At 40.0% G+C, this 57,671-nt stretch carries 52 protein-coding genes and 1 pseudogene (2 of these 53 cut by a window edge); 29 read left to right on the forward strand and 24 right to left on the reverse strand.

The annotated features are described in order from the left end of the window. Nucleotides 1–1,020, forward strand: the 3' portion of a protein-coding gene (locus tag Q7674_RS04585) for a bifunctional metallophosphatase/5'-nucleotidase (protein ID WP_045062290.1). It extends 1,104 nt beyond the left edge of the window; the window shows 1,020 of its 2,124 coding nt (coding positions 1,105–2,124); its start codon lies beyond the left edge, outside the window; its stop codon occupies nucleotides 1,018–1,020. A 76-nt stretch (nucleotides 1,021–1,096) separates the two neighbouring features. Then, on the forward strand, nucleotides 1,097–2,248 hold the full coding sequence (locus Q7674_RS04590; RefSeq protein ID WP_023935176.1) for a YibE/F family protein: 1,152 nt from the start codon (nucleotides 1,097–1,099) through the stop codon (nucleotides 2,246–2,248). On the opposite strand, the gene Q7674_RS04595 is transcribed toward Q7674_RS04590, so the two are convergent. The 3 genes from Q7674_RS04595 to Q7674_RS04605 all read right to left on the reverse strand — a co-directional run bounded on the left by Q7674_RS04595 (nucleotide 2,238) and on the right by Q7674_RS04605 (nucleotide 3,789). Then, on the reverse strand, nucleotides 2,238–2,690 hold the full coding sequence (locus Q7674_RS04595) for a GNAT family N-acetyltransferase (protein WP_045062276.1): 453 nt from the start codon (nucleotides 2,688–2,690) through the stop codon (nucleotides 2,238–2,240). The genes Q7674_RS04590 and Q7674_RS04595 overlap by 11 nt on opposite strands. 167 nt (nucleotides 2,691–2,857) lie before the next feature. Next, entirely contained in the window at nucleotides 2,858–3,160 is a 303-nt protein-coding gene (locus tag Q7674_RS04600; protein WP_045062275.1) for an NIPSNAP family protein, read from the reverse strand. Nucleotides 3,161–3,183: 23 nt separating this feature from the next. Beyond that, the gene (locus Q7674_RS04605; protein WP_045062273.1) at nucleotides 3,184–3,789 is read right to left on the reverse strand and encodes a glutathione S-transferase family protein; all 606 of its coding nucleotides are present in this window, start codon (nucleotides 3,787–3,789) and stop codon (nucleotides 3,184–3,186) included. Between the two features lie 455 nt (nucleotides 3,790–4,244). On the opposite strand from Q7674_RS04605, the gene Q7674_RS04610 reads away from it, so the two are divergent. The 3 genes from Q7674_RS04610 to Q7674_RS04620 all read left to right on the forward strand — a co-directional run bounded on the left by Q7674_RS04610 (nucleotide 4,245) and on the right by Q7674_RS04620 (nucleotide 6,799). After that, nucleotides 4,245–5,108, forward strand: coding sequence for a LysR family transcriptional regulator (locus tag Q7674_RS04610; RefSeq protein ID WP_023935180.1), 864 nt, complete (start codon nucleotides 4,245–4,247; stop codon nucleotides 5,106–5,108). Nucleotides 5,109–5,260: 152 nt separating this feature from the next. Then, a complete protein-coding gene (locus Q7674_RS04615) occupies nucleotides 5,261–5,950 on the forward strand; it encodes a hypothetical protein (RefSeq protein ID WP_045062271.1) in 690 nt (229 codons plus the stop codon). 216 nt (nucleotides 5,951–6,166) lie between these two features. Next, on the forward strand, nucleotides 6,167–6,799 hold the full coding sequence (locus tag Q7674_RS04620) for an SDR family NAD(P)-dependent oxidoreductase (protein WP_439788034.1): 633 nt from the start codon (nucleotides 6,167–6,169) through the stop codon (nucleotides 6,797–6,799). Nucleotides 6,800–7,200: 401 nt separating this feature from the next. Here the strand turns inward: Q7674_RS04620 and Q7674_RS04625 are convergent, their stop codons facing one another. The 3 genes from Q7674_RS04625 to Q7674_RS04635 form a co-directional block, all read right to left on the reverse strand. Further along, nucleotides 7,201–8,004: a RecX family transcriptional regulator gene (locus tag Q7674_RS04625; protein WP_045062267.1), complete on the reverse strand. Its 804-nt coding sequence runs from the start codon at nucleotides 8,002–8,004 to the stop codon at nucleotides 7,201–7,203. Between the two features lie 149 nt (nucleotides 8,005–8,153). Next, nucleotides 8,154–10,337 carry a catalase/peroxidase HPI gene (gene katG, locus Q7674_RS04630; RefSeq protein WP_305421866.1) on the reverse strand — a complete coding sequence of 728 codons (2,184 nt, stop codon included), beginning with the start codon at nucleotides 10,335–10,337 and terminating at the stop codon, nucleotides 8,154–8,156. Nucleotides 10,338–10,861: 524 nt separating this feature from the next. Next, entirely contained in the window at nucleotides 10,862–12,253 is a 1,392-nt protein-coding gene (locus Q7674_RS04635) for a sensor histidine kinase (RefSeq protein ID WP_052679846.1), read from the reverse strand. 384 nt (nucleotides 12,254–12,637) lie between these two features. On the opposite strand from Q7674_RS04635, the gene Q7674_RS04640 reads away from it, so the two are divergent. Further along, entirely contained in the window at nucleotides 12,638–13,276 is a 639-nt protein-coding gene (locus tag Q7674_RS04640) for a hypothetical protein (protein WP_230625480.1), read from the forward strand. Between the two features lie 88 nt (nucleotides 13,277–13,364). Here the strand turns inward: Q7674_RS04640 and Q7674_RS04645 are convergent, their stop codons facing one another. The 3 genes from Q7674_RS04645 to Q7674_RS04655 form a co-directional block, all read right to left on the reverse strand. Beyond that, complete coding sequence (locus Q7674_RS04645) at nucleotides 13,365–14,030, reverse strand: response regulator transcription factor (RefSeq protein WP_045062263.1); 666 nt, start codon at nucleotides 14,028–14,030, stop codon at nucleotides 13,365–13,367. Nucleotides 14,031–14,204: 174 nt separating this feature from the next. After that, nucleotides 14,205–15,551, reverse strand: coding sequence for an ABC transporter substrate-binding protein (locus Q7674_RS04650; protein ID WP_052679845.1), 1,347 nt, complete (start codon nucleotides 15,549–15,551; stop codon nucleotides 14,205–14,207). 2 nt (nucleotides 15,552–15,553) lie between these two features. Further along, on the reverse strand, nucleotides 15,554–17,533 hold the full coding sequence (locus Q7674_RS04655) for a HAMP domain-containing methyl-accepting chemotaxis protein (protein ID WP_045062261.1): 1,980 nt from the start codon (nucleotides 17,531–17,533) through the stop codon (nucleotides 15,554–15,556). Nucleotides 17,534–17,876: 343 nt separating this feature from the next. On the opposite strand from Q7674_RS04655, the gene Q7674_RS04660 reads away from it, so the two are divergent. After that, complete coding sequence (locus Q7674_RS04660) at nucleotides 17,877–18,869, forward strand: lipoyl protein ligase domain-containing protein (protein ID WP_305421871.1); 993 nt, start codon at nucleotides 17,877–17,879, stop codon at nucleotides 18,867–18,869. Nucleotides 18,870–19,387: 518 nt separating this feature from the next. Here the strand turns inward: Q7674_RS04660 and Q7674_RS04665 are convergent. Both Q7674_RS04665 and Q7674_RS04670 read right to left on the reverse strand, forming a co-directional pair. Beyond that, entirely contained in the window at nucleotides 19,388–20,608 is a 1,221-nt protein-coding gene (locus Q7674_RS04665) for a S1 family peptidase (protein ID WP_305421873.1), read from the reverse strand. 189 nt (nucleotides 20,609–20,797) lie between these two features. Then, nucleotides 20,798–21,865 carry a S1 family peptidase gene (locus tag Q7674_RS04670; RefSeq protein ID WP_045062256.1) on the reverse strand — a complete coding sequence of 356 codons (1,068 nt, stop codon included), beginning with the start codon at nucleotides 21,863–21,865 and terminating at the stop codon, nucleotides 20,798–20,800. A 380-nt stretch (nucleotides 21,866–22,245) separates the two neighbouring features. Here Q7674_RS04670 and Q7674_RS04675 point away from each other — a divergent pair, with 380 nt between their 5' ends. Continuing rightward, complete coding sequence (locus Q7674_RS04675; RefSeq protein WP_008989419.1) at nucleotides 22,246–22,818, forward strand: PhnA domain-containing protein; 573 nt, start codon at nucleotides 22,246–22,248, stop codon at nucleotides 22,816–22,818. A gap of 94 nt (nucleotides 22,819–22,912) precedes the next feature. On the opposite strand, the gene Q7674_RS04680 is transcribed toward Q7674_RS04675, so the two are convergent. Beyond that, nucleotides 22,913–24,331, reverse strand: coding sequence for a coniferyl aldehyde dehydrogenase (locus Q7674_RS04680; protein WP_305421876.1), 1,419 nt, complete (start codon nucleotides 24,329–24,331; stop codon nucleotides 22,913–22,915). Between the two features lie 204 nt (nucleotides 24,332–24,535). Between Q7674_RS04680 and Q7674_RS04685 the strand changes: the two genes are divergently transcribed. Next, nucleotides 24,536–25,207, forward strand: coding sequence for a glutathione S-transferase (locus Q7674_RS04685; protein WP_107229546.1), 672 nt, complete (start codon nucleotides 24,536–24,538; stop codon nucleotides 25,205–25,207). Nucleotides 25,208–25,350: 143 nt separating this feature from the next. Then, on the forward strand, nucleotides 25,351–27,666 hold the full coding sequence (locus tag Q7674_RS04690) for a phosphocholine-specific phospholipase C (protein WP_305421878.1): 2,316 nt from the start codon (nucleotides 25,351–25,353) through the stop codon (nucleotides 27,664–27,666). An 87-nt stretch (nucleotides 27,667–27,753) separates the two neighbouring features. Here the strand turns inward: Q7674_RS04690 and speG are convergent, their stop codons facing one another. Together speG and Q7674_RS04700 are read right to left on the reverse strand one after the other, a co-directional pair. Then, nucleotides 27,754–28,272 (reverse strand): spermidine N1-acetyltransferase, encoded by a 519-nt coding sequence (speG, locus tag Q7674_RS04695; RefSeq protein ID WP_008989423.1) that lies wholly within the window; start codon nucleotides 28,270–28,272, stop codon nucleotides 27,754–27,756. A gap of 148 nt (nucleotides 28,273–28,420) precedes the next feature. After that, complete coding sequence (locus tag Q7674_RS04700; protein WP_305421880.1) at nucleotides 28,421–29,323, reverse strand: LysR family transcriptional regulator; 903 nt, start codon at nucleotides 29,321–29,323, stop codon at nucleotides 28,421–28,423. Between the two features lie 118 nt (nucleotides 29,324–29,441). Between Q7674_RS04700 and Q7674_RS04705 the strand changes: the two genes are divergently transcribed. After that, entirely contained in the window at nucleotides 29,442–29,969 is a 528-nt protein-coding gene (locus tag Q7674_RS04705; RefSeq protein WP_305421882.1) for an NADPH-dependent FMN reductase, read from the forward strand. A 129-nt stretch (nucleotides 29,970–30,098) separates the two neighbouring features. Here the strand turns inward: Q7674_RS04705 and Q7674_RS04710 are convergent, their stop codons facing one another. Next, the gene (locus Q7674_RS04710) at nucleotides 30,099–30,308 is read right to left on the reverse strand and encodes a TOBE domain-containing protein (protein ID WP_008989426.1); all 210 of its coding nucleotides are present in this window, start codon (nucleotides 30,306–30,308) and stop codon (nucleotides 30,099–30,101) included. 338 nt (nucleotides 30,309–30,646) lie between these two features. Here Q7674_RS04710 and Q7674_RS04715 point away from each other — a divergent pair, with 338 nt between their 5' ends. The 6 genes from Q7674_RS04715 (at nucleotide 30,647) to Q7674_RS04740 (ending at nucleotide 35,636) form a co-directional block, all read left to right on the forward strand. Beyond that, nucleotides 30,647–31,405, forward strand: coding sequence for a protein kinase family protein (locus Q7674_RS04715; protein WP_045062248.1), 759 nt, complete (start codon nucleotides 30,647–30,649; stop codon nucleotides 31,403–31,405). A 112-nt stretch (nucleotides 31,406–31,517) separates the two neighbouring features. After that, entirely contained in the window at nucleotides 31,518–31,883 is a 366-nt protein-coding gene (locus tag Q7674_RS04720) for a VanZ family protein (RefSeq protein WP_045062246.1), read from the forward strand. A gap of 162 nt (nucleotides 31,884–32,045) precedes the next feature. Continuing rightward, on the forward strand, nucleotides 32,046–32,720 hold the full coding sequence (locus Q7674_RS04725) for a hypothetical protein (protein WP_045062244.1): 675 nt from the start codon (nucleotides 32,046–32,048) through the stop codon (nucleotides 32,718–32,720). Then, the gene (locus Q7674_RS04730) at nucleotides 32,717–33,187 is read left to right on the forward strand and encodes a hypothetical protein (RefSeq protein ID WP_045062242.1); all 471 of its coding nucleotides are present in this window, start codon (nucleotides 32,717–32,719) and stop codon (nucleotides 33,185–33,187) included. Before Q7674_RS04725 ends, Q7674_RS04730 begins: the two co-directional genes overlap by 4 nt. A 422-nt stretch (nucleotides 33,188–33,609) precedes the next feature. Next, nucleotides 33,610–34,272 (forward strand): potassium channel family protein, encoded by a 663-nt coding sequence (locus tag Q7674_RS04735; RefSeq protein WP_008989431.1) that lies wholly within the window; start codon nucleotides 33,610–33,612, stop codon nucleotides 34,270–34,272. A 20-nt stretch (nucleotides 34,273–34,292) separates the two neighbouring features. Beyond that, nucleotides 34,293–35,636 carry a TrkH family potassium uptake protein gene (locus tag Q7674_RS04740; RefSeq protein ID WP_425260128.1) on the forward strand — a complete coding sequence of 448 codons (1,344 nt, stop codon included), beginning with the start codon at nucleotides 34,293–34,295 and terminating at the stop codon, nucleotides 35,634–35,636. A gap of 87 nt (nucleotides 35,637–35,723) precedes the next feature. Here Q7674_RS04740 and Q7674_RS04745 read toward each other — a convergent pair whose 3' ends face one another. The 4 genes from Q7674_RS04745 to phnW all read right to left on the reverse strand — a co-directional run bounded on the left by Q7674_RS04745 (nucleotide 35,724) and on the right by phnW (nucleotide 40,670). Next, nucleotides 35,724–37,133 (reverse strand): FAD-dependent oxidoreductase, encoded by a 1,410-nt coding sequence (locus tag Q7674_RS04745; protein WP_305421886.1) that lies wholly within the window; start codon nucleotides 37,131–37,133, stop codon nucleotides 35,724–35,726. Between the two features lie 209 nt (nucleotides 37,134–37,342). Beyond that, the gene (gene phnX, locus Q7674_RS04750; RefSeq protein ID WP_045062237.1) at nucleotides 37,343–38,152 is read right to left on the reverse strand and encodes a phosphonoacetaldehyde hydrolase; all 810 of its coding nucleotides are present in this window, start codon (nucleotides 38,150–38,152) and stop codon (nucleotides 37,343–37,345) included. Nucleotides 38,153–38,181: 29 nt separating this feature from the next. Then, the gene (locus tag Q7674_RS04755; RefSeq protein WP_045062235.1) at nucleotides 38,182–39,552 is read right to left on the reverse strand and encodes an aspartate aminotransferase family protein; all 1,371 of its coding nucleotides are present in this window, start codon (nucleotides 39,550–39,552) and stop codon (nucleotides 38,182–38,184) included. Next, entirely contained in the window at nucleotides 39,552–40,670 is a 1,119-nt protein-coding gene (gene phnW, locus Q7674_RS04760; RefSeq protein WP_045062234.1) for a 2-aminoethylphosphonate--pyruvate transaminase, read from the reverse strand. The genes Q7674_RS04755 and phnW overlap by 1 nt, the downstream gene beginning before the upstream one ends. Before the next feature lie 284 nt (nucleotides 40,671–40,954). Here phnW and Q7674_RS04765 point away from each other — a divergent pair, with 284 nt between their 5' ends. The 4 genes from Q7674_RS04765 (at nucleotide 40,955) to phnR (ending at nucleotide 45,809) form a co-directional block, all read left to right on the forward strand. Further along, nucleotides 40,955–41,968, forward strand: a complete 1,014-nt coding sequence (locus tag Q7674_RS04765; protein ID WP_045062232.1) for a putative 2-aminoethylphosphonate ABC transporter substrate-binding protein — start codon at nucleotides 40,955–40,957, stop codon at nucleotides 41,966–41,968. 159 nt (nucleotides 41,969–42,127) lie between these two features. Then, a complete protein-coding gene (locus Q7674_RS04770) occupies nucleotides 42,128–43,201 on the forward strand; it encodes a putative 2-aminoethylphosphonate ABC transporter ATP-binding protein (protein WP_305421890.1) in 1,074 nt (357 codons plus the stop codon). Nucleotides 43,202–43,230: 29 nt separating this feature from the next. After that, complete coding sequence (locus tag Q7674_RS04775; protein WP_080892162.1) at nucleotides 43,231–44,982, forward strand: putative 2-aminoethylphosphonate ABC transporter permease subunit; 1,752 nt, start codon at nucleotides 43,231–43,233, stop codon at nucleotides 44,980–44,982. A 125-nt stretch (nucleotides 44,983–45,107) separates the two neighbouring features. Continuing rightward, nucleotides 45,108–45,809 (forward strand): phosphonate utilization transcriptional regulator PhnR, encoded by a 702-nt coding sequence (gene phnR / locus Q7674_RS04780; RefSeq protein WP_008989440.1) that lies wholly within the window; start codon nucleotides 45,108–45,110, stop codon nucleotides 45,807–45,809. On the opposite strand, the gene Q7674_RS04785 is transcribed toward phnR, so the two are convergent. Next, a complete protein-coding gene (locus Q7674_RS04785; protein WP_045062228.1) occupies nucleotides 45,806–46,687 on the reverse strand; it encodes a VirK/YbjX family protein in 882 nt (293 codons plus the stop codon). The two genes, phnR and Q7674_RS04785, sit on opposite strands and share 4 nt — an antisense overlap. Before the next feature lie 150 nt (nucleotides 46,688–46,837). On the opposite strand from Q7674_RS04785, the gene Q7674_RS04790 reads away from it, so the two are divergent. Further along, complete coding sequence (locus tag Q7674_RS04790; RefSeq protein ID WP_042117731.1) at nucleotides 46,838–46,942, forward strand: hypothetical protein; 105 nt, start codon at nucleotides 46,838–46,840, stop codon at nucleotides 46,940–46,942. A gap of 6 nt (nucleotides 46,943–46,948) precedes the next feature. Here Q7674_RS04790 and Q7674_RS04795 read toward each other — a convergent pair. From Q7674_RS04795 to Q7674_RS04805, 3 genes and pseudogenes are all read right to left on the reverse strand, one after another. Beyond that, nucleotides 46,949–47,709: pseudogene (locus tag Q7674_RS04795) on the reverse strand (SDR family oxidoreductase). A gap of 101 nt (nucleotides 47,710–47,810) precedes the next feature. Next, a complete protein-coding gene (locus tag Q7674_RS04800; RefSeq protein WP_045062224.1) occupies nucleotides 47,811–49,010 on the reverse strand; it encodes an enoyl-CoA hydratase/isomerase family protein in 1,200 nt (399 codons plus the stop codon). Between the two features lie 22 nt (nucleotides 49,011–49,032). Then, a complete protein-coding gene (locus tag Q7674_RS04805) occupies nucleotides 49,033–50,328 on the reverse strand; it encodes a thiolase family protein (protein WP_045062219.1) in 1,296 nt (431 codons plus the stop codon). A 251-nt stretch (nucleotides 50,329–50,579) separates the two neighbouring features. Here Q7674_RS04805 and Q7674_RS04810 point away from each other — a divergent pair, with 251 nt between their 5' ends. The 5 genes from Q7674_RS04810 to Q7674_RS04830 are packed head-to-tail and all read left to right on the forward strand — an operon-like array spanning nucleotide 50,580 to nucleotide 55,533. After that, nucleotides 50,580–50,960, forward strand: coding sequence for a MerR family transcriptional regulator (locus Q7674_RS04810; protein WP_045062217.1), 381 nt, complete (start codon nucleotides 50,580–50,582; stop codon nucleotides 50,958–50,960). A 38-nt stretch (nucleotides 50,961–50,998) separates the two neighbouring features. Next, entirely contained in the window at nucleotides 50,999–52,159 is a 1,161-nt protein-coding gene (locus Q7674_RS04815; RefSeq protein ID WP_045062215.1) for an isovaleryl-CoA dehydrogenase, read from the forward strand. A 10-nt stretch (nucleotides 52,160–52,169) separates the two neighbouring features. Then, on the forward strand, nucleotides 52,170–53,786 hold the full coding sequence (locus Q7674_RS04820; protein ID WP_045062214.1) for a carboxyl transferase domain-containing protein: 1,617 nt from the start codon (nucleotides 52,170–52,172) through the stop codon (nucleotides 53,784–53,786). Nucleotides 53,787–53,801: 15 nt separating this feature from the next. Continuing rightward, nucleotides 53,802–54,608 (forward strand): enoyl-CoA hydratase-related protein, encoded by an 807-nt coding sequence (locus Q7674_RS04825; RefSeq protein WP_045062212.1) that lies wholly within the window; start codon nucleotides 53,802–53,804, stop codon nucleotides 54,606–54,608. After that, nucleotides 54,589–55,533, forward strand: coding sequence for a hydroxymethylglutaryl-CoA lyase (locus Q7674_RS04830; RefSeq protein ID WP_305421897.1), 945 nt, complete (start codon nucleotides 54,589–54,591; stop codon nucleotides 55,531–55,533). Before Q7674_RS04825 ends, Q7674_RS04830 begins: the two co-directional genes overlap by 20 nt. Nucleotides 55,534–55,538: 5 nt before the next feature. Here the strand turns inward: Q7674_RS04830 and Q7674_RS04835 are convergent, their stop codons facing one another. Beyond that, entirely contained in the window at nucleotides 55,539–55,817 is a 279-nt protein-coding gene (locus Q7674_RS04835; RefSeq protein WP_045062208.1) for a hypothetical protein, read from the reverse strand. A gap of 388 nt (nucleotides 55,818–56,205) precedes the next feature. On the opposite strand from Q7674_RS04835, the gene Q7674_RS04840 reads away from it, so the two are divergent. After that, a complete protein-coding gene (locus tag Q7674_RS04840) occupies nucleotides 56,206–57,306 on the forward strand; it encodes a hypothetical protein (protein ID WP_045062206.1) in 1,101 nt (366 codons plus the stop codon). Nucleotides 57,307–57,455: 149 nt separating this feature from the next. Next, a protein-coding gene (locus Q7674_RS04845; protein WP_045062534.1) for a hypothetical protein crosses the window boundary here: on the forward strand, nucleotides 57,456–57,671 show its 5' portion. Its footprint extends 63 nt past the window's final position; 216 of the gene's 279 nt are visible here — the first part of the coding sequence; it begins with the start codon at nucleotides 57,456–57,458; its stop codon lies beyond the right edge, outside the window.

Genomic DNA, 57,671 nt, shown 5'->3' on the forward strand with positions numbered 1-57,671 from the left:
GATGAATACCAAGATATTCATGACCGTTCTGTAGATGATGCGCGCGAAACGTTAGGTAAAGTAGACGGTGACTTCGTAAATGGCGGTGGCGCTGATGAAGCAACAAATGATGACTACTTTGTTGATGACTTAGGTACACGTCTATACAGCACCATTCATAAAGCAAAAGTACAAGACAGCGCACTGATAGACCTAATTCAATTTATTGAGCGTGAAAAATCAGGTGCGACAATTTCTGCAGCAGCGTTATTTAGCGACACTTCTAACCTACGCGATGGTCAAGACTATCAACGCAAAGACTCAGCAAACCTATACAAATACGACAACGCATTAATTGGTGTAAACATCACGGGTGCAAACCTGAAAAAGTACATGGAGTGGTCATACAACTACTTCAATACTTACAAAGAAGGTGATTTAACTGTTTCATTTAATCCAGACGTTCAAGCGTATAACTACGACTTATTCGATGGTGCTATTGAATACACAGTCGATCTTACAAAACCTACTGGTGAACGCGTTGATATTACCCTTGTTGACGGTAAAGCGTTTGATCCAAATGCGAAGTACAAACTGGCACTGAACTCATACCGTTTTGGTACTCAAGGTGTTCCAAACGGTTGGTTTACTAAAGATGATGTGTTCTACGATTCAAGCGACGCAACGGTTCCAGCAATCCGCGATATGATCACTGCTTATGTAACAGAACATAACGGTATTAGTATCAACGATGAGCACCTAAACACCACTCATAACTGGCAAATTAAGCAGTTAGCACCAAATGGTGAAATCACACAGAACCGTGCTAATAGCGATATCTGGAAGCAGTTTACTAATCAACAACTGTGTATTCACATCAATCCAGATAACGTGAAATACCCAAGTATTAGCCATGCGTTAAACATGAACGATCCAACCAGTTATTTCGAGAACAAAGCCTATAAAGCAGATGGAAGTGCGACAAAAGAAGCGCTCAACCTCGGCTGTAGCTGGACAAACGATCCAAATAACAAAAGCTAGTCATACATAGCTTTAGCACCCTAAGCGGTAGATATTCTCTACCGCTTTTTTCTCTCTGATTATCTCTGTGAGCCACATGTTCCAAAAATACATTTTCCCGCTGATCATATTAGCGCTATCAACAGCGATTTTTGTTTTCTCACCCGTGTTAAGTCAGTCTTTTCACCCTAAGAAGACTCAATCACAACACTTTGTTTCTGCTAAAGTCGAAAACATCTTAGATGAAAATGTATTTGAAGATGATTTAGCGCCAGGTATCTATCGCGGTACACAACACCTAAAAATCAAAGTGCTTGAAGGTGAACATGAAAATGAAACCGTTGAAATCAATAACCCGCTAAGTCGTCAGCATAATGTGTTATTAAATGAAGGCTCTGAATTTATATTGATGATCCGTGAAACCATTCACGGCAGTCATTTTTGGGCATTTAACCACCAGCGAGCCACTGCCATTTACACCATGGCAGCAGTGTTGATTGGGCTGATTTTAATATTCGGTGGACGTTCAGGTTTTAACGCTGTTATATCTTTATATTTTACCGCCGCCCTCATTATTGGCGTGTTAATTCCAGCTATTTTTAAAGGCATCAATCCAGCACTTGTAACCATTGTATTAATGGCGATCAAAATCATCGTAAACTTCATTCTTGTATCAGGCTTTAACAAAAAGAGCCTGTGCGCAATATTAGGTACTTTAATAGGCGTTATTACGGCGGGTATTTTTGCTCAAACCTTTGGCGAATGGGCGCACTTATCCGGTATTTACCTCGATAAAGGTGAAGATGTGATTTACCTTGCCGCCAATCATCCAATCCAAGTCCGCTGGCTGATGTTTGTCACCATCATGATTGCAGCACTTGGCGCTGTAATGGACGTGGCTATTTCCATTGCCTCTTCATATCAAGAGTTACAACAAGCCAATCCCACACTAACACCAAGGCAGCTTATGTTATCTAGCATGAACATAGGCAAAGACATTATGGGAACCATGACGAATACGTTGATTTTAGCGTTCGCAGGTAGTTCCCTCACCACCATAATGATGGTTTGGGGGCTCTCAATGCCTGTAGAACAGTTCATCAATACCCCAGTGATCGCTTTAAGCATTATTCACGGTTTAGCAGGCAGCATCGGAATTGTGCTTACCATTCCCTTTACTGCCTTTATTGCTAGTAAAATCTTTGACCACCAGAGCAATGAAAAGCTAACAACAAATGCTATGCGTTAACATGCTTTAGATAAGTAAAAAACTCAGTGTCTTTCTCGTAGTGATTTCTTTCATATAAGTTCTGCGCTTTTAAGTTATCGACAGCAGTACTTAGCATAATGAAAGAGGCCTGAGTTTCTTTCGCTAGCTGATCAGCACGATCAAGCAGCAATTGCGCAACCCCATGTTGTCGAGCAAATTCCGCCACAAACAGATCGTAAAGCAACCAAGTGCGATTCATTTCAAGTGAGCAAAACAGCGGATATAACTGAGTAAAACCAACATATTGCCCTTGCTCATCAACCACGAAGTAAATAACCGACTCTTTATTTCCTAAGCGTTGTTGCAGATATTGAAGTGGGTTTTTCTCACTATAATCAACTTCATAAAACGTCAGATATGCCTCATACAAGGGCGCAACATGCGCTAAATCATCCAAGGTTGCTTCTTTAACCGTAAACATACATACACCTTTCTTTGCTTAGATTCTTCTCCCCCATTAATACCAATCATAGCCACCCACTGACAAACAAACTGAGATTGAATTTTTAATGCTAGTCGCTCACGGAAATGCCCAAGTCACAACACTGCTTGTGGTGTGCCAACGTCATGTTTCGTCAATCCTCTAATTCAAAGCATCGGCTTAAAAAAGCTACGTTCATAGCTGATAATGCAATCTGTCTGCTCTGCAAATTTATACGCCTCTATACATTCAGGATCGAAGATAGAGTCTGTTCGATACTGTTCATAAGCAGCTAAACTATCAAAACTAAATAAAGCTAAGGCTATGTTATTAGCACCTTCAGATGGAAGGAAATAACCATGATGTTGACCACCGAACTTCTCCACTAATGGCAACCACATACGCCCATATTGCTCAAATTCAATGAGCTTTTTCGGATCAATAACGTATCTGACATAACAAGTAATCATGCCTTTATCCTTGTAATTACATATTAAACAGCTTTTTGCATATCGACATTGGCATGTAACAGCCCCACCGCTTTCAACCAGCGCTTAATGTGTGGGTAGCCAAGTAAATCATAACCACCCTCATCTGCAACATGGGTGTAAGCATACAAAGCAATATCTGCTATTGTGACAGCGTCACCAACAAAATACGGTGTTTGTGCTAATTGCTGCTCCATCACATCCAAGGCTTTATACCCTTTTGCATGTAATGCTTCATACTGTTCGACTCTGTCAGCTGGCATCCCCAAATAGACTTGAATGTAGCGCGCTACCGCAATATAAGGTTCATGAGAATACTGCTCGAAGAACAACCATTGAAAGACTTTGGCTTTTAGAAAATTGTCTTGCGGTAAGTACGGTGTATCTTCTGCGAAATAACTTAAAATCGCATTCGACTCATACAACACCCGATCATCATCCAACACCACAACTGGAATTTTGCTATTAGGATTTAGCGCTAAAAATTCAGGTGTATGGGTTTCGTTCTCCAAAATATTAATGTGTTGCCACTGATGCTCAATACCCAGCAGTGACAAAAGCAATTTCACTTTCAAACAGTTTCCCGACTGTAAATCCCCAAAGATAACCATATTCAATCCTTGATTTATATTTAGTTCTATACCCAAGCGACTTCAAGATGCCTGATTCAGAGCGAAGTCACTGAGTTGAATTCAAGGAAGACAACGAAGCGGAATAGCGAGCTCTTTCCAAGTTGTCTGACGCAAGAAGTCGGCTCAGTGACACGCTCCCAAAGGGCGAGCGTCCTTAGCTCTCAGACTTTGTTAACGATTCTCAATGTAGAACCACTATATCTACGAATCGTTGCCGCGCCTGAGAACTAAGGTCGTCTCGCTGAACACTGCATCTTGAGGTTGCTTGGGTATAATCAATTTATTGCTCGAACACTGAATTTACTCTAAACAGCAAATGGCAATTCGACTATCGCAAAATATAAATACCAACTATCAATATTATTGAAGTATTTATTACTTGTTATAAAAACACTTTAAGGCTATGTTTTTATTGCTAATTAAAAGGACTTAATATGGATATTGAAGCATTAAGAAGCTTTTTAGCTTTTGTCGAAACAGGCAGTTTCACCCGCGTTGCTAAACAAAGTTTTCGCTCTCAATCTGCAATCAGTATGCAGATGAAAAAGCTCGAAGATGAACTCAATACTCAGCTATTTACTAAAGATGGGCGAATGTTGGTCTTAACCGAAGACGGACAACGTTTAGCCACGCACGCCACTCAAATTATTGCTACTCACGATGAAGCCTTATTAGAGCTGAAAAATAAACTCCCACAACAAACTATTCACCTCGGCTGCCCTGATGATTATGCCGAATCAGTCTTGCCTCATATCGTCGCATTACTACGTCAAGAATATCCGCATATCAGCTTACAAATCACTTGTGCGCCCAGTGTACGATTAAAAAATTTACTCGATAGTAATCGACTCGATTTAGCCATTGTTACTCGTTCGCCTACCTCGCAAGAAGGCTACTTCTTGCAAACAGATGAAGGCATTTGGGTAGGTTCACCTTCTCATGACATCGTTAACACCCAACCTTTACCTATTGTATTATTCCAACGGGATTGCAAATTCCACGATGCCGCGATTGAAGGCTTCATCAAACGTAATCATCATTACCAACTAATAAGCTGTTGCAGCAGTGCCACCGCCAATAAAGGGCTTGTAAGAAAAGGCTTAGCGATTTCAGCCATGGCAAGATGTAGCATGCCGAGTGATTTAATCGAGCTCTCTGCCCCACATTTACCTAGCTTACCCGTGGTAGATATCGTGTTATCACTACCCAGTAAACCGCATTTATTACTCACACCAGAAAGTATCAACCGCATCATAGATCGTTACCAAAGCGAGCAATTTACGACACAAAAGTGCTAAATACTCGCAATGTTGTGACGTGCAAAAATCTTAATAAAAGTATTACTTTCAAAACAATCAACACATCCAGCCTTAGCTAATCTCAAAAATATAACTTTCGAGATCTGAACAATCTTGTTGCGATCTTTTACGTATAACAACAGGAAAATGCTATGAAAAAATGGAGTGTTTTAGCGTTCTTATCCGCATTATTGATGGGGTGTGGTTCAAACGATGCTGAAGATGTGGTGGTAGACACCATTGGATTAAACATAGATGGTCTATCTAACCAAGAGAAACAACGTTACGCACAAGTATCCACCGATATTAATACCGTGATTATTTACATTGCAGGCCAATGTTTTGATGCCGAATCTGAACGTAACCCCGATATGGAGCTCATAGACTTTAATTGTAATATCGCCAACTACAAAGACAGTGCAAGCCAAGCGCAATACACCAACCTCTCTTTGAACAGTGGTGAACTGGTAGTAACACGTACCGCAAAAAGCGCCTTTAAAATCCAAACCAAAGACAATGTGAAATTCCACGCTGCAAGCATCAGTGATGGCACATTAAACTATCGCTTGGAAGACGATAACGCTATTCACTTTACCGAAAATGAAGCAACCGACACCCACACTGTAACTTTTAGAGGCTTCTTCCGTGATGATAAAACCTTAAATGTTGCCTATTGGACGGTAGAATCTATTTCCTCTAGCCCATTTAGCTATGAAGAAGATACTAACAACCAACATAGCTGGCTTGCTGGCGGTAGCGCGAAACTATCAGGCAAAGACAGTAAAACCTTTGATTGGACGACCAGTACCACAGGGCAAGTAGTACTACCGTTAACGGAATAAAATTAAGCAACTGAGCCTGAACGCCCTCTTTCATCCAAACGCAATTATATAAATCAAAGCGTTGCTATCACTTACTAATATAGCAACGCTTTTTCTTTGCCGAAATCCCCTAAGGCGGACTAATAACAAACAGATAATCAACCAAACTAATGACTACGCCATTATAATAATGCAAACTATTATCATTACCGTTTTTTTGAGATGGATTTTTACATAATGAATATTGCAATTTGGGGTGCTTCAAGTGGATTAGGCGCAGCAATGGTAGACTACTATCATGCACAAGGTATGAATGTTATCGCCATTGCACGTAACCCTAATAAAAATACCAAGCTTGCCGAGTACAACATCACGTCCATTTGTTGTGACGCAACAGATAAAGAACAAGTTGAAGCGGCTGTTTCTGCTCTGCCCAACAACACTTTTAATATCTCAACAATGGGCAGTTTTCGCTCTGATACTCCCGTTGATTACATTGGACACCGCTATTTAACAAATGCACTTGAACAAAGCACTTCACAACGCTTATTGCTAATTACTTCACTGGGTTGTGGTGATACTTGGAAATACCTATCAGAGCGTGCCAAGGTAGGTTTTGGCAGCGCGGTACGTGAAAAAACACTCGCAGAAGCTTGGCTACAAAGCAGCAGTTTGAATTACACGATTCTTCGACCTGGCGGACTTAAAGATGGCGAGCCAACTCACCAAGGCGAGCTATCACAACACACAGAAGTGCATGGCGCGATTACTCGAGGAGAAGTCGCACGATTAAGCCATGAATTGCTGTTAAGCAGTGATGCTAAAGGTCAGATTTTCCAGTGTGTTGATCCCAATATCGCCCCTTATTAACGATTACGTGATTAACAGAGTAAGAACCAAAACTGGTTGATAAAAGTTAATAAAAAAGTCCAATTTTAAAATTTAATACCTATAGTTTATAGTTACTTGAACGATCCTAAGATTGCGTAATAATCCCTACCAGCTTCGTTGGTAAGGATTTTTATATGTTAGTTGATGAGTTATTATTCATAAAAGTAAGAAAAGTTTTTAACACGCCTGATTAAAAACTGCGGAGAGATTAAAATTGGTTTATTTTCATGCTATTGGAATTTAAATTCCGTTTTTAACAAGAATATTTTCTTATTAAAAACGAAACTATAACGCTGGAATCAACATATCCATTTATAACTGGATATATACACTCTCATATCAAGAGTGTGGTCATGAAAGAAGCAGAAGTAACACTATTCCTACTCTTCTAACTCGCTGTTGATGACTTCTTTGATTTCATCGTCTGAAAAGCCTTTACTTGATAGGTAACCATAAGCTTTGCTCTTTTCTTTAAAATCGGTGAGATCGTAGCGTTTCTTGGCGAGGGCTAATTGGCAGTTGTAGTAGAAATCTATTTCGCCTGATTCAATGAGTTCATCAAGTACGGTATCGAGCTCTGAGATATCAACATGCTTCATTTTTAGCTCTTGAGCAATTAATGATCGCCCTTTTAGCTTCTTGGCAAGTTTGATCACTTCTGCTTCAAGATTGGCGTTCTTGCCTTTGATTTGCGCTTTGGTCAGTAAGGTATCTGACGCGCTATGCTCTGCAACCCCACGAGAAATGTCATCCATACTAAAACCACGTTTTAATAAGTCATTGACGACTTTCTCAGCCGATGTGGTTGAGAAGTCTTTGAAACGTGCCAAGCGAGTGTTGATCATCGATTGTTCGCAGACGTTCATGCGCTGCATGGTTTCTGTGATGGCTTGCTCTATGGTGAGTTCGTCGATGCCTTTGGTTTTAAGCTTTTGCTGGATGTATTTACGCCCATATTGGCTATTAAATGCTAACTCGCAGAAATGTAATGAAAATGCATGATCGCTTTTTAGGTAACCATAGCCTTTCATTTGCTCAATAACGGTGTCTACCCACGCTTTATTCTCGGTTTTGGCTTCGAGTTTTTGCCTAAGTTCATACTCGGAATGATCACGCAGGTTTAAGTGGTAAATCGCGCTATTAATGACGTTTTGAATGGTGGAGGCAGGATAAGGCTTTTTCATACAACATCGGAGAATTTATAAAAGTTATTGCTATGATAACAGTTTACGGCACTGAAACGAAAAAGAGGCACTCATTGAGCGCCTCTTTGTTTTTTATTGCTAAATTTCTATTTCATACTATTGGCTAGTATTGAGACTTTGCGTTTTGATTAACGGTGTAGATCAAAACGGTCAGCGTTCATTACTTTAACCCAAGCATTTACGAAGTCGTTTACGAACTTCTCTTCTGAGTCAGAACATGCGTAAACTTCTGCAAGTGCACGTAGTTGTGAGTTAGAACCAAATACTAGGTCGACACGTGATGCCATCCACTTCTGCTCGCCAGTCTTACGATCTGTACCTACGAATACATCTTGGTCAACAGAAGTTGGTTTCCACTGTGTTGCCATGTCTAGTAGGTTAACGAAGAAGTCGTTAGTTAATGCTTCTTTACGCTCAGTGAACACACCGTATTCGCTGTTGTCGTAGTTCGCACCTAGTACACGCATACCTGCTACAAGCACTGACATTTCAGGTGCTGTTAGGGTTAGTAGTTGTGCACGGTCTAGTAATAGCTCTTCTGCTGCTACTGTGAACTTCGCTTTTTCAAAGTTACGGAAACCATCAGCGATTGGCTCAAGAACAGCAAATGATTCAACATCTGTCTCTTCTTGTGATGCATCCATACGACCAGCAGTAAATGGAACTGTGATATCACGGCCTGCATTCTTCGCAGCCATTTCCACACCAACACCACCAGCAAGTACGATTAAGTCAGCAAGAGATACTGTTTTCTCGAAGTTTGCTTGAATGCCTTCAAGTACGTTTAGCACTTTCGCTAGTTGCTCAGGTTGGTTAACTTCCCAATCTTTCTGCGGTGCTAGACGAATACGTGCACCGTTTGCACCACCACGCTTGTCTGAACCACGGAATGTAGAAGCAGATGCCCAAGCTGTTGATACTAGCTCGCTGATTGATAGACCAGATGCAGCGATTTCTTGTTTAAGTTTTGCAATGTCAGCATCGTTTACTAGCTCGTGATCAACCGCTGGGATTGGATCTTGCCATGTGAACACTTGTGCTGGTACTTCAGGGCCAAGGTAACGAGATACTGGACCTAAATCACGGTGAGTTAGCTTGAACCATGCACGAGCAAATGCGTCTGCGAACTCTTGTGGTTTTTCGAAGAAGCGACGAGAGATTTTCTCGTATGCTGGGTCGAAACGTAATGCTAAGTCAGTTGTTAGCATAGTTGCTTTGTGCTTCTTCTCTGGGTCAAATGCGTCTGGGTGTACTTCGCCGCCTTTTGATACCCATTGGTAAGCGCCTGCTGGGCTCTTCTCTAGTTCCCACTCGTTGTAGAATAGGCTGCTGAAGAAACCGTTGCTCCACTCTGTTGGTGTTGTTGTCCAGATAACTTCTAGACCACTAGAGATAGTATCTGCACCTTTACCGCTACCGTAGTTTGATGTCCAACCGAAGCCTTGCTCTTCAATTGATGCACCTTCTGGTTCAACACCTACATGTGCTGCATCTGCTGCACCGTGTGTTTTACCGAATGTGTGACCACCAGCGATAAGCGCTACTGTTTCTTCGTCGTTCATTGCCATACGAGCAAATGTTTCACGAATATCGTGTGCTGCTAGTAGTGGATCTGGGTTACCGTCTGGACCTTCTGGGTTAACGTAGATAAGACCCATTTGTACTGCTGCTAGTGGGTTTTCAAGATCACGTTGCTCGCTGTCTTTTTCGTAGCGTGTGTCATCAGCAAGCCATGTTTTTTCTTTACCCCAGTAAACGTCTAGCTCTGGTGCCCAAATGTCTTCACGACCACCAGCGAAACCAAATGTTTTGAAGCCCATTGATTCTAGTGCAACGTTACCAGTTAGAATAATAAGGTCAGCCCAAGAGATCTTGTTGCCGTATTTTTGTTTGATAGGCCAAATTAGACGACGTGCTTTATCAAGGTTTACGTTATCAGGCCAGCTGTTTAGTGGTGCAAAACGTTGGTTACCTGTGCTCGCGCCACCACGACCATCAGCAGTACGGTATGTACCTGCACTATGCCATGCCATACGAATGAAGAAAGGACCGTAGTGACCGAAGTCTGCTGAGTACCAGTCTTGAGAATCTGTCATTAGTTCACGTAGATCTTGCTTAACTGCTTCAAGATCTAGCTTTTTGAATTCAGCGGCATAATCGAAATCTTCGCCCATTGGGTTTGATTTACGATCGTGCTGGTGAAGAATGTCTAGTTTTAATTGGTTTGGCCACCAATCACTTGGAGACGTACCGTTACCTGGGTTAATCGACGGATTTACCGCTTGTGTATTATGGAAAGGACATTTAGACATTGGCGTTCACCTCATTATTCTAATTAGTATTTTTTATCATTAATTCTTTAGCTCCATCCAATATAGCCACAAAGCATTGGACAGCAACGAAATCTGGTTCATTAAAATTGAAATGTTAAATTGGACTTTATTCTTTTTTGGAATTTGTTACTCAAAAAATTAACAGTTACATTTCAATTTCTTCGAGATTAATAAACTGCATCAAAACAAAATATTTAATTTGATATAAATCAATAAATATCATCTTACAAAATCATATCTCGTTCGATGGAGTAAATTTAAAGCAATTTGTTCATCTCATCTAATTCTAAATATCTATTGCTTCAATAGGTTTGGATTATCAATCGATTAAGTTCTTAATGTTTTGTATTCCAAAAAGGAATTCACAAAATCCAACCAACACTTCCCCTGAGGGAATAGCATTTGTAACTACGAAGAAAAAATAAAAAAAGCAGACGGCTTTTCGATGAAAGCGTGTCTGCTTAACTTTGTTTTTTACCAACGTTTTGGATAGTTTTTTGCTATTAGCCGCTAATAGGGAAATACAAAATTATCTGTAATCCCCCCTTTTCAACATTACTGGCTTCAACTTTACCTTTCATCCCATGCATGGCTTCTTTCACAATTGCTAGTCCCAAACCATAACCACCTGATGATTTATCTCGCGCGCCTTTAATCCGCGTAAAGGGATCAAAAATGTGTTTTAAGTGCAGCTCTGGGATCCCGTCACCGTTATCTTTAACCGTGATCGTAACGTAGGATTGCTCATCCACTTGTACTTTAGCCGTTTTAATATAGATGATTGCATTCTCACCCGCATATTTGATCGCATTACCTATTAGGTTTTTGATCGCACGGACTAATAAACGGGTATCAGCAGAAATCAAGGGAAGTTCACGATCTAAGTCTGTCACAATTGTCTGGTTGTTAGCTTTTAAGATTTGGCATTGCTCTGCGGTTGAACTACAAAAACTTTGTACATCAACAGGTACTAAGTTGATTTTCGCAGTCGCATTTTCAAACTGGCTAAATTCTAAAATCTCTGAAACCAATCCATTCATTTCTTCTGATTCTTGCTCTAACCGATCCACTAAATGTAGATATTCTGGTGCGGTGCGTTTTCGCAATAAATGCAGTGACAGGTTATGCCTTGCCAACGGCGTACGTAACTCATGAGACACATCACGGATCAATCGACGCTGCTTTTCGGTTAATAGTTGGATTTGATTCGCCATATTATCGAAATCGGTTGCCAGCTCATTAAACTCTTTCACGCTGTCCCCTAATGCATGAGTGACACGTACAGAGAAATTACCATTCGCCAAATCACGGCTGGCATGACGTAGCGTATCTAACGGCTGTTTTAGGTAACGAGCAATAATGTAGGAAAACATCAAGGTGATCATTAGCGCAATCACTACTTGAATTAAACCAAAATACAGTTTGAAGTGCTTTGCTGGGTGTAATTGATGCGGCAATTGCACCACCAATTTATTGCCATTCTGAAGTGGGATCATAAAAACAGGCTGATTAACACGAGAATCTAAAATCGTATTTAATGTTCTGGCATATTTGAGCTTAAATTCAAAGTGTGGGTGCATTTCTCTAGTGCTGAGTTCATCATTATTTTGATCAAGTACAAAAGCATAATACTTCTGTTTCTCTTCCCACTGTTTTAACGATGCTGGGCTGTTTAGCGCAATCACAGGTTCAACGTCAACCGCCATATTCATGATGTCATGCTGTACCCGGTATGGCACATGCAGCATGGTTTTAACTAGGGCAATTTCAGCAAGATTCTGTAAACCTAAGATCAACAAAAGCCCAATCGTAAAGTAGGAAAAAAGACGGAATACTAAACTTTTGTTGTGTGGAAGCGCGGCGCGTTTCCCTTTGATGGTATTACTAATACTCACTGATTTTTCTCTCTCTACTTATATACCCAAGTAACTTCAAGATGCTATGTTCAGCGAGACGACCTTAGTTCTCAGGCGCGGCAACGATTCGTAGATATAGTAGTTCTACATTGAGAATCGTTAACAAAGTCTGAGAGCTAAGGACGCTCGCCCTTTGGGAGCGTGTCACTGAGCTCTGAATCAGGCATATTGAAGTCACTTGGGTATAACTACTTTTCTTCAATCTAAGATTCAGTGCTTATAGTACTCACTCTGCTCACAAAAACCCGCCTTTAAATAGACGGTTGGTGATTTTTGCATAACAATAGAGTTAGGTTATTACTTTGTATTCTTAACAAAAGTACATAACATTTTTCTGCCATTCATCAAAGTAAAAGGAAGTCTATGATGAAGACGTTACTTGTATTCTTCACCCTGTTGCTAACTGGCTGTTCTTCGGGATTACAGGTCTCCGTTCCTAATAGCTATTTTGAACAAAACAAAGCCACGGGCTATTTGGTTGGATCGTTAGGCGCAAATACAGAATGGCCAAAAACAGGTAAAAACCTTATTAGCACGATCAATATTCGCCCGATCGGCACTGCTCACAATATTACTAACACACTAGATGGCGTTATCACCATTACCAGTAACAATGAAGACGGGCATTTTGAAAATCCCAATGTTAGCGGCCACCTGTTTAGTATTGAGCTACCCGTTGGAGAATATGAAATTTTCAGTATCAAGCTCGAAGGCTCGGATGGTAACAAAACACTGACGACCCAAAATCAGAAAGACATGCATGTGCGCTTTGATATTGAGCCAAATAAAGCAAGCTATATCGGGCAATTTTTAGCGGTTAGCCGTATTGCGAAAAGTGAACTGTGGAACCTGCAATACCCAAGTGGTTATGGCTACCTACAACACAGTTATGATCAATCACGTGATGAATCCTTGTTTACTGAGCATTACCCTGAAAACAAAACAATGCCGTTTAATCTTGAGTTACTGACGTTCTCAAATAACCGTGTACTCAAAAACTAATCTTAACCGATGTATTTATTAAAATAAGGCGATCAAATGATCGCCTTATTTTATTCTGCTTTTCTTTATCAATGGCTCTTAACAGCTTTTATTCCGACACACAGGCAGAGTAGCTATATCCTCGACCACGTACGGTTTTGATGTGCTGTTTCGACATACCCGCTAACACCATCTTTCGACGTATATTACTGATATGCATGTCTAGATTACGATCAAACGGGCTTAGCTCTTTCTTTAATACGACTTTTTGTAATTCGGCTTTCGAGATCACAATTTCGTTATGCTTAATAAGATACTTCAGCAAATCCAACTCTGTACCCGTTAAAGGTAAACGAGATAACTGGCTCTCTAATTCAGGTGTACTTGATGGTAAACATTGTCGCTGACGCTCAAGCCCGACACGACGAAGAATGGCAGAAATACGTGCTAATAACTCTTCGACTTTAAAAGGCTTCACCAAAAACTGATCAGCACCCGCTTGAAGCCCATCAAGCATGGTGGTTTCGTCACCTAATGCGGTTAGCATTAAAATCGGCGTCGCAAAACGTTGGCAAATACGCCTTGCTACCTGCATACCGTCTAAGTTCGGTAACATAACGTCGAGTAAAACCAGATCAACACCTGTCGATTGAAGATATGTCAGTGCAGATTCTCCGCAATGTACACAATTAACCTCATGCCCTTCATCTTCAAGCACTTCTGTTAGCAATGTACATAACTGTACATCATCATCGACAACTAATATTTTTGACACAGCAACTTACCTAGAATTTATGAAGTTGCATATTAATCATCAGGCATTTAAAGCACAACAGTAAAAATAACTATTCTCACTTTCAAATGTAAAAAATTACGACTAAACAAAAAAAGCGATGATCTCGTAAGAAATCATCGCTTTAAATACCATAACGTATGGCTAATTAATGCTCTACTCTTGGCAGATCAAGCTCGCTACTTTGGCTTCTCTTTGTGGTACATACCATTCATCTAAACCAGATTGAACAAGCTCAGCTGCTTGCTCTGGTGTCATGGTGCCATTAAGCACTGCCACGCTGGTTTGATCGATTTGTGCTTCAAAGCTAGTTTTACCACGAGATAAGATCTGCGCCGAACTTCGGATTGTTGAATCACATTCGTTACGCCATGCCATCATCTCTTTTGCTATCGGATTTTCCACCTCAAAGAAATGGTTAGATAGCGAGAAAAAGCCAGGGATTGCGTTAGTTAATAGCTCTGCGTACTCGGCTGTTGTCATCCACTCTAACAAAGCTTTCGCCGCTGGGTTATATTCTGCTTTAGTATTCAAACCCATACCAATATCAGTGTGATCACTGAAGTAACATTCATCACCTCGGTTCTCTACTGGCGGTGGGAACACACCAAAATCTAGCTGACCTGAAAAGGTACTAATATCCCATGAACCAGCAGGATAAATAGCCGCTTTACCTGTTTTAAATAGCTCGATGGAATCTGCATATTTACGGGTTTGGTAACCTTGACCTAAGAAACGCCCCCAATTAGCTAATTCCTGGAATACTTGTTTATATTGCGGTGAATTAAAACGCTCAGTGCCATTAATTAAGCCTAAACGCCCATCTTCCCCTTTCCAGTAATTAGGACCGATGTTTTGAAAGCCCATGGTGCCCGCTTCCCACTTATCATTAGTTCCCATAGCAAGTGGGACATATTGCCCGTTATTTTTGATCATATTCAAAACATGATTAAATTCTGCAGTGGTTTTAGGCACGCTTAAATCAAGTTCTTTAAAGACTTTTTTATTGTAGAAAAAGCCGTGGATTACTGATGCCATTGGTAAACAGAATGTTTGTGCACCGGAATCTGTTTGCCATGGGCTAAGTGCAAAACTCGGAAAATTCTCCATTCCTGGCATTTCAGTAATATCGCTTAAATGCCCTTGTTTAAACAGTGCGAGTGAACCATCAAATGGACGACAAGCGATCAAATCCCCTGCTTTACCATTCGCTAGGTTGGTATTTAAATCATCTTGGAATGCGGTTAAACCTTCCGGTGAACGATAGGTCACTTTGATATTTGGATAATGCTTGTTAAATGCTGGAATGATCTTTTCTTTCCAAATCGCATCATCTTGTCGCCAAGAGTCAACCAATACTGTACCGCTTAGTGATGCTTTTTGAACCTCAGCCAATGCAGGCGTTGAAGCAATAGTTGCAAGCGATACGCTCGCTGCAATTAGGCTACGACAAAGTGTTGATTGAACCTTTGTATAAATAAAAGTAGAAGTCGTCTGTTTCATGTTTATACCTTAAATCGTTCAATCAATTGGCGTTGCTCTGCGGCTAACTTAGATAATGCTTCACTGCTGGTTGCTGATTCACGCGCTTCTGACTCTGCGTTATACGCCACGTTGGCAATACCATTAATGTGCTCTGCGACATCTTGGCTTACTGAGATCTGCTCTGCGGTTGCGTGGGCAACTTGCTCTGCCATTTCAAAAATCAAACGCATACGATCAGCAATGGTTTGTAACGCTTCATCTGTTAAACGTGTTTGTTCTACGCATTGCTCTGTTTGCTTATGGCTACGCGCCATGACTGATGTCACCATCTCTGCACTTTGTTGAAGATTTTCAATCATCTCATTGATTTCTTCTGTTGATTGCTGAGTACGATTTGCTAACGCGCGAACTTCATCAGCAACCACGGCAAAGCCACGCCCTTGTTCACCTGCACGAGCCGCTTCAATTGCCGCATTCAATGCCAGTAAGTTCGTTTGCTCTGCAATGCCACGAATCACATCTAAAATACTGCCGATATTAACGGTAAAGGTTTCTAGCTTACGGGTAATATCTACCGCTTCTGTAATATCAACAGAAAGTTGCTCTGTGATATTGCGGCTTGTTAAGACTAAATCACGACCTTGTTGTGCCGCTTGGTTAACTTCATTCACTTCATTAACCGTTAGATCAGAAGAACGTGAGATCTCTTTCGCACTCACTTCAAGCTCTGAAATGGCCGCTGCCACTTGATCTGTACGTTGTTTTTGATCTTCTACACGGCTCATCGCCTGCTCACTCGTGACAGCTGTTTTCTTCGCTTCAGTTACTAGCTGCAATGAACCATCGTTAATCTTGGTTAAGATCTCTGCCATGCTTTCAGAAAGTTGATCAATTGAGCGTGATAATGCACCGAATTCACAAGATGATTGGTAGTTAGTTCGCTGCGTCATATCACCAGCAGTCATCTTACGCAGTACTGCATTGATACGAGCCAATGGCGTATGAATACTTTTCGCAGTAGTAAATGCAATGATCAACGCAATCGCACCTGAAATTAAACAGGCAATCACGATACTGTAGGTTGCTTGATTGGCTGCGGCATCTGCTGCATTTCGGCTGTTGTAAGCATTACTACTTGCGTATTGCATGTAGTCATTTAATGCCGTTTGTGTAAGTACAACTTGTTGATTAGATTGTTGACTTAGGTTTGCTAGTTCGCTTTCAAGACGGTTGTTTTGCTCCATGACAGCAAGTAGACCTTCTTTACCTAGTGCTAAATCATGGACACGTTGTAGATTACGAGCATAACGGGCTTTCACATCTTCAGGCACGTTAATACGCTCAAGACCTTGTTTAGCTAATTCGATATCTTTTGCCAACACTTTACTTAATTTAGCAAAATCAGTGTCTTTATTAGCACGACGAACGTTTTTCAAATCACGGCTAATACCACTGGTGATAAGCTCTGCACGATTGCTTAAAGAACGTTTCACACTTGCACGTTGTAGCAATAAATTTGCCGCCCATTGGTAGGTATCTTCTAAACGTAAAAACGACAGGTTTAAATCAGTAAGACGATCATTTACTGCCACCCATTGATTTTGGGTATCAATAGTTTGTTGCGATAACTCAAAAAACTTATCCGCAGCCACTAGCGCTGTAGACAGTTTTTGTTTTGCGTCACTATCTACTGCATTTTTTAATGCTTGCTCTTTTGCTGTACGAAATTCATTTTGTGCCAAATCAACAGCGGCTTTACGCTCGGCTAATAACGCAGCAGATTCTGTTGTACGGTAGTCGATAACTGTTAACTGATTTTCACGAAGGCTAGCTAGTAATTGGCTGGCAGAAATTACCATTGGTGTTGAAACCTCAGTAACGTCTGTTAGTCGATCGTGGATTCGATTGGTGTTGATGTAACTAATGCTTCCAACAACGGCAATAAGAATAAACATTATTATAAAGCCGACGATGGTGCGCTGAACTATTGATAATGACATAAGAAACTTCTATTTATAATTTAATCACGCCGTAGCTGATCCTGAAACGGTTACTTTCAATATACTTTTTTCACTGCTCTAAATAAAAAAATTAGAACAGAATCAATATCAAGATCACACTTTATTGCTTTTAAAGTCTTTCAGGTATTTATTAACTCTGAGCCTATTATCAATAACATTCCACCTAAGCATTAAATGACACTTTTTTTAAATTTAAAAACAACTAATGCGAGATAGTTCATGTAATTCGTTTTAATATTTTCTTATCTCACTTAAATAAAATGACCTGATATGCAACAATACTAATTCATAACACCAAGATTGATGATTAAGAGACAACTGCATGAAACTGTCTATCTATTATTCAGAATCAACTGATCCAAGTTTTAACCAAGCTATTGAAGAATCGTTACTTAAGCACGCAGATGATAATCATATTATTGCTTTTTTATGGCAGAACCAGCGTTCTGTTAATATAGGAAAGGATCAAAACCCTTGGCGTGTATGTAAGCCTAAACAATTAAAACAAGACAATATTAATATTGTCAGGCGCCATACCATTGGTGGAGCTGTATACCAAGATTTGACACATACTAATATTGCCTTAATTGGTTCAAATAATTATTTAACAAAAGATATTATTCAAAAGATACTTTTAGGCACATTCGATCCATTAAATATTGAAGTAGCCATATCTGATAAACTTGAGTGTTTAATTGATAATAAGAAAGTATCGAACACAGCATTATCTGAAAATAATCACTATTTGTTTTTTCATAGTACGATCCGTGTCAATACATCTCTGACTGATATTTCTCAGTATATGAATAGTCGTTATTCAATTTTAAATCACAAAGATCTTGAGCGTGCTTATACGTCTATTAATCAACATACTCGCCCACTTGAACACAATGAACTTTGCCGATATATCAGTGACAGCATTCAAGAAGCGTTAGAACTTGATGCGGAAAATACGATAATTCTAAATAACCAGCACCCAGATTGGGTTGAGTTTAGTGCTAACTTTTACCGCTTAAAAAGCTGGGATTGGAACTATGGTAAATCACCTAGTTTTATTGAATCGCTACAAACCGCTTTTTCATGGGGTAATGTTGACTTGAGACTTAACATCGATGCTGGCGTAATTAATAACGTCTATTACGATGCCCCTACAGCTTATCACAATATGATGAATGACTTTAGCCAAACAGCGATTGGCTACCCTTTCAATGCTAAGTCTATGATCTCAATTGTATGTGGATTGCTGTTGAAGCACTCCGAACATTACGACGAATTAATGGAAGTATCTGAGTGGTTACAGCAAGAAATTGCTTAGCGAAATTACGATAACTTTTAAGGAAAAATTTACTTTTGTGTCTATATATTGAACTAAATCAATTGGGCATCAAATACTAGTTTTTATAGTTAAACAACTCCTTGACTTTGGCAGAGGCGGCACCAAATCTAGGCTATCTGCCTTTCCCACAGAGTTATACACAGCTTCTGTGGATAATAAGAACAAATTTTTACTTATCACATTCCTAATTTAAATGTTAGCTATCATTGAAACCAAACCCATTAACAAGCTTAAAATTCTTTTACATTCATACAGATAAAATAAAAATGAGATGATATGTAAAATTATTAGTTATTATTTTTACTTTATTTATGACATAAAAATACTGTGAATAAATCTTGTTTAAAACTCAACATTCAAACATATCTCAATGATAAATCTATGCTACTTGGTGTGATATAGGTGACTATAGGTGCTTACAAGACAATAAAAAACCACCTATCTTTAACCAGAAACAGTTCAAATAGGTGGTTTTAACAAATAAAAGAAATGAACAATTAGTGACGTTTACGGCGAATCCATGCCATTGAACCTAACAACGTAAGCATTAGACCACCAATATAACCACCGCCACTGTCATTCTTTCCAATATTACAGTTGTTAGCCGAGATACTATCGTTACAACCCTGTTCAGCTTGTTCTTTCTCTTTTTCTAAAAATGCAGGTAGCGTAATGGCACTTTCAGGTACTGTTTTCACCGATTCTGTAATCCATTCATAATAGGTTCCGACACGGGCATAAAACGTTGGACGGGTTAGTGAACCACATTGAGGCTCACCTGCAGAACCACCACTCACAATACCAATCTGTACCCAGTTACTGTCATTATCTTGTGTTAATAACGGACCACCGCTATCACCAAGACAAGCATCAGGCCCCATTAAATCGGAACCATCAAGCTTACGTGCAGGTAATGTACAAAGCTTAGTGGTGTTACTTGGACTATCAATGAAAATGCCTTCTGGATCTTGCGATTCAAAGCGCTCATAACATTTATCAATCGGGAAGCTTGCTAACATGGTTTCTAGCAGTACATCAGATGTTTCACCGCCTTCATAATTCAGACTCTTTTCTTCTTCATCTTCTGCAGTTGCTTTATTTTCAGTCACTCCCCACCCTTGTACTTTTACGTTCTCAGGCAGGTTTTTATCATTCCATTGGCCGCGTAATTTATCATCTAATTCAACTGCAGCACTGGTTGATGCTAATTTAACTTTACCGACACCATTAAAGTCGCGGTTAACACGGATAAGCGCAACATCATTATCAAGCGCCGTGTTTACAATTTCTGTTTCTAAATTAACGCCGTTACCACTTGAGATTTCTAAAATAATAAGCGGGTTATAGTCAGGATGTACAACGACATGGGTGGCTGAATAAATATCTTTAATATCGGCAGTAGCGTTATCAACTAACCCTGTTGTAACTGTAATATCTGAAGGAGCAATAACAGTAAGACCAGACTCTCCTGTACCGCCACCATCAACAACACAGTGAGCTGCTGTTAATAACCAGCGGTCATCTAAAACTGTCGCACCACAAAACTGTGTTTCATTTTTTTTGTTCCAACGTAGCGATGCCATGAAATTATCTTCAGTAGCTACTGTGACTTCAGAGCCACCAATAATAAACGGAGTCGGAGCTTGAGCATAAGCAGAACCTGCTAATCCTAATGCAATGCATACACTCAATGAGTGCGTAAATTTATTCACCATCATTAAATCCTTTTAAATTACAGCTAGTTTAATGGTACCGAATACTATTCACTGTTTACTTAAAAAGATAAACGAGTTGCGACAGGCTTCTTTTTTCTATGCAATGCTGCAAAACAGACATAAAAAATATTAAATCAAGCCCACAGCAACCCGTTTGACACTTAATAACTTCAAGGTTAATGAAACAATGGATTAACCGCGTTTTCTACGTAACCAGCCCATTGCTAATAGTGACATCATTAAACCTGAACCAATGGAGCCACCGCCGCCACTACCACCTTCTGCGCCATTGTCGGTATTGTCTTTGCCTGTTGATTCATCTTCATAAGGAACTGGCGCTGGAAGTGTAGATGTTTTTTCAGCAATAACGGTGTTGATCCAATCATCGTAACCACCCAGTCGGGTATAGATATCTGGATCTCCTGCGGCACATGTCTCACCACCAAAACTGGTAATTCCAAGCTGTATTTGCTCACCTGTGGCTACGTTTTGATAATACAAAGGACCACCACTATCACCGCTACAAACTCCTAAAAAATCAGGTTCATAGGTACACATTTTTAATGGGTCAACACCACTAGATAGCCAGCCAAAATTACTGTCAGCTTTTGTTTTATCAAAGCACTCAGCGGTAGGTAAATAACTGAGTTCAGCAGACATTAATGTATTTGGACCTGAGATTGCGGCATTTGAGGTTTTACCCCAACCTTGGGCAATTAATAATTCTCCATTTTCGGTAATTTCTTTTTCGATCGCTAATGCCTGCTCATTCGTTGGTAATGTTGCTATCGTGGCATTATCAATATTTCGTGAAACAGCGATAAGTGCAATATCATTGACATAAGGCGTATTTATTTGAGTTTCACTCGTACCTTCGACTAGAACTGTTCCCTCAGGTAAGTAATCAGGATGCACTATCACATCAACAGCTTTATATTCGTTGATTAGTTGAATATCTTGCAAATCTGTAACCCCAGCATAAACTTTTATTAATTGCTTAGGCACTGTTTGCAATGAATTGTTTTTATCACCAATTTTAATACAGTGTGCAGCAGTTAATACCCAACGTTCGGCTATTAAACTTCCGGTACATCCCCAATTCCCCGCTTGAACAAACACTGTCGATAATTCATTCGGGCTTGTTTGAACTTCATTACCACCAATAATGTAAGCATTAATATCGTTCTCAGTTGCTATTACTGATTGTGGAAAAGCAACACTTGCGGAAATTGCTAGCCCTAATGTTTTTATTTTATTCATACAAGCCTTCTTAAATATCATCCTTGGATTAATACTTAAAAGGTAACAAATTATTAACCACCAATTATCAAAAATATTTCAAACAGTGAGCTAACACGTAAGTCTTAAATAAGAATGTCTATTCGTTACAACAAGTCACCAGCACTTTTTTGCTAGAGCATAAAAATAACAAGAATTAAAACAATCATTTGTTCAGTTAATAAAGTTAAAATTTAACTGTTTTTTCGTTACTTTCTGGATAATTTTCCATGACATTTCACTACGATTGGATATTAAACAGTCTGATGTACTATAAATTTCGTGATCTCGCGCTTGTTTTCTTCCCTTCTGTTTATTTGATGTGCATAATGTGCCCACAATAACTCTATGGACAATTTCCCATGACTATCGAACAAGCTTTAAAAGATCGTAGCGAATCAAAATGTGAACTATGTTCTTCTGAAAACAACCTAGCTGTATACGCAGTTCCTGCTTCTGAAGACAAGAGCGCGGGCTGTAGTGTATATCTTTGTGATACTTGCCGTGGTCAGCTTGAAGATCCAGAGACAACAGATGAAAACCATTGGCGTTGCCTAAACGACTCTATGTGGAGTCAGGTTCCAGCTGTACAAGTAATGGCTTACCGTCAACTTAAGCGTCTATCTTCAAAAACTGACTGGGCAATGGACCTAGTTGACATGATGTACCTAGAAGATGATGTTAAAGAGTGGGCTGAAAAAGGTCTTGTTGAAGAAGCACAAGCTGCTATTCCAACTCTTGACGCTAACGGTGCTAAGCTACAAGCTGGTGACAACGTAACTATCATCAAAGACCTTCCAGTTAAAGGTTCTAGCATGGTAATTAAGCGTGGTACGCCTGTACGTAACATCAGCCTGACTGATAACCCACTTCACATCCAAGGCCGTGCTGATGGTGTGCAAATGGTTATCATCGCAGAGTACGTGAAGAAGTAATACCTTCTCCGTTACTGATAACGTATAAAAGAAAGCCCCTAGAGTCTCACTTTAGGGGCTTCTTTTATGGTTCAGATATCATTCCAGTATTAAATTATTGATACTTACCTAGCTTACGATTAGTGATGTAATTAATCATTCGCTTACCGATAGATGAATAAGGTGAATACAGTAGCTTCAGTGATGATACTGAGCCTTGATACATCACAGGGCGCATTTTTGATAGACGTTCAAAGCCTTCTCGGCCGTGATAGTGTCCAATACCACTGTTGCCTATCCCACCAAACGGTAGATCATCTTGCGCTACATGTACCATCACATCATTAATTGTTACGCCGCCTGAGCGAGTCTGATCAATTACTGTTTGTTGTAAGGCTTTATCATTGGTGAATAAATACAAGGCTAATGGTCTTTCTCCTGCGTTTATTTCAGCAACCACCTCATCAATCGATTGATACGTTTTAATTGGCAAAATAGGGCCAAAAATCTCACGCTGCATCACTAACATGGTTTCATTCACATTAGTCACTAGATGTAATGGGAACTTACGATTCTTATCATCGGGCTCAGCATTTGGGATCAGATTATGGATCTCCGCCCCTTTCGCTTTCGCATCTTCTAATGTGTCAACTAAGCGAGCAAACGCCGTGTCATCGATAATGGATGTGTAATCTGGATGCTGAATATCAGTAAAGCGCTTCGACATGACCTTTTTCGCATGCTGAATCACCTCATTTAAGCAATGCTCCGGCACATATAAATAATCAGGTGCAACACAGGTTTGTCCGCTGTTATACGCCTTTCCACCTAAAATGCGTTTCATGGCTTTCACAAGATCATAATCGTCAGCCACAATCGCTGGCGACTTACCACCAAGCTCTAAAGTAACAGGCACAAGGTTTTTAGCTGCATTTGCCATCACAGCCTTACCAGTGGTACTTGAGCGAGTAAATACAAGGTGATCCAACGCCAGTTGAGAAAATGCTTTGCCTGTTTCGCCTTCTTCAGCAATAAAGCAAATTTGATCTTCATTAAATGATTGAGCAAACAAACCTTGTAATAGCTGACACAAATGCTGCGAATTTTCAGACATTTTCACCATGACACGGTTTCCCGCAGCAATAGCAGCAACAAGCGGTGCTATTGCAAGAAATAAAGGGTAGTTCCACGGCACAATGATCCCAACAACACCAATCGATTGTGGTAATAAACGGTTTTTAGCTGGCTTAAACCACATAGAAGTATGGCGCTTTTGTACCTTCATCCAGCGTGATAAATGCTTACGAGTATATTTAATCCCTTCAATGCTGGTGAAAACTTCAAGCAATGCCGTTTCTGTTGCAGAGCGTTGACCAAAATCTTTCCCAATTGCTGCACAAATCTCAGATTGATGTGATTGAACAAGCTCTAAGATTTTCTCCAAGTCAGCAAGTCTCGACTGAAGAGCTGGCATTGGGTTTGATAAGAATGCACTTTTTTGTTGCTTTAAATAATGATCTAACGGCTTTCCCATTCGTAAAACTCCTATCACAGAACCCAACTGAAACAACGATAAACCCATTACATTAGCTGTAACATTGTCGTAAGCACAGATCTTTATACTCTAATCAGTTAGGTTATGTGAACCAATAAATACAGTGACTTGGTTATAAAATCGCATCATTCACTGTTATAGACTAATCTCATAGTCAGAGGGAACGTGTAGCGGGGTTTAGATATGTCATCACCAATTTTATATACATTAAGGCAATGCCCTTATGCTATTAGAGCTAGATTAGGATTGTTACTTGCGGAGATCAATTTTGAACAACGTGATATTGATTTAAGGCAAAAACCTACCGACATGCTTGACATTTCCAACAAAGGAACCGTTCCTTTGTTAGTATTTGAAAATGGTGACTATATTGATGAAAGTTTAGAAGTCATGATTTGGGCATTAAATAACAATGACCCACACGATTTATTGCTAAGTCAAAAGCCCCACTACTTTCCTGAAATGCTAAGCCTCATTGCACGTAATGATTACAAATACATCACAGCCCTTGAGCATTACAAAGCAGATACCCGTTACCATAATCCAGAAGCTCCGGTTTACCGCAAACTGTGTGAATCCTTCTTGTTCGACCTTGAAAACCGCTTATCACAAAATAAATACTTAATGGCAGATCAGCTAAGTCTTGCTGATTACGCCATCTTGCCTTTTATCCGCCAGTTTTCTCATGTTGAACGTAAATGGTTTCGAGAGGCTGATTATCCGAATCTAAAACAATGGTTAAGCGATCTTTATCAAGATCCTACTTTCTCTAAAGCAATGACTAAATATCCGTTATGGGAGAGTTGTACTAACACACAAGCGACGCAGCACAATGATTTAACCATGATAAGTTAGTGAAGCCTGTATGACGGTTAAATGAAAAATGTCAGCGTAATGTTAATTAGAATCTTAGCCATAACCGCTTAATAAACATGAAATATTCCTTATTCAAATTACTAACAGGTTAATCAATAACCTCATTTGAATAAGGATTAGTTATGGTAAACGATAGTCGTCGCTCATTTATTAAAAAGTCTGCTGTTGTAAGTGCAGGCGCTGCCGCAGTATCTACTTCACCTAACGTATTTGCGAGTATTGAAAAGGCACTTTCAATTCCAGCAAACCGCAAACATGGCAGTATCAAAGATGTTGAGCATGTTGTTATTTTAATGCAGGAAAACCGTTCATTTGATCACTACTTTGGCACCATGCCCGGTGTGCGCGGTTTTGCCGATCGTTTCCCATTAAAACAGTCCAATGGTGATTTTGTTTGGAATCAGCATAATCCTGAGCCAAATGAAGATAAAGGAAACTTCAAAAAGACCCTACTTCCTTGGTATTTCAATACAGGAAAAGATGTCAGTTATGAGCATTTTCGTGGTACACCGCATCTCTACAGTGATGCACAATATGCTAATAACCATGGCAAAATGAACCAATGGCTACCAAATAAAACTGACCGTACAATGGGATATTTCACAGAAAAAGAAATGCCTTTTCAGTTTGCACTTGCTAATGCTTTTACTCTCTGTGATGCATACTATTGTTCAACACAAACAGGGACAAACCCAAACCGTGTGATGCACTGGACAGGTAGTAATGATGCCAAACAGAAAAGAAATGGTCCAGTTATCACTAATAGTCATGATTCTTGGGGTGAATACGAAAATGGTTATGAATGGACAACCTACCCTGAACGCTTAGAAAAAGCTGGCATTTCATGGCGAGTACTTCAAAACAGGAATCATAACTTTACGGATAATCCACTGGTTGGCTTTAAAAATTTTATTAAGGCAAACGAAACTAACCAAGATGACCCGATTTTTGTCAAAGGCATTGGTCCAGATTACGGCGATAAACCTTCTATTGAGTTATTTGAAGAGCTTTATAATGAAGGACTACCGCAAGTTACTTGGGTCATTTCAGAAGATTTGTACTCCGAACATACAAGCCCTTCAACACCAAGTCTTGGTGCAGCATACACTGCAGCTATTTTAGATATCCTCACCTCTAATCCTGATGTATGGGCAAAAACTGTTTTCATTATCAACTTCGATGAAAATGATGGTCTATTTGATCATATGCCACCACCATCAGTACCTCATAAAGCAAAAAATAAGCATACTTACGGTAAGTCAAACGTTAAAACTGATGATGAATACTACCATGATGTCGATTATTCGAAGTTTAATGGCACTAACTACGATATTTCTAATTTCATCAATAACGCCTCCCATGGTTTAGGTCCTCGCGTACCTTGCTATGTTGTTTCTCCTTGGAGTGTCGGCGGTAATATTAACTCCCAAGTCTTTGACCATACTTCTATTCTACAATTTTTGGAAAAAGTAACTAGCGTTGAAGAGCCTAATATTTCAGAATGGCGACGTAGTGTGTGTGGCGATTTAACAAGCTGTTTTGATTTTGAAAAAAGCCGACCAAATAGTGATATTCCTAACAATATGTCATTTGAGGAAGCTCAACGTCGCTATGAAGCCGCAACCGAAGAACAAAACCAGCATAAAAACCAGCAAGGATATGATGAATCAGGTAAAAGAGTTAAGCCACAGATGAGCTTAGTTGGCCTGCCTATCGTTGAACAGCATGGCTCTCGTCCGTCTTGCCAGCTACCTTATTCACCTAAAGTAGATATTTCATTTGGCAAAGACAGCGTACACTTTGAATACGCAAACCTTGGTAAACAAGGCACGGTTTATCAAACTTACAATTACCTTGCTCATAACCTGCCGCAACGAGATGAGTTTGTTGCACCTGAAGGCAGTCCTTACGATATGACGATGCCACGCCAATACACGGTTGCAGCTAAAGGAACGAACCTACATAGCCCAACTGTCACTGATAAATGGCAGTTCGATGAGCATCAAGACTTTGATTTAATGACCTTTGGCCCTAATGGATTTGTACGCCGTGTGAAAGGCTTTACTAGTGAGCATAAAGCTATGCCGCTAATTAACATCACACATAAAGCATCACGAGTTGGTAATAACGAAGCCCATCTTTCTATTCGAATCGAAAATAGCACCAAGGAGCCGCAAGTGATTACCATCACTGATAACGTTTATGGCAAAAAGCCAGTGGTATTGACCATCAAGCCTAAGCAAGTTGAGCATATCGCTTACAAAACACGTAAGCACTGTTGGTATGATCTTACCTTTACTGCTGATAATTGCCGTTATTTCTCATTGCAAGCGGCAGGTCGTATTGAAGTAAATAACAAGCACAACTTCAAAGCGGTAACAGATCCCGAATTAGGTAATTTCGGTAACGACATGGAATTAGCAAGTCTGCATCGCTAAATACCAGCTGAGCAGAACGTAGAATAACAAAAACCCAGCAAGTACTTAGTATTGCTGGGTTTTTATTTATCTTATTAAAGAGGTTAATTAACGACTTTTAAAGTAAGTATCTTGCAGAATATACATACGTTTAATATCGCAGTATTTACCGTTAATAAAGATCTCTTGGATCAAACGCCCTTCTTCAACAAAACCACACTCTTCATATAAGTGGATGGCTTTTTCGTTTTCAATCGCAACGTGCAGATACACTTTATGCAAGTTCAAAATGGTAAATGCATAATTTAGTGCACGATTAATCAATGAACGCGCGTAGCCATTACCTTGGTAATCTGGGGCAATGATAATTTGAAACTCAGCGGTTCGGTGAATATTGTTGATTTCAACCAACTCCACTAAGCCAATCGCTTCTTCGTCTGCATTTTCAGCAATAAAACGACGCTCAGTACTATCATGAATGTGTTTGCGGTACAGCTCTTCAAGCTCAGCAAACGACTCATACGGCTCTTCAAACCAGTATGCCATGATAGTGCGGTTATTGTTTAATTGATGAATAAAACGTAGATCTGTACGCTCTAATGCACGTAGACGAATAACATTACTCATTTATCTATATCCTTGATAGTAATGATGCAGGTAAAGGACTGTCCCCTTACCAATTTACCGCTTAAAAATACCATTTAATATCACAGAAAAAAGCAAAAACATGTAACAAGATATTCTATCTATAGCAACACTGTTTAGTCCCAGAAAATTAAGGCTTAACAACCATCTCATCTATCAAATCCAAGAAGCAGCGTACTTTAGATGCAAGATGCTTACGGGTCGGATAAAGCGCATACACATCCACCATTGGGAAAACATAATCTTCAAACAATAAGATTAATTCCCCTGTCTTTATTTGCTGCTCAATATAAAACTCAGGCAAACGAATGATACCGTCACCATTACACACTAACGCCAGTGACATCTCTGTATTATTGCTACGAATACGCTGATGAACGTCAACAGAAGTTTGATTGCCTGCTTTATCCATGTAATCCCAAATATTCGATTTTTTTAGGTTGCTGTAACAAAAACAGTGATGAGAAGAAAGCTCTGTTGGGTGCATCGGGCGACCATGCTTTGCAATGTATTCTGGCGACGCTACCGTACAAATTCGGCTGCTGTAAATACGTTTACAGATGAGACTTGATTCATCGAGTTTTGCTGATGCTCGTATCACCAAATCATAACCATCGCCAATGACATCAATGGCTTTATCGCTCATATCAAGATCAATCACCACATCTGGGTAGCGCGTAAGATAAGCTGAAAATACATCCTTTAAATAATGCTTACCAAACCACACCGGACAACTAATTTTCAATGTCCCTTTTGGCTCTACTGTACTTTGTGTGATATGAGCAACCGCTTGTTCAGCATCGCTGATCAACTGTAAACATTCCTGATAATAACTCTTACCTTCAGGCGTTAACGAAATACTTCGAGTTGTGCGGTTAAGTAACCTTACTCCTAAGCGATTTTCTAATTTAACGATCTCTTTGCTTACATAAGAGTTTGAATGCCCCATTGCCTGTGCCGCTGCACCAAAGCCGCTGCTTTTAACGACTTGAACAAACAAAGCAATACCATCGAACAGTTGATTATTAGTCATATGGAAATTATCTAATCACTTTAAGGCTATTAATTACATACAAACTCTAATATACACTCTAGTCATTGGTTAACAACATCAGTTTGCTAAAACGACTTAATAACAAACGGGGCTTATTATGAAACTACTCGCTTTTGCTGCAACAAACAGCCAACAATCAATCAACCGTGCGCTAGTGACATATGCGGCATCACAAGTAAACGCTGATGAAGTGGAAATTCTTGACCTAAACGATTTTGAAATGGCGATTTACAGTATTGATCGTGAAAATGCATCAGGGATCCCTGAACAAGCTCAGTTATTCTTCGATAAAATTGGTAAAGCTGACGCAATTTTAATTTCATTTGCTGAGCATAACGGGACATATACTGCGGCTTATAAAAATATTTTTGATTGGGCCTCACGTATTAATCAAAAATTCTATCAACAAAAACCAGTGCTCATGCTTGCAACTTCACCTGGCCCTGGTGGCGCTAAAAATGTACTAGATACAGCAGTTACATCAGCACCATTTTTTGATGCTAATGTAGTCGGTTCTCTTTCTATTCCAAGTTTTTATGAGAACTTCGATTTAGAAAAGCAAACCCTAATAAATGAAGAATTAAATAGCCAACTAATTTCATTAGTGACTAAATTAAATCATTAGCGGCAAAACTCACCATCACACGCATTGAATAAACGCATCTTCGACAAAAATAAAGTTGCTGTTGAACCAGCAACTTTATATATCAATACATTTTCGCAATATTAAATAGCTTAAGCCTGAGCATATTCACTACTCAGTTGCGACCATCACATTCGATGCCTTAATCACTAATACCGCTTCTTTACCCACCGCTAAGCCTAAATACTCACATGATTTTTTTGTTAAAATCGAAGTAAGTTCAACATTCGGTGAGACTTCAACAGTAACCTCAACATTCACTGCACCAACATCAATGTTCGTTACCACGCCTTTTAATTGATTTCTTGCACTTAGTTTCATTTTACAACCTTCAACAGTAAGTAAAATTTAAGTTTGAGCATTCAAAACTTGAGAGCTAAATCTCTTAAAGTGTAGATAACTCACTTTCAAATGAAGCATTTTAATGAGATTAATTCTGCTTTTAATTGTTTATTTATCAAACAGCAGAGCAATATTCGTATATATCTATACCCAAGTCACCTCAAGTTACTAGGGATATATAAAAGTATTAAGATCGCTTTTTTAAGTAAAAAATCAAAAGATACAAGAATATTGCTCACATTTAATCGGATAATAAGGTGCACAATAGTGAGATTTGTATCATGCTTAAAGAGTAGTAGCGTTAAAGGAGTACGCTTATGAGCACGAGGCTATGTGAAACTGCCAGCCTTGAACTGCATGTTCAAAGTGCTGTGCAGCAAATCCTAACCACTATGGCTTTTACAGCCCCTTCAAACAGCCATAGTGATCGTAAAAACGCGTGTATATTTCAGAATAAAGTCACGTATACACTTTACTTACTCCTGCAATCTTTTCATTGCGAATCACAAAATACGATCAATAAACAATGCCACTATAACCAAGATTATACGTTTCATGGCTTTGATTATGTTTGTCAGCAAAGCCTTGAGATTTTAAGACAATCACGTAATGACTTTGCGATTAAAGCTGCGAATCGACGTGGCACTATCACTCATATAACAACCAAGGAAACTGAAGATTTACTCACAGCAGCACTTAACAAAGAATGTGAAATGGTGATGGCTGCACTTGCTATTCAACAACTATCGACCTTGATCAATGCTTTTTCTCAACAAGAAAACATTTCACAAACTCTTGATCAAGTATTTAGCCGTGTACTCGTAAACCAATATATAGATGAAGGTTTTCAATTATCAAAACAGGCAACACTCAAACTGGTAGAACAAATATCAAATGCTATTACTGGAGAGTTATGCCAGTTAATTTTAAACCAGCACACCAGTGATGAGTCGGAGCAAGAACTGGTACAACACTTGAAAGACATCAACACGCTAGCTGAACATTTCATGCAGCATTTTTCACAATTAAATACGACCTTTCTTACCAATAAATCAAATTTAGATGATAACGAGTAAATACGAAGTAGCAGGAAATATCCTGCTACTTATTCGGTATAACAGTAACCAGTTGGATCGAAGTAAAATATTACGTATGATCTCATCATGATTAACTTATATACCGCAGACTATGTCGTCACTACTCGCTTTTATTGATAAACATTGGAAAGTGATCACCGTACTTATTTTATTACTGATTACGGTATTGTCTTTATTACCTCAGCCTAGCCTACCTGAAGTTCCCGGTACCGATAAAACACATCATTTTATCGCCTATAGCGCACTCATTTTTGCCATTGGTTTGAGAATGCCTAAACATTGTTATTGGTTATTTATTGGATGTATTGCTTGGAGTGGTGCCATTGAATTAATTCAACCTTATGTGAATCGTTACGGTGAGTGGCTTGATTTAGCAGCAAATACAGGTGGATTAATCACTGGATTTTTACTGGCTCGACTTTGTGCTAAATACTTTTTAGTAAAAGATAAATCATAATAATTCACAAAAAACATTCATTAAAGATGAATGATTAACCAAATAAATCAACAAGGGATGTTTTGTAAAGTTCTCGCAAAATAGCCCTTGATAATTTGATTTAACTCACATTTTTAATAAAACTAAAGGTATTCAATATTTAGCAGATCATTAGTTTTTAAAATGGTAAAGTATCAAATCGGTCGAGCGACATTTTATCCCGCCCTTAATTTAATCAACATTGACCAGCAAGATATTACGCTGGATTTTAACGATGTCATTGTACTTTGCTATCTTCTAAACAATACGAATAGCTTCACGAGCATTAGTCGTGTCAAAGATACCTGTTTTCCTCATGATGCTCACGCTGAAGATATCATCCATCACTCTATTAACAATCTTAAAGCGTTAATAAATAACGTCAAAAATAGCACTACATTATTATTTTCAATATGGGGTGTTATCTACTTTAAAGCAGCTAAAACTGACAACGGTGATGCTTTGCTATTAAAGCGTTTTCTCGTTCTATCCTCTCTTGCATTCTTTATTGCTTCTATATTACTGCTGATTAAATCACCCGAAAGAGAATACTTAGATAACCATCTTTCTACTTATTATATGGAAAATAAAGGCAATAAAATTACAATCATCAACAATACCAATAATGTTTTTCCAGCATATTTAATCAAGAAATTAACGCTATTAAATGAACAGGTAAAAGTCTTTTACTTTGAAAATGACAACAACATAACGTTTTCTGTGTTCAGAGATAATAACATCAATAATAAGAGCCATATTATAGATAAAGGCGATCAAAAAAACTTACATCGTGAACTAGATAGAGTCTTAAGAATATGATCCGTTATTACTTATTATTCACATGCTCTATTTTGTTGTTCTTATTCGCAATCAGTAACTACATTAATTTGCAGTTCGGTACGAATTTAAACGGTCTATGGCGTGCTTATGAAGTACACAAGTGCGCGCATGAAAAGCCAATTGTTACTGAAAAGAATTTAAAAATAGTAGCCGACCACTACAACGTAACCCTAATGGAAAAAGACGCAAACAGCCACAACATCACAGTATTTGAAAGTAAAGGAAAGATTGATTACATGGACAATAACTGTTTTAACTTTAATTCATCGAATGCTGTATTAAATCAATCTTATAAGGCATGGCTAAATCATCACCTGTCTAATACGAACCAGCGCTTTAACTCATTGCACCAAGGTAAATGTAAACTCATCTACCAAAATGCCAACGTTGGCGTAATTGAATATCAAAAAACAAACACGACTGTGATCTACACAAAACTTACTTAAATTTGTTAACTCAGTTACAGCGATGAACAAAAAAACATCAAATAAACGTACAAATTTTATATTTTTATTTTCTTTGTACTAAAAATAAGATTGCTAATTTTGCAACTAAGTACTGATAATGAGAGCAAATCATAGAATAAACACCTATATTTCATAATGTTATAAGAGGTTAAGTAACAGCTAAAGTGTGTACCATTTATCACCGTTTCTGTCCTAGCCTTGTATTACAAATAAAATCCTAGCAGTATTCACGATCTATTTTAGTCATTGGAAATGTGTAACGACTGTGTGCTCTTTGTAGCTTCGTTTAAGCAAAGTTACTGATTTACGTCCATAGTCCTTACAGCATTTTGAGAAAAATGTTCTTTGAATCAACTGCAAAACAATTAAAACGCTACACTAAAACAGTTTGGGGAAAAACAATGAGTCCTGAAGATAAACAATTTGCCGTTATTGGTCTTGGTCGATTTGGCATGTCACTGTGTGAAGAACTCAGTGAGCGTGGCGCACAAGTACTGGCAATTGATATTGATGAAGCATGCGTACGTAAAGCGGCAGATATTGCCACTCAAGCTGTTGTTGCTGATTGCTCAAATGATGCAACTATCGCTGAATTAAAACTGGATGATTACGATCTGGTGATGGTCTCTATTGGTGAAGATGTTAACGCCAGCATTCTTACTACTCTGCTATTAAAAGAAGCAGGTGTGAAAACCGTATGGGTAAAAGCCAAAGACACCCCACATTGTAAAATCTTATCTAAAATTGGCGCCGATAAAATCATTCGCCCTGAACGTGATATGGGTATTCGTATTGCACGTAATATGCTTGATAAGCGCATCTTCGAATTTTCAGATCTAGGTAGTGGTATTTCACTAGCTGAAGTGGTTGTTACAGCGAAAAACATGGGACGTAAGATCTCACAACATCCATGCGGTAGCCATAAAGAGACACAAATTCTTGCGCTTAAACGTGGTCCTGAAGTACGTAAAGCACCTGATCCTGATACTGAGCTACAAGTTGGTGACATCTTAATTATCACTGGCCCTGAAAACGTATTAACAGATACTTTAAGAAAACTATGAGTTTTATTCCTAACAGGGGCATGTATGTCCCTATTAAAACTGAAAATCGCGATAAACGATGGTCTGAACCTAAGATCATCATCTTTAGCTTTTTAGCGATTTTGATCCCTGCTGCGATTTTACTCACACTGCCAGTATTTTCCGTTTCAGGGCTAAGTTTTACCGATGCATTATTTACTGCGACCTCTGCTATCAGCGTAACAGGCTTAGGTGTGGTCGATACAGGCTCGCATTTCTCCATTAGCGGAAAAATCTTGCTGATGTTTCTAATGCAAATTGGCGGTTTAGGGCAAATGACATTATCTGCTGTCCTACTCTACATGTTTGGCTTACGTTTAAGCCTACGCCAGCAAGCATTAACCAAAGAGCAACTAGGTCAAGAGCAGTTCACCAATATTCGTCGCCTTGTTAAACACATTATTATCTTTGTGTTGATCTGTGAGCTTATCGGTGTGTTCTTTTTATCTATTCGTTGGGTTCCAGAAATGGGCTGGGAACAAGGTTTATTCTTTGCTGTATTCCACTCTATTTCAGCCTTTAATAATGCTGGTTTCTCACTATTTTCAGACGGTTTAACCCGCTATGTAGACGATCCTTTAGTGATCATCACCATTGCTTCACTGTTTATCTTTGGTGGTTTAGGTTTTACTGTGATCTCTGATCTTAAGCGAAACGCACATCGTGGTTTTCACTTCTTATCACTGCATTCAAAAATCATGATCATTGCAACGCCTGTATTGCTTTTTGTAGGTACCGTAATGATTTGGCTATTAGAGCACCACAATAGTCATACTTTAGGTTCACTTAATGAATCAGGTCAGTGGTTAGCTGCATTCTTCCAGTCAGCGACCGCCCGTACAGCAGGCTTTAACAGTGTCGATATTGGTCAATTTACTCAACCGGGCCTATTGATCATGATGCTACTGATGCTTATTGGTGCAGGTTCAACCTCGACAGGTGGTGGTATTAAAGTATCGACGTTCGTTGTCGCTATTTTGGCTACCTGGTCGTTCCTAAAACAGCGTGACCGTGTAGTGCTATTTAAGCGTACTATTTCAAACCAAACGGTAACCAAATCGTTAGCTATCATTGTTGTCAGTGGCATTGTATTGACCATTGCTATGTTCGCGTTAATGATCACGGAAAAAGCGCCATTCTACGAAGTGATGTTTGAAACCATTTCAGCGTTCGCAACCGTAGGTGTGACTGCAGGTTTAACCGCAACCTTATCCGAGCCGGGAAAATACATCATGATTGTCGTGATGATCATCGGTCGTTTAGGTCCATTAACATTGGCATATATGTTAGCGCGTCCTAAACCAACCTTACTAAAATACCCAGAAGATAACGTGGCAGCAGGTTAATCTTCCTTCGATAAAAACAACAAAGGCTTGTTACTCGTCAACCCCGAGAACAAGCCTTTTCTTTATCTCATTTCAAATCAGTGCAGCTTATGCTTTATCTGCTTTTCCTGCTGCATTTGCAAACTTGGCTAATTGCTTATCTAGCCAGAATGGCGCTTTGTCGTTGTCTTCCGCACTCTCTTTACGTCGGATCGCGTCACGTACCATCATCGCACCACACCAACGAATAGGCTCTGGTGGGAAACTTCCCTTTGGCCCTGATACCAATCCACATTTGCTCCACTCGTTATCTTGCTCTAATACCAATGACGATAAGATCTGCCCACCAATCCATGTTTGAGCCACCCCATTGCCAGAATATCCCAAGCCATAAACAATATCTGGGTTATCATTAAGATAACCAAAGAATGGTAAACCTGTGGTTGAGCGATCTGAAGCCCCTGTCCATGTAGCTGCAAACTTCTCTTTTTCGAGGCTCGGAAACAGCTTATTAAACGACTGACGCAACAATGCGGTATAACGGCTAGGTGAATCAAACACTTTGCTGATCTTATTACCAAATGAAAAATAGTTACCGCCTTTACCTAACATTAAACGTCCATCTGACGTTGAACGGTAATAGTGAACAAAGATACGAGAATCAATTACGGTTTTGCCGTCTTTCAGCCCCATTGTATGAAGCTTGTCTGGGATCGGCTGGGTGATCGCCATATCAGAGCTGACGAGCACGACATTGCGTTTAAATTGTGGAAACTGCTCTAACATCCATGCATTCAGTGCAAGCACGACTTTTTTGGTAAAGATGTCAGCTTCTGGTGTGGTGATCGTAATAGGAATTTCAGTGCTGATATTTTCCATTGGGGTGTTTTCATAAATCTTGATCCCCATTCCTTCGGCAATACGTTTTAAACCACGCGCTAACAACGCAGGCTGTACACTTGCTGCAGCCGATGAATAAATGCCTTCGCAGTGTAATGCAGAACCCGCATCTTGCTGAACACGTTCTCGTTGCCATTGTTGCCAGCTATTCACTTCATGCTTCGATAATTGATCTAATACACCATCCATAGAGCCTTGTTGAGCTTTGTTCGTTGCAGTGTATAAAGTGCCATTAAGACGCAAATCGGCATTAATATTATGCGTTTCACAAAAATCAGCGATTTCGTAAACAGCACGTTCAGAGGCACGAACTAACTTTACCGCTTCCTCTTCACCATACAGTTTTTTCATTGAGGAATACTTGGTTGACCATGTCAGCATACAACCGCCATTTCGCCCCGATGCACCACTGCCGCACAAGCCTTTATCAATGATCACAATATCAAGTTCAGGCTGCTGCTGCTTTAGCTGAATCGCTGTCCATAAACCTGTATAACCACCACCAACAATACATACATCCGTTTGAATATCATCTTTAAGTACATTTACAGTATTATCAGACTCTTGTTTTAACGCTTCTGAGAACCAAAATGGTTGGAAATGACTGTCATTATGCATACCTTACTGCTTCCTCAATTGGTATAGACCACTAAGAACTACAATATGAGTGCAATGTGACGATTAGATAACAGCGCTGTGACTGAGAGATGAAACTGATAGTGAAAATAATAAGTAAATAAAAACGAGTGATTAGCCGTACAATCTCGCTAAGTCACTCGTCTTGTGTATTCAGAAAAAATGTCTTAATTAATCTTTAGTTTATAACGTTACGGTTTTTCACCTTTCGCTAAACGCAAATTAATATCAGCCACTACTTTGGGTAAATCTGCAATGGTATCAATTTCATAATGTGCACCAGAGGTGCTAAATACTTTCTGTGCTTTTTCACGTGCAGCCGCTAATGTCGTTTCATCTGACGTTTCAAATTGCTCTTGGGTAAGACCAGCCTCGTTACCAGAAAGCAATAATGCCACTGTCCACATTCCCGCATTTAACCCTTCGCTAATACCGGGAAGAGAATCATCAACTTTTATACAAGTGGTAACATCGCCTAGCCCTAATTCCAGCATATTTTTCAACGCCATAAAGGCTGCTGGGCGACCACCTGCAGCTAAATCATCTGTCGCAACAACGTAATCTGGTGTAAAACCATTATGATTAAGTGAAGGTAATAGTGCATCCAGTACTGCACGTGGGTAACCTGTACATGCACCGATTTTAATGCCTTGGTCACGTAATCCAGCGACGACATCTTCAGTACCTGGGATCAAATCAGCGTGCTCACCCACTTTGGCTATTTGTAATGGCATGAACGTATCGTAAATCGTATCAATATCAGATTCATCCATTTCACGACCAAACTGTGTTTGCCAACGTTGCGCGACTTCTGGAAGTTCGCCAACCGCTTTGATGTGCTCCCACTTTCCTAATCCCATCGGGACTCGCGCTTCTTGCAGTGAAATATCAAAATCAAAACCACGACGAAATGCTTCAACAAAAATGGTTGTTGGTGCAAATGAGCCAAAATCAACAACGGTTCCAGCTAAATCAAAAATCACACCTTGGATCTGTTTCATTTTCTATCCTTTTAAATTTTCACATCAATTCAATTAATAATGACTTCACTAATGGCTTGTTCGACAATATTTAAAGCACGAGCAAGATCATCACGCTCAATAATCAATGGGGGGCTAAGTTGTAATACGTTCCCTTGCGACACTTTAAAGCTCAGACCGAGATCTAAGCAGCGATACAGCACTTGCTCTGCTGCATCATAAGCACGCTGTTTAGTTTGCCTATCTGTGACTAGCTCAATGCCCCATAGCAAACCAATCCCACGTACATCACCAATAATTGGATAACGTTGCTTCATTTGTGCTAATCGCTGAGTTACGTAATCTTGATCTTGTTTAACTTTCTCAAGCAGGTTTTCCGTTTCAATCACATCAATGGTGGCAAGCGCGGCGGCACACCCAATCGGACTTTTCTCATGGGTATAATGACCCAGCGATATATCAGCCGCTTGGTTATATTTATCCTTGGTGATCAAGGCTGCAAAAGGGACAACACCACCACCTAATCCTTTACCGATACAAAGCATGTCGGGCTCGATATCAAAGGCGTGATGTGTAAACCAATGTCCTGTTCTACCCATGCCGTTAGGAATGTCATCGATGATCAACATGACATTATGCTTATCGCAGATCTCACGCACACGTTGCCAATAGACTTTTGATGGCACTTGAACATCGGTGTTACGAAGACCTTCGGCAATAAAGGCACCGATGCCACCTTCTTTTTCAATCACATATTCAAGGTAATCGGCATAATGCACATCGCTATTGTCATCACGAGGAAAAACACCACGGTAAATTACAGGAGGCGGAATACGCTCAACGCCAGCCATCAGTGGCCCCATTCCTTGACGAAAACACGCCTCACCGCCAACAGAGATGGCATCTAATGATGCACCATGAAAAGAATCCCAAAGTGACACTACTTTGGCATTACCTGTTACCACTCGGGCAAGTTTTAACGCCATACCCACCACAGATGTTCCACCGGGTGCAAACAACACGCGGTTTAACTCACCACCAGCAATTTCTGTGAGTTTTTGCGCACAATCAATCGCTGTTTTATGGGTGAAACGACGAGGAGCAAAAGGTAATTCCGTTAACTGCTGTTGAATTCGCGCTAACACTTGAGGGTGCCCATAACCCAACTGATGAACGTTATTACCATGAAAGTCCATGTAGCGCTTACCGCTAAGATCTTCGATATAAATCCCTTCCGCCGCTGCTAATACATTCATGCAAGGCGTAGACATGGATTGATGCAAAAAATATTGGCTGTCTTGCTCTAACATAGCCTCGGTTTGCGGTGAATTTAGCGTTTGATACCACTGTTTTCTCGCAGCCGTAGTATTGGTATCTCCCTCACAACGCAAATGCATATCACCATTAGGATAATGCGTCATTACGATGCCGCCTTTTGCCAGAACATTGTGCGACGAATAGCATCAATTAAACGGTATATATCGTCATTATGAACATCGCCGATATTGCCAATACGGAAACAATCCGCATTCGACACCTTACCCGGATAGATCACAAAACCTTGCGCTTTCAATAAGCTATAAAAGTGTTTGAAATCATAATCTGTATCAGAGGGAGAGTAGAAAGAAGTAATAATCGGAGAATGGAGCGATTGAGGCAGTAAGCAACGAAAACCTAATGTTTCCATTCCCTCAACTAATATGCGCTGATTAGTCACATAACGTTGATAACGTGCTGCAACGCCGCCTTCTTGTTCAAGTTCTAACATCGCTTGATAAAAGGCTCGCACGGTATGCGTTGGAGAGGTAAAACGCCATTTACCGTGATTTTTTTCCATGCAGTCCCATTGATCATATAGATCCAATGATAATGAGCGGGCTTGTCCCTGACACTTTAGTAACTCATCTGTTTTCGCAATGACAAAGCCAAACCCTGGTACGCCTTGAATGCACTTATTTGCTGAGCTGATCATAAAATCAACGCCCAACTCACCAAGATCCATCGGAATACCACCAAAACTCGACATAGCATCTAAGATCATGATCTTATTGCGAGACTTTACCAGTTTACAAACAGCTTCAATCGGATTGAGCATCCCTGTCGTGGTTTCACAATGCACCATTGCGACATGAGTAATTGTACTGTCGCTATCAAGCAAAGCTGCAATATGTTCAAGATCTGGCTGCTCAACTTCACTCAATTCAATGACGTGGTGATCAATCTTGAGATACTGCGCTATTTGACCAATACGTTGCCCATAAGCACCATTATTAATCACTAACAATTTGCCATTAGCAGGCATGACTGTGCCTATGGTCGCTTCCACTGAAGCACTGCCACTGCCCTGCATTAATACTGATGTGTAACCCTGATGATGCGTTGCCAAAGTCACCAATTTGGTACGGATCACTTCAACAATTTCTTTGTTGTAATCATCATCCCATGTACACCAATCTTTCAGCATCGCTTCACGAACAGTTCTTGTCGTTGTCAGTGGTCCAGGCGTTAATAGCAAGTATTGATTTGTCGAGTTTTCCATTTCTATTTTCCATTTGGACTATACCAGTTATGAAAACTATAACGAGTTAAAAACCACACTGTAAATGGCTCAAGATAAGAGTTAATAAAAGGTTCATACTTGCCATTTTCCTGTAATAATTTTTATTCTGTGCGTCATATAAGCCACATCAAACCGACTTTAAATTGCAAAGAAGTAATCATCTAAGCGTCATAAACGCACTCTAGCATCGTAATGGCTTACAAACTGGTACATACCAATAAAGTCATATTGAGTAAGATTTAAATAATCATGGAGATACGATAATGAAGAACCGTTGGATGCTAGCCCCTCTTGCTGCAATCACCGCCCTTTCAGCTACTCACGCTTTTGCCGCAGAGGAACTAACGGTATACAGTGCGTTTGAAACTGACATGCTTGCTAGATTTAAAAGTGGTTTCGAAAAAGCAAATCCTGATATCAAAATCAAATGGGTACGTGATTCAACAGGGATCATGACAGCAAAACTACTGGCTGAAAAAGATGCGCCACGTGCCGATGTTGTATGGGGTTTAGCTGGCTCATCAATGGCGTTGCTAAAAGAAAATGGCATCTTGAAACCGTATTCTCCAAAAGGCTTATCTGACGTTCGTCCATCACTGGTTGATCCTCAAAGTGATAAAGCATGGTTTGGTAACGATGCATTCTTTAATGCGGTTTGTTACAACGAAATCGTAGCGAAAGAGCTCAGTCTACCAAAACCTAAAACATGGCAAGATCTGCTAAAACCTGAATATCAAGGTCATATTGCAATGCCTAACCCTGCATCTTCAGGTACGGGTTATATGCAGGTTTCAGCATGGCTACAAACCATGGGTGATAAAGCAGGTTGGGAGTACATGACCAAGCTGGATAAGAACATCGATCACTACACACATTCAGGTTCTAAGCCTTGTGTACAGGCAGCACAAGGTGAAGTAGCCATCGGTATTTCTATGGCTATTCGTGGTGCAACACTGAAATCACAAGGTGCACCAATCGACGTGATCATGCCAAAAGGCGGCGTGGGCTGGGAAGCAGAAGCGGTTGGCCTAGTTAATGCAAATTCTGCAGCAGCTAAACGTCTAGTTGATTGGTCAATTTCAGCGGATGCAAACAAGCTATACAACGAATTCTACCCAGTAGTCGGTCGTAAGGCTGAGTCTAAGCCAGTACCTAACTACCCAGATGTAGAAAAAGCCATGGCTAAATTAGATTTCTCGAAAATGGCTTCATCTCGTAAAGCTGTATTGAAGACGTGGTCTGAAAAATTTGACTCAAAATCTGAGCCAAAATCATAGTCAATATTCCCCCTAATAATTAAAGCCGAGCTGTTCACTACACTCGGCTTTTTCTTTTCTATGTATTATTAACTGTCTTGTTAACGTCAAACTTATGTCATTGAAGTGTAACGCTTAAATACTAAATTTGGTATATACCAATTAGTATGAGTTAACATCATGAGTGCTTATCTTCAAATCGATAATATTTGTAAACATTTTGACCAATTCACTGCATTGAAGAATATTTCGCTGGATATTCATAAGGGTGAATTCATTTGTTTTCTTGGCCCCTCAGGTTGTGGCAAAACCACATTACTGCGTGCCATTGCTGGTATGGATATTGCCAGTTCAGGTCGTATTACCCAAGATGGTAAAGACACTACTTTTCTTGCTCCAGAAAAACGCGATTTCGGCATTGTATTTCAATCTTATGCACTATTCCCAAACCTTACTGTATCGGAAAATATTGCTCTAGGGCTACGTAATCAAGGTAAATCACACCGAGCAGCTAATGACATTGTCACGCATTGGTTAGAATTAGTTGGCTTACCCAACTCAGGTCATAAGTTCCCAAGTCAACTATCTGGTGGTCAACAACAGCGTATTGCGCTAGCTCGTGCGTTAGCTTTATCTCCGGGATTATTACTATTAGATGAGCCGCTCTCTGCGCTTGATGCCAAGGTTCGTACTCACCTTCGTGATGAAATCTGCTTACTACAACGCCAACTTGGTATTACCACAATTATGGTTACCCATGATCAGGAAGAAGCCTTAGCTATGGCTGATCGTATTGTGGTGATGAATCACGGTGTGATTGAACAAGTGGGTACACCTGAAGAAATCTATCAAAACCCTGCTTCTCGTTTTGTTGCTGAGTTTGTTGGCAGTATGAATTTCATTGATGCTTCTGTAGTCAGTAACGAAAAAATCCGCATTGGCGAAACACTACTTCCAACACCTGAAAATACCCTGCAACGCGGTCAACGTATCGAGCTAGGTTTACGCCCTGAAGATATTCATTTCACCGAAAATAACATGAAGTCAGACTCATCCATTCCTGTTCAAGTTGAAGATCTTGAATTTCAAGGCACTTATGTTCGAGCTAACTGCCGATTACAAAACTGCAATCCAGCCAAAAACATTAAAGTGGATGTGCCAATCAGAGAACTCCGCCGCCTAGCAATACAAGAAGGTCATTACCTTTTCGTAAACATCACTAAGCAATACACCCATATTTTTCATGCTCAGTGATCTGACTCGTTAATTAAGGACTAATGATTATGGCTTCTCTACTTCCAGCAAACGTGATGCAAAACAACACTCAAGATCTAGCTCCATTAAGCTTGAGTACTCGCCTTACTATTGCAAAAAATGCCATTACAAAAAACAACCTTATCACGCTAGCCATACTGCTATTTATTCTGTTTATCATGGGCTTTTTCGTTATTGCGCCTCTGTTCTCCATGCTACAGAAAAGCATGCAAAATGACGCTGGACAATTTATTGGGTTGGCTAATTTCGCAGAATATTTCTCATCGTCATCAGTTTGGCAATCAATCAGAAACACTCTTTTTATTGGTGTAACAGTAACCTCTATGGTGGGATTATTAGCCTTTTGTTATGCCTACGCGCTAACTCGAAGCTGTATGCCATTGAAAGAATTATTTAGCATTTTAGGAACAGCACCGATTCTAGCGCCTTCATTACTTCCTGCGATCAGTTTGATTTATCTACTTGGTAATCAAGGGATAGCAAAAGATTTGCTAATGGGACACTCAGTATATGGGCCAATAGGTATTACCATCGGTTTAACCTTCTGGTGTTTTCCTCACGCATTAATGATCATTAAAACATCATTACGCACCTCCGATGCCCGTTTATATGAAGCAGCAAAAGCGCTCAATACATCTCCAATAAAAACTTTTTTTATTGTGACTTTACCCGGTGCAAAATACGGCGTGATCAGTGCGTTAATCGTGGTATTTACGCTGGTTGTGTGTGACTTCTCTGTGCCTAAAGTCATTGGTGGTAGTTATAATATTTTAGCAACCGATATTTTTAAACAAGTTGTCGGCCAGCAAAACTTTGCCATGGGTGCAGTTACCAGTGTCGCCCTACTTGTACCAGCATTATTAGCATTTGTTGCCGACCGCTGGGTGCAAAAGAAACAAAAAGGGCTATTTGATTCACGCTCTGTAGCTTATGTGCCGAAAGCAAACATTATCCGCGATAGCTTGTGTTTTCTGTTCTGCAGCCTTATTTGCTTAACCATTATCACGATTATTGGCATGGCGATTTACGGTTCACTCGTCACCTTCTGGCCTTGGAATACCGCATTAAGCCTTAATAATTACAACTTTGAACAATTCAGTGCTTCAGGTTGGCAGCCTTATTTTAATTCCATTAAGTTAGGTATATTGGTAGCAATCTTTGGCACCATGACCATTTTCCTTGGAGCCTACTGTATTGAGAAAGGTCGCTGTGCCGCCCCTTTACGTCAGCTACTTCAAATGTTTGCCATCATTCCTATGGCTGTACCAGGCATGGTATTAGGTCTAGGCTATATTTTCTTTTTCAATAATCATCATAACCCACTGACTGTGTTATACGGCACCATGACAATTTTGGTGATCAATACGGTAATGCACTATTACACCGTTGGTCACATGACGGCTATAACGGCTTTAAAACAGCTGCCAGCCGAGATTGAAGCTATTTCAGCATCGCTTAAGCTGCCTCAATATAAAGCTTTCTTTAAGGTAACCTTACCTGTCTGCGCGCCAGCTATTTTAGATATTTTTGTCTACTTGTTTGTAAATGCAATGACGACAACTTCTGCCATCATCTTCTTGTACTCTACAGATACCATGCCTGCATCCGTGTCTGTTCTTAACATGGATGAAGCGGGTCAAACAGGCCCTGCAGCAGCGATGGCAGTAATGCTTCTACTCACCACAGCATTAGTCAAAATCAGTTATGTGGTTGGTAATAAACTGCTTGAAAACACCCCCCAAAGTTGGAGAAAGCGTTAATCACATCAGGGCTAGGTAAACTAGCCCTCTTTTTATTCACAGAGTTCTAGGTGTCACCACATATAAATAGTGGTATAACAAAAAGATACATTGAATACTAATCGTCGATAATAGAGAGTAATCAGGTGCAATACTTAAAGATCAAGGAAGCGATTTATGAACAAATTGAGTCTGGACAGTTAGGGGATAAACTACCCTCGGAAAGAAAATTAGCTGAATCGTTTAACACCACACGTATTACACTACGTGAGGCCTTATCTTTATTAGAATCGGAAGGGAAATTGTTTCGTGAGGATCGTCGAGGTTGGTTTATCTCGCCACAACCATTAATTTATGATCCTACTAATACGACTGAGTTTCCAGCCATGGCGATGGCGCAAGGTCGCACTCCCCGCTCAGAGTTACTCTCGGCGGAATTAGTCAAACCCAACAAGCAAGTGGCACAACTACTACACACAACAACTGAAGATGAGTTATATCGAATCAAGCGTTTACGTTATTTAGATAATCGTCCTGTCGTTGTAGTAACCAACTACATCTTACCGTCATTCTTTCCAAACTTACTGGAAACCGATTTTACTCACTCTCTCAGTATTGTTTACCGCGAGCAATTCAACCGTATATATACAAAAACGCGCTATCGTGTGAGCACGACATCATTGACGGGCTCAACAGCGACAGCGCTGCGTGCAACAGCAGGAAGCCCTGCTATGTTTGTTGAACGTTTAAACTACGATCAATTTGATAACCTGATCGACTGTGACTTTGAATACTGGCGACATGACGCTATTTGTATTCAGTCTCTAGCCACCTTAAAGCATCTTTAGTGAATAATACTAACAGCATCAAGTTTTTCTTTTAGCGCTTGATCGTACTCATCTAACCATGCATAACGTTCACGATACATCTTGCGCTTTGGACGTTTAATATCTTCCATAGCGCGACGCTCAGTGTGTAATGGTAATGAGTAAAATGATTCATCATGCTCCTCACCATTATGCTCTTGCCAAAGCTGATCATAATTTAAGTTAATAGATGAGCCTTTTTTACCGTAGCGTTTTGCCATGTACACGTGGGCGCTATTTTTAACAGCATAAATATGGTCAATCCCCATATCATTCGCAAACAAACGCAGCGTTTCCACCATGAATGATTTAGGTCTTAAGCCAAAAATAGCTTTGGTAAATAAGCGACTAAAACCATTATCGTTATTACCACCTTGCATACAACCGATGTAAATATCGTTATCTACAACAGTAAATGCAATTGCATAATAACGGTTATCTTCACTATCCGTTAATAGCAGAGCAAGCTCTCCTTCTCGACGATATGTATGATCAAAACTCAGTTTTACCTGATAGTTTTTCTCATCAATGTTAAAGCTATAAAGCTCCAATTCATCGCTGTAAATAGTGTGTCGAGCCTCTTCAGAGAAGTGATCTTCCATCCAGCAATAATGCTTTTTTAAAACGTCAACAATCTGATTCTTAGAAAAGCATGTTGCCAAATAAGGCTTAGTAAAACGCATCAAAAATTCAGGTTGTTGCTCTAACACTTCTTTTCTTTGCGTTTCGGAGAAATACTGAGATAACTCTTTATATTGACGAGAATATAACATCGCTCTCATCGCATATTTTGCGATAGATAATGCTTTTCCTCTTTTTTTATCACTGTAAGCTAATTTCGCTGACTTTATTATACTCATACGGCAACCTTTATCTTATTCACAGTGATTGTATACGAAATACCAATAAAGAATAAATAATAGAATTATATTTTGTATATCGAATTATCTTCACTAAATGCGTGATGAAAGGTAGTATTTGCAGTTTATTATGATGAGTGGAGAAATATCATGGAAAAGTTAATGCCATACCTTGCTAAATTCGCCTTCGGTGTCTCTATGATGATGTTTGTCTTAGGCGGTGGCATGGCATTATATGCCGCATTTTATGGCTAATTTACGTTATAAACGTAAACCACCATCAACCTCTAAAATACGTCCAGTGAAGTAATCATTCTCAATAATGTACTTCACTGTGTGAGCGATATCTTCAGGATCACCTATACGCTCTAGAGGAACTGAAGCTTTTAGCATCTCTAGTATTTCAGGCTCTAATTGCTCCGCTAACGGTGTATCAATTAAACCAGGAGCAATAGCAGCAACGCGAATACCATATTTAGCAAGTTCTTTCGACCAACCAACAGCCATTGTCGCTACCGCTGCTTTTGACGCCGCATAGCTAGTTTGTCCAAATGTACTTAAGCACGCGCAATGCTTGAAATATTGATGATCACACCTTGCGATTCAGTTTCAATCATCTTTTCAGCCGCTTCACGACCACATAAGAAAGTACCTGTTACGTTCACATCCATTACGGTTTGGAACTGATCTAGTGGCATCTTTCTTAAAGTATTATTTTTTCCACAAACCAGTAAGCCATCATCAAGAATGCCAGCATTGTTAATCAGTACATTAATATGACCAAAGTCTTCAACAATACGAGTGAATGCCTGTACAACTTCATCTTCGTTAGTAACATCAGCCTCATAAACCATTGCTTTACTATTTAGCATATGGCACTGATCTTGAGTTTTACGCAATCCTACTGAATTAATATCAATGAGGGCTAATTGAGCACCCATTTGGGCTAGAGTCACAGCCATCATCTGACCTAGACCTTGGCTGGCGCCAGTAACGACAACAACACTATTCTCAATTTCCATTCATGACTCCTAGTTAAAATAAAACTTTCGACTGTATTACCTTACCGTGTCAAGTTGCATCGCTCTAATCCTATTGATAAAAACTAAGTTATTATAAATAGTTACCTACTATGAGAGATAACAAGTGGATTTTTATTCTCAAGCCATGTAGACGCAAACATTTGCTCTATTAAACTTTCATCCACTGCATTAACTGATGAATATAACCATTGCGGTTGATGATCTTTATCAATGAGTTGCGCTCGTACTCCTTCTTTGAACTCTCCGACTAAGCCACAATTAACAGAAAGTCCTAACTCCATTTTTATACAATCAAGTAAAGATGCATCCTTATAATCACGCAACTGTTTAAAGCAGATATGTGCGGTAATTGGACTTCCAGCATTTAAATTCTGCTTAGCCGTTTCAATCCAACCGCCTAACCCATCGATAGCATTAATTTGCTCAATAATAATAGAGAGTGACTGTTGCGAACATGCTGCTTGGATTTGAGCATAATAAGGCGTGAGTTGATTCGCTGGTAACTGATCGATTTCATCTATTTCAGATTCAGTCAGAATCATGGATACCGCTTCATTTAATGCTTGTTGCCTTTCACTTTTATCTAACGATGTTGACCATGAATGTTGCACTAACTGCTGCTCAACTTTATTAAGCGATGCGCCATCGATAATATGCTCGATCATCTTTAAATCACGGGCATCAACAGCATTAACATGGGAACCTGTTAACCCTAAAAACAGTCCAATCCCATTCGGTAACTGATTTAAAAACCACGTAGCCCCTACATCAGGATATAAACCAATGCTAATTTCAGGCATCGCTAATAAACTATTCGGCTGGGCGACTCGGTGACTGGCACCGATATACAAACCTAAGCCGCCGCCCATAATAAAGCCATGCCCCCATGCAATAATCGGCTTGTTATAGTTATGAATGAGGTAGTTACAACTGTACTCAACGGTAAAATATTCCGTTAAAAATGGCTTTGCGATATGGCTATCAACTTCTGCCAATGGAATATTCGGTGGTGTATCAAGCTGATTGAGAACAGGATCATTATTCATAGCGTAATACATACTGCGTACATCACCACCAGCACAAAAAGCCCGTTCACCCACTGACTTTATGATCACAGCAACAATGCTTTCATCGTCATACCAAAGCTGTAAATATTGATGAAGGGTTTTATGCATATTCAAGGTTAATGCATTTAACGACTCCGAGTTATCAAGCTCAAGCACCCCAATGTTATGCCCATCAACGCAACGTAAATAAGATACATTCACGACCCCTGTCATACTTCACTCCTTACATTAACGACTAATCGACAGACTTCACATCGACTTCAATGGCGATGGCAAGTGCTTCACCACCACCAACACAAATACCAGCAATGCCTTTCAGTGTTTTGGTTTCACCATTGCTTTTCGCATTATTTACAGTTTTTGCTTTATGGCGTAATGCGTGGGTCAAGGTCACCACGACTCTTGCACCTGTTGCGCCAATCGGATGCCCTAAAGCACATGCCCCACCATTAATATTAACCCTGTTTGGATCAATCCCAAGCTGATCAATTGCCACTAATGTCACCACTGCAAAGGCTTCATTGATTTCCCATAAATCCACTTCATCAATAGACCAATTAAGAACATCTACTAACTGACGAATGGCATGAATAGGTGCGATGGTAAATTCATCCGGTGAACGACTATGAGAAGCGTAACCTTTTATCATCGCCAATGGATATAAACCTTGGCGGCGAACATGCTCAGCTTCCATTACCACCAAGGCTGCAGCTCCATCACCGATTGCGCTTGAAGATGCTGCAGTGATAGTGCCTTGCTCACCCGCTAGAGCAAACAATGGCGGCAATGTTGGTATTTTTTGAGGGTTCACTTCATTAGGGTGCTGATCTTTTTCTACCATCACTAACGCTTGTTTAGTCGCGACTGTAATGGGTACAATTTCAGCTTTAAAAGCATGATGACTTTCCGCCTTAACCGCGTGATTAATAGAACGTACCGCCCATGCATCCATGCGTTCTTTTGGTACATCATATTTGTTTGCTGTTTGCTGCCCGTAAACTCCCATCAAATGCCCATCATAAGCATCTTGCAGACCATCAAAATACATATGATCTAATACCGCTTTATGACCAATACGCATCCCACTTCTGCTATCGGTTAGCAAGTAAGGCGCATTACTCATACTCTCCATCCCACCAGCAACAGCGGTACGAATAGAGCCTGCTTTGATCATGTCGCAAGCAAGAAACAGGGCTTTTAACCCAGAGCCACACACTTTATTAATCGTCACACAAGAAACTGAATGCGGTAACTTCGCTTTCAATGCAGCCTGACGAGCAGGGGCTTGTCCAACACCAGCCGTTAATACGCACCCCATGAAAACTTCATCAATCAGCTCAGCAATACGTTCGTATTCAATACTACCAATGTGTGAAATCGCATTATCTTGAAGCGCCATACGCTTAACATCTTGCAGTGCTGATTCAATAACAATGCCGCCTAGTTGAGCCGCTGAAAACTGGCTTAAATCGCCTTGAAAACTACCAATTGGCGTTCTTTTGGCTGCAACGATCAGGATATCCTTACTCATACAATTCACCTCATCAGTCAATGTATCGCACTGGCTATAACGAGAATATCAGGTGTTTTCTTGACGCTTTTGTAAGCATAGCACTAACATTTACGTAAACGTTAAGAAACATCTGTACAGATTATCGCTCGCAAAATCGCCGCCCTGATTAACCGACAATAACGCTATATACCCAAGTAATTTCAAAATACTTGGTTCAATATGAATGACTTGGGTATGTACGTGCTGTCTAACGTTACAGGAGACAACATGTGATGACTTTTAAAATCAGCGAACTTGCCAATGAGTTCCAAGTCACCCCACGCAGTATTCGCTTTTACGAAGATATGGGGCTGCTCTCGCCCAAACGAGATGGCGTCAATCGCATATACGGACGACGCGATAAAACCCGCCTAGCCCTTATTCTCAGAGGAAAACGCCTTGGATTTTCCCTACAAGAAATTGGCGAGCTATTCAGCCTTTACGATGATCACAAAAGCCATGATCAGTTAATCACCATGATCGATATTATCGAGCAAAAACAGCAACTACTCATACATCAACGTAAAGATATTGATGTCACTCTCAATGAATTAGAAAGAGCTAAAAAACGCTGCCAACGAGCATTAATTAAAGCAGATATTCATAAATAACCACCTGATAACAATCGGTTTTCGTCAAGGAGGCTGACATGCAGAACCTATATACCCCTCTTAATTTCGACTTAGGCGAAACGGCGAATATGCTGCGTGAACAAGTCAATCTCTACGCTTCAGAGCATGTTGCTCCTCTTGCCAGTAAGATTGATTGCGACAACCAATTTCCTCTTCATCTATGGCAATCATTAGGCGAAATGGGCTTGCTTGGAGTTACCGTCAGCGAACAATATGGTGGCGCAGATATGGGGTATTTGGCTCATGTGATCATCATGGAAGAGTTAAGCCGAGCATCCGCATCGGTCGGGTTAAGTTATGGTGCTCATTCAAACCTTTGTGTAAATCAAATATTCCGTAATGGTAACGATGTGCAAAAGCAAACATATCTCCCGAAGTTACTCACCGGAGAGCATGTCGGTGCCCTAGCCATGAGTGAAGTCAATGCCGGCTCAGATGTGATGAGTATGCAATTAAAAGCCGAACAGCATGATGATCACTTTGTGCTTAATGGCAATAAAATGTGGATCACTAATGGTCCTGAAGCCAATACCCTCGTGGTTTATGCTCGCACCGATGACAACGCCATTACTGCTTTTATTATCGAGTCACAATTTAAGGGATTTTCGACCGCACAAAAGCTCGATAAGTTAGGGATGCGAGGCTCTAACACCTGTGAGTTGGTCTTTATTAATTGCCGAGTTCCCAGAGAAAACGTGCTAGGTGAAATCCATCATGGTGCCAAAGTACTGATGAGTGGATTGGACTATGAACGCGTTGTATTGGCAGCAGGCCCTTTAGGTATTGCCCAAGCCTGCCTCGATCTTGTTATCCCTTATATTCACGAACGAAAACAGTTCGGAAAAGCCATTGGCGAGTTCGAGCTTATCCAAGCCAAAGTTGCCGACATGTACACTCAGCTCAATGCCGCTCGCAGCTATGTTTATACCGTAGCGAAAGCTTGCGATCGTGGTGAAGTCACACGTAAAGATGCCGCAGGCGTCATTTTGCTCAGTGCCGAACTAGCAACAAAAATGGCATTAGAAACTATTCAAATCCTCGGGGGAAACGGCTATATCAATGATTATCCCGCAGGTCGGCTATTACGCGATGCCAAACTCTATGAAATTGGTGCAGGTACATCAGAAATAAGACGCATGCTAATTGGACGTGAATTGTTCGCAGAATCAGCACGCTAAGGATCAAGCGATGGCACAGCTCACATCAAAAATAGACACTTCAAGCCAGCTGTTTATCAACAATCAAGCTAACATGCAGCAACTGGTAGACGACTTAAACTTACAACTAACGAACATCAAACAAGGTGGTGGTAAAAACGCGCATGAACATCAACAGAAACAGGGCAAACAAGCGGTCAGAGAGAGAATAAAGCAGCTACTCGATAACGATTCAGATTGGCTTGAAATTGCGCCTTATGCCGCATTGAATGTCTATAACGAACCCGTTCCTTGCGCAGGGGTTGTCGCTGGGATTGGTTATGTCCACCAGCAAGCTTGCATGATCATTGCCAATGATCCTTCCGTTAAAGGCGGCACCTATTTCCCTCTCACAGTTAAAAAGCACCTTAGAGCACAAGAAATTGCAGAAAAATGCCAGCTTCCATGTGTTTACTTAGTAGATTCAGGTGGTGCGAACTTGCCACATCAAGCCGAAGTCTTTGCCGATCGTGATCACTTCGGTCGAATCTTTTTCAACCAAGCCCAAATGTCAGCCAAAGGCATTCCACAAATCGCAGTAGTAATGGGCTTATGTACTGCGGGCGGAGCTTATATACCCGCAATGGCTGATGTTTCTATTATGGTCAAAGATCAAGCTACTATTTATTTAGCTGGCCCTCCCCTTGTTAAAGCCGCAACAGGCGAAAAAGTCACTGCACAAGAGCTAGGTGGTGCTGACGTGCATTGTAAAAAATCAGGGCTCGCTGATTATTACGCCACTGATGAAAAACATGCGTTAGATCTTGCTCGTGAAGCCATAACTAGTTGTCACTATTCATCTAACTCTTCATCTGAAACACCTTCAAATTTAAACACTTATACACCTAAATACCCAATAGACGATCTCTATGGCATTGTTGGTACTAATGTCCGTATTCCATTCGATGTCAAAGAGGTCATTGCTCGTTTAGTTGATCATTCTGACTTTGACGAATTTAAAGCCATGTTTGGTAATACCCTTGTATGTGGTTTTGCCAAAATCAATGGCAATCCAATTGGGATCATTGCCAATAACGGCATTATATTTTCAGAATCAGCGCAAAAAGGTGCGCACTTTGTTGAGCTATGCTGCAAACGCAAAATTCCGCTGCTGTTTTTGCAAAACATTACTGGATTCATGGTGGGAAAAAGAGTTGAAGCCGAAGGTATTGCCAAACATGGAGCAAAAATGGTGATGGCAGTCGCCTGTGCCAATGTGCCTAAGTTTACCGTGATCATCGGTGGTTCATATGGTGCAGGCAATTACGGCATGTGTGGACGTGCTTATGATCCAACCTTGTTATGGATGTGGCCTAATGCACGAATTTCGGTAATGGGTGGTGAGCAAGCTGCCGCTGTTTTATCCCAAGTGACACAAGCTATTCGCAAACGTGAAAACAAACCTTGGACAACGGAAGATGAACGCGATCTTAAACAACCGATTTTAGATTTATATGAAGAGCAAGGTCATCCTTATTATGCCAGTGCTCGGCTGTGGGATGATGGCATTATCGATCCTAAAGATACTCGAAAAGTGTTAGCGCAAGCATTAGCCATAGTGCATCACTTACCTATTTCCGACACCCGGTTTGGTATATTCCGCATGTAGTGCTGAGGTCATAATATGAATACACAGCCCACTGTATTAGTTTCTGTTTCTACAACGGGTGTTGCGACACTCACCTTAAATCGAGCAGAGAAATCCAACGCTTTTGATCCCAATATGATCACAGCACTCCTCACAGCACTTGATCAACTTAAAACACGAGACAACATTCGCTGTTTAATACTCAATGCTAACGGCAAACACTTTTCATCAGGTGCTGATCTTAATTGGATGAAAAGCATGGCATTAAAAACAGAGGCTGAGAATAAACAAGATGCATCACAACTTGCCGCATTACTCGAGCGGCTATACCGCTTTCCAGCGCCAACCATAGCCGTTGTTCAAGGGGCTGCTTTTGGTGGCGCACTCGGTTTGATCTGCTGTTGTGATATTAGTATTGCAAGTCCACAAGCAAAATTCTGTTTAAGTGAAGCCAAACTAGGATTAGTACCCGCAACCATTGCGCCATATGTCTGCCAAGCGATAGGAGTTAGACAAGCACAACGCTACATGCTCACTACGGAATTAATCACCGCAAGGACAGCGCAAACATTGGGGCTCATCCATTTAATTAGTGACGATCTTGCACTACAAACGCAACACATAATTAATGCATTACTCAATAACAGCCCGAACGCATTACGCACTATCAAACAGTTATGCCAACAGTGCGAGCACAACTCTATCGACCAAAAACTTATTAATTATACCAGTGACTTAATTGCTCACATTCGTTGTACCCCAGAAGCACAAGAAGGTATACAAGCCTTTTTTGAGCAATCACAGCCAAGCTGGAGTATTCGCCATGACGACAAAGATCACTAATCTAATCAAAGATAAACTGCCGAAACAGGTGACGATATTTGAGGTAGGCCCTCGTGATGGCTTACAAAATGAGCCTCATCTAGCCTCACTTGGTAGTCAAGCGACAACACTGAAAATTGAGTTAATTAATGCGCTTAGTGAAACCGGATTACGCCATATCGAATCAGGTGCCTTTGTCTCACCAAAAATGATCCCTACCATGGCAGATTCAAGCTCTGTCATGTCGCAAATTAATCGGCAACCTCAAGTTTGTTATTCAGCATTAACACCTAACCTTAAAGGACTAGAAGCGGCAATCAATGTGAATGCCAATGAAATTGCGGTTTTTACTTCTTGTTCCGAAACCTTTACACAGAAAAACATCAACGCCAGTATTAGCGAAAGCATTAAACGCTTTGAACCTGTTATTGCAGTGGCTCATCAATATTTACTCCCAATTCGAGCCTATCTTTCCTGCGTGATGGATTGTCCTTATGAGGGGAAAACTTCTGCTGCACAAGTCACCAGCATTGCACAAACCTTGATTGATATGGGCTGTTATCAAGTCTCGTTGGGTGACACTATTGGCACAGGCACCCCATTGCGAGTTGCTTATTTACTAGAAGCTATGCATAAACAGATAACTGCATCAGCCATTGCTGTACACTTTCACGACAGTTACGGACAAGCCTTAGCGAATATTTATCAAGCATTACAGATGGAAATCACCACTATCGACAGTAGTGTGGCAGGATTAGGTGGTTGCCCTTATGCGCCAGGGGCTAGCGGAAATGTAGCAACAGAAGATGTACTCTATCTATGCCAAGGGCTAGGTATTGATACAAGCGTTGATTTAAAGAAAGTATCCGCAATAGGTCATACAATTTGTTCTCAATTAGGGATACGCTCACAATCTAAAGTCAGCTCGTTAATAGCGCATCCCTAATAACCTCATTCTGCGTCTCTTCGCATTCGTTCTTCAGATTCCAGCTCGTTCACCGCATCCCATAATAGCTGTTCACGAATTCGCTGACGTTCTAAATTAGCATTAATACCATCGACAACTTGTTGATCTAAAGGACCTAAATAATTATCAGCACTATCATGGAAAATAGTTCTAAATTCTTCCATCGTAGGTAGCCGATTATTATTTTCTTCAAAGTTATCAAAAATATCGTGCACCTTAACTGACATATCCCGCTTTATGCTATCTATCTCTGAACTATCCATACACTCCCTCGAAAGCATCCGGTTTCATATAAATGCCAATAACAGATTTATTAAAAATCGTCATCTATATATAAATCTAATAGTAAATATTTTAAAGGCAAGTCACAAAATACAATAACTACAAGTCATACAATTCAAAAGCAATTGATATTCAGCACAATAAAAATATCCTATTTTGAATGCTGATAATCATAAAATCCTTTTCATTATAGTGTTGTTACAGAATATTAAAATTATGATTTAGTGATAAATATATAGCAATTGATAAGATTGTTTTAATATTGCACTAAAATCCATTAATAGCACTTCAGTTAGTAATAAAGTAATATCTGGATTCTTACAACATTTGGATCTAAGGTGCTGAATTCATAAAGGAAGCTTTAATACTTTGAAATCGTTAATCCCCTTTAAAACATTGCAAAAGCAATTATATTTACCCATTTGTTTACTCTCGATTATCCCTAGCACTAGTCAAGCAGAGCAAAATACCATTGCAAAAAGCTCATCAACTCAAGCCGTTAATGAGCAATCAGTTGACACAGATGAACAGCATACCCCTTTCGCTGACTGGGTTGATGAGTCTCATAAAAGTTTAACTGAAACCATTCACAATATTGGTGAATATTTAGATGAAAGTCTGGCAAAAGATGAAGATGAGAGTGATCTAGTAAACCGCAGTTACTTACGTATCCGTAATCGCTCTATCTACTCCTACCGTGGCAAGTTAGATAACGAATTTAAAGTCTACTTCAAACTTGATTTACCCCATGTAAAACGTGACTGGAAACTGATCATCGACTCAGAGCCAAGTGACTTTGATAGCCTTGAAAGTAAACAGCGCGGCATCACCACGGGTAGTAAAAACACCTCAGGTGATACTGTTGGTGCATTCCGTTTACAAGATGCACACTTTGGCAACTGGCATTCTGATTTTGATATCGGTATTAAATTAAAACTGCCGCTCGATCCATTTACCAAAGTGCGTTTAACCCGAGTAGATCCCATTAGTGAAAACTGGACATCTCAAATAGAGCAACAATTCTTCTACTACCACTCTAAAGGACTTGGCTCGCTAAGTAAGTTAAGTGGTTATTACGCATTAAACCCTGAAGAGTCAAAGATCTTCAAAACCACTACCAGTGCGCAGTATTTAAAAGAAGATGACAAATGGGAATTACTACAACAATTTGAATTGTTCCATCGTTACAACGACAAGATTCTTTTTGAATACTCAACAGGTGTGAGTGCAGATACAGGTGAAAACAAAGAAATCACCAACTACTGGGTATCAGCATCATGGAATAAGCGTATTTACAAGCATTGGCTGTATTTGGGTGTACGTCCGCAGTTGGAGTTTCCTCGTGAATACAACTACCACCCTAACCCTGGTGTAATGATTGAATTGGAAATGTTCTTCTCGAAAAACAGAAAGATTGATCGCTTAGGTCGTTATATTCCAAAACCGACCATACCAGAATCACAAGACTAACCCACACACATAACGATGAAGCGTGCCGCTTACTTCATCGTTATCGACAAAACATGAACAGTTGCACAAAATTTTCCCCTGTTACTTTCAACGCTCAACCAATTGCCATAATTTAACAATTAGGCTACATGCAAGCTTGGGGGTGTATTATGTTTCATCTTAAGAAAATGATCTTCTCTGTACTGTTCCACTTTTATCAGTTCTTCACACTTAGCTATCCATTATGGCTGATGATCTCATCCATTGGCGTAAGCATCGGCATTATCTTGTTACTATCTGGTGGGCATCACTTTGAACAAGGTATCACTACAATCAGCAGTTTTAGCTTAATTTGCTTGTACCTCATTGCGCTTAAACACTTTTAT

This window comes from Photobacterium leiognathi (assembly GCF_030685535.1).
GTDB lineage: Bacteria > Pseudomonadota > Gammaproteobacteria > Enterobacterales > Vibrionaceae > Photobacterium > Photobacterium leiognathi.

What these genes read in the sequence shown, in the direction of transcription:
- Q7674_RS04650 (WP_052679845.1), bottom strand. Translation starts at nt 15,551, where the DNA reads ATGAAACAGACGACTTCTACTTTTATTTATACAAAGGTTCAATCAACA.
- Q7674_RS04765 (WP_045062232.1), top strand. Translation starts at nt 40,955, where the DNA reads ATGAAGAACCGTTGGATGCTAGCCCCTCTTGCTGCAATCACCGCCCTT.
- Q7674_RS04705 (WP_305421882.1), top strand. Translation starts at nt 29,442, where the DNA reads ATGAAACTACTCGCTTTTGCTGCAACAAACAGCCAACAATCAATCAAC.
- Q7674_RS04665 (WP_305421873.1), bottom strand. Translation starts at nt 20,608, where the DNA reads ATGATGGTGAATAAATTTACGCACTCATTGAGTGTATGCATTGCATTA.
- Q7674_RS04785 (WP_045062228.1), bottom strand. Translation starts at nt 46,687, where the DNA reads ATGAGTATAATAAAGTCAGCGAAATTAGCTTACAGTGATAAAAAAAGA.
- Q7674_RS04685 (WP_107229546.1), top strand. Translation starts at nt 24,536, where the DNA reads ATGTCATCACCAATTTTATATACATTAAGGCAATGCCCTTATGCTATT.
- Q7674_RS04770 (WP_305421890.1), top strand. Translation starts at nt 42,128, where the DNA reads ATGAGTGCTTATCTTCAAATCGATAATATTTGTAAACATTTTGACCAA.
- Q7674_RS04730 (WP_045062242.1), top strand. Translation starts at nt 32,717, where the DNA reads ATGATCCGTTATTACTTATTATTCACATGCTCTATTTTGTTGTTCTTA.
- Q7674_RS04615 (WP_045062271.1), top strand. Translation starts at nt 5,261, where the DNA reads ATGAAAAAATGGAGTGTTTTAGCGTTCTTATCCGCATTATTGATGGGG.
- Q7674_RS04680 (WP_305421876.1), bottom strand. Translation starts at nt 24,331, where the DNA reads ATGGGAAAGCCGTTAGATCATTATTTAAAGCAACAAAAAAGTGCATTC.
- Q7674_RS04800 (WP_045062224.1), bottom strand. Translation starts at nt 49,010, where the DNA reads ATGACAGGGGTCGTGAATGTATCTTATTTACGTTGCGTTGATGGGCAT.
- Q7674_RS04590 (WP_023935176.1), top strand. Translation starts at nt 1,097, where the DNA reads ATGTTCCAAAAATACATTTTCCCGCTGATCATATTAGCGCTATCAACA.
- speG (WP_008989423.1), bottom strand. Translation starts at nt 28,272, where the DNA reads ATGAGTAATGTTATTCGTCTACGTGCATTAGAGCGTACAGATCTACGT.
- Q7674_RS04755 (WP_045062235.1), bottom strand. Translation starts at nt 39,552, where the DNA reads ATGACGCATTATCCTAATGGTGATATGCATTTGCGTTGTGAGGGAGAT.
- Q7674_RS04830 (WP_305421897.1), top strand. Translation starts at nt 54,589, where the DNA reads ATGACGACAAAGATCACTAATCTAATCAAAGATAAACTGCCGAAACAG.
- Q7674_RS04625 (WP_045062267.1), bottom strand. Translation starts at nt 8,004, where the DNA reads ATGAAAAAGCCTTATCCTGCCTCCACCATTCAAAACGTCATTAATAGC.
- Q7674_RS04690 (WP_305421878.1), top strand. Translation starts at nt 25,351, where the DNA reads ATGGTAAACGATAGTCGTCGCTCATTTATTAAAAAGTCTGCTGTTGTA.
- Q7674_RS04660 (WP_305421871.1), top strand. Translation starts at nt 17,877, where the DNA reads ATGAAACTGTCTATCTATTATTCAGAATCAACTGATCCAAGTTTTAAC.
- Q7674_RS04700 (WP_305421880.1), bottom strand. Translation starts at nt 29,323, where the DNA reads ATGACTAATAATCAACTGTTCGATGGTATTGCTTTGTTTGTTCAAGTC.
- Q7674_RS04835 (WP_045062208.1), bottom strand. Translation starts at nt 55,817, where the DNA reads ATGGATAGTTCAGAGATAGATAGCATAAAGCGGGATATGTCAGTTAAG.
- Q7674_RS04595 (WP_045062276.1), bottom strand. Translation starts at nt 2,690, where the DNA reads ATGTTTACGGTTAAAGAAGCAACCTTGGATGATTTAGCGCATGTTGCG.
- Q7674_RS04610 (WP_023935180.1), top strand. Translation starts at nt 4,245, where the DNA reads ATGGATATTGAAGCATTAAGAAGCTTTTTAGCTTTTGTCGAAACAGGC.
- Q7674_RS04710 (WP_008989426.1), bottom strand. Translation starts at nt 30,308, where the DNA reads ATGAAACTAAGTGCAAGAAATCAATTAAAAGGCGTGGTAACGAACATT.
- Q7674_RS04745 (WP_305421886.1), bottom strand. Translation starts at nt 37,133, where the DNA reads ATGCATAATGACAGTCATTTCCAACCATTTTGGTTCTCAGAAGCGTTA.
- Q7674_RS04805 (WP_045062219.1), bottom strand. Translation starts at nt 50,328, where the DNA reads ATGAGTAAGGATATCCTGATCGTTGCAGCCAAAAGAACGCCAATTGGT.
- Q7674_RS04670 (WP_045062256.1), bottom strand. Translation starts at nt 21,865, where the DNA reads ATGAATAAAATAAAAACATTAGGGCTAGCAATTTCCGCAAGTGTTGCT.
- Q7674_RS04605 (WP_045062273.1), bottom strand. Translation starts at nt 3,789, where the DNA reads ATGGTTATCTTTGGGGATTTACAGTCGGGAAACTGTTTGAAAGTGAAA.
- Q7674_RS04600 (WP_045062275.1), bottom strand. Translation starts at nt 3,160, where the DNA reads ATGATTACTTGTTATGTCAGATACGTTATTGATCCGAAAAAGCTCATT.
- Q7674_RS04720 (WP_045062246.1), top strand. Translation starts at nt 31,518, where the DNA reads ATGTCGTCACTACTCGCTTTTATTGATAAACATTGGAAAGTGATCACC.
- Q7674_RS04790 (WP_042117731.1), top strand. Translation starts at nt 46,838, where the DNA reads ATGGAAAAGTTAATGCCATACCTTGCTAAATTCGCCTTCGGTGTCTCT.
- Q7674_RS04735 (WP_008989431.1), top strand. Translation starts at nt 33,610, where the DNA reads ATGAGTCCTGAAGATAAACAATTTGCCGTTATTGGTCTTGGTCGATTT.
- Q7674_RS04740 (WP_425260128.1), top strand. Translation starts at nt 34,293, where the DNA reads ATGTATGTCCCTATTAAAACTGAAAATCGCGATAAACGATGGTCTGAA.
- Q7674_RS04815 (WP_045062215.1), top strand. Translation starts at nt 50,999, where the DNA reads ATGCAGAACCTATATACCCCTCTTAATTTCGACTTAGGCGAAACGGCG.
- Q7674_RS04825 (WP_045062212.1), top strand. Translation starts at nt 53,802, where the DNA reads ATGAATACACAGCCCACTGTATTAGTTTCTGTTTCTACAACGGGTGTT.
- katG (WP_305421866.1), bottom strand. Translation starts at nt 10,337, where the DNA reads ATGTCTAAATGTCCTTTCCATAATACACAAGCGGTAAATCCGTCGATT.
- Q7674_RS04820 (WP_045062214.1), top strand. Translation starts at nt 52,170, where the DNA reads ATGGCACAGCTCACATCAAAAATAGACACTTCAAGCCAGCTGTTTATC.
- Q7674_RS04775 (WP_080892162.1), top strand. Translation starts at nt 43,231, where the DNA reads ATGGCTTCTCTACTTCCAGCAAACGTGATGCAAAACAACACTCAAGAT.
- phnX (WP_045062237.1), bottom strand. Translation starts at nt 38,152, where the DNA reads ATGAAACAGATCCAAGGTGTGATTTTTGATTTAGCTGGAACCGTTGTT.
- phnW (WP_045062234.1), bottom strand. Translation starts at nt 40,670, where the DNA reads ATGGAAAACTCGACAAATCAATACTTGCTATTAACGCCTGGACCACTG.
- Q7674_RS04715 (WP_045062248.1), top strand. Translation starts at nt 30,647, where the DNA reads ATGAGCACGAGGCTATGTGAAACTGCCAGCCTTGAACTGCATGTTCAA.
- Q7674_RS04675 (WP_008989419.1), top strand. Translation starts at nt 22,246, where the DNA reads ATGACTATCGAACAAGCTTTAAAAGATCGTAGCGAATCAAAATGTGAA.
- Q7674_RS04640 (WP_230625480.1), top strand. Translation starts at nt 12,638, where the DNA reads ATGATGAAGACGTTACTTGTATTCTTCACCCTGTTGCTAACTGGCTGT.
- Q7674_RS04725 (WP_045062244.1), top strand. Translation starts at nt 32,046, where the DNA reads ATGGTAAAGTATCAAATCGGTCGAGCGACATTTTATCCCGCCCTTAAT.
- Q7674_RS04655 (WP_045062261.1), bottom strand. Translation starts at nt 17,533, where the DNA reads ATGTCATTATCAATAGTTCAGCGCACCATCGTCGGCTTTATAATAATG.
- Q7674_RS04620 (WP_439788034.1), top strand. Translation starts at nt 6,167, where the DNA reads ATGAATATTGCAATTTGGGGTGCTTCAAGTGGATTAGGCGCAGCAATG.